The organism is Halomonas sp. NYA30, from assembly GCF_976980765.1.
Map to the genome: position 1 here is coordinate 171,996 of NZ_OZ334477.1, position 55,197 is coordinate 227,192.

A 55,197-nucleotide genomic window follows, 5' to 3' on the forward strand; every position below is an offset into this window, starting at 1 on the left:
ACTGTAGCAGTTGTGTATAGATGTCGTACAATTTGGTCGTCGATTGATTCATTTCGCCAAGCTGACAACGAACGGTGGCACCAACAGGAGTAATTCCATGCGCGTATTAGTGACCGGAGGCAGTGGGTTTGTCGGCCAGCGGCTATGCCAAAAACTGATAGAGCAGGGCCACGAGGTGCAGGTGGTTTCCCGTCACCCTCATCAAGTACGCGATCGCTTGCCCAGTTGCGACATTCGTGACAGCGCCCAGGCGTTTATTGAGTCGCCACCGGATGCGCTAATTAACCTGGCTGGAGAGTCTATTGCCGGTAAGCGCTGGAGCGATGAGCAGAAAGCCAAGCTGATAAATTCTCGTGTAGCGTCAACTGAGCAATTGGTCGCGTTGTGTGAACAGTTAAAAGCTAACGGCCAGCCATTGCCGAAGGTAATGGTATCGGGGTCAGCGATGGGCTATTACGGCGATCAGGGCAAACGCGTAGTGACCGAAGAGACAATCCCTAACGATGAGTTTGCCCATCGTCTGTGCAAACAGTGGGAGGCAGTCACCCAGCCGATTGAGGCGATGGGGGTGCGCTTAGCGATTTTGCGTACGGGATTGGTGCTAGATGCAGGCGGCGGCAGCCTGCAGAAAATGCTGCCGCCGTTTAAGCTAGGGTTAGGTGGCCGCTTTGGCAGCGGTGAGCAATTTATGCCGTGGATTCACCGCGATGATTTAGTCGCGGCGATTTTGTTTCTCATCAATCACGATACCTTGAGCGGCCCTTTTAACGGCAGTGCGCCGCACCCGGTCACCAACGCCACCTTTACCAAAACCCTGGCCAAGCATCTCAATCGACCGGCCATTTTCCCCGTACCCGCGTTTGTCTTGAAGGCGGGGCTGGGTGAAATGTCTCGGCTATTGCTGACCGGGGCGGATATGCGCCCCGTGCGCCTTGAAGCGGCAGGGTTTACTTTCCAATATCCCACATTAGACAAGGCGCTTGAGGCGATCCTTTAGGAAGCATTCGCTTGGCGATTAACGATCGGCGTCAACGGTGATAATTACCCGCACGGAATCCAGACGTAGGCGGGTGTTTTCAATCGCTTCGCTGAGCGCCTTACGCTCATCTTTCAGCGCGTCGATTTCAGCGCCGCGCACCGCCGGGTTGTGCTCGGCCAGCGCGGTCAAACGGGCAATTTCTGCGTCCAATTGCGCACGCATGCGCGCTTCAGCATTTTCGACAATGCTGGGCAGCTGGCGCTCGGCTTCGCCCTCGCCTTGAGTGAGCAATTCACGCAGTTGGTCATGGCGGCTCTTGATCAGATCACGCGCCAGGGATTTATTCACCTTCTGCAGGTTCTTGCCCAAACCGGTGAAGGAGATCTTGCTGGTCAGGTTGGCGCCGGATTCATCCAGCAGCAGGCGCACCGCCGTGGGTGGCAAGAAGCGGTTAAGATGCAGCTTCTTGGGCGCTGGGCAGTGGGTGCGGAACACCAGTTCGGCCATCAATCGACCACTGGGAATGGCGTCGTGGCGCAGTAGCGCCAGCGCCGAGTTGCCCATGGTGCCATCCAACACGCGGCCCATCATTTCCCGCAGCAGCGGGTGTTCCCAAGAGAGCCGCTGCACATCGTCGCGGACCAGTGCTTGGGCGCGGCTGTACGTGGCGGTAAAGCCCTCTTCGCCTTTAACCAGACCCGGCAGGCCATCCAGCATATGTTGGCTGGGCTGCAGGTGCATCAAGCCCTTGCCGATTTCCTGGCTCTCCACGCCGAAAATATCCAGCGCCCGTTCAAGGTAGCGCGGCAATGCGGCGTCTTCGTCAAGTTCGCGCACTGCATCGATGACCTGCTGAGCGCGAGCAGGGCGGCAGGCGTTGAGTTCCAGCAGCCGGTTGCGGCCCGCATCGTGCTCCGCCAGTTTGGCGCTAAACATCGTGCGGGTTTCGGCGATAATTTCTTCAAGCGCTTCATCATCCAGCAGGGCGTCAGCCAGGGCGTCACCAAAGGCATCAAACAGCTCGTTGCCGACTCCATGCGGGGCGCTGAACGCATCCATACCTTCGTTATACCAGCGCAGCAGACGCTCGCCGGGGCTGCCCTCAAAGGTAGGAATATGCAGCTCAATAGCGTGGAGTTGGCCGATGCGATCCAAGCGGCCAATACGCTGTTCGAGCTGATCCGGGTGCTGGGGCATATCGAACATGACCAGGTGACGGCAGAACTGGAAGTTGCGCCCCTCAGAGCCAATTTCCGAGCACACCAGTACCTGAACGCCTCCATCTTCATCGGCAAACGCCGCTGCCGCGCGGTCACGCTCTATCAAGGAGAGGTCTTCGTGGAACACCGGCGCATGGTAGCCGCCCAGCACCCGCAGCCCTTCAGCAAGGCCTTCGGCGGTTTCCCGGTGGTGGGCAATGACCAGGACTTTTTCGTTGGCGAAGCCGCTCTCGCTGTCGTCGCTGAGCTTTTCCAGCAGCCAGTTAACCCGGGGGTCAATGTGCCACCAGTCTTCGCCGTTGAGTGGATCATTGCTGAGCTCGCGGTAGGCCGCATCGGGGTAGATCAGCACATCGGGGTGATCCATGCCGGTTTCGATCAGCAGCTCATCAAGATAATCCTCGTCGCGTTCTAGACGGCGCACGACGCGACGGTAGGCCGAAGGCAGCGCTAACGGTGCCAAGTTTAAGCGCCGCTCCGGGAAGCCGCCTACGTGGCGGCGGCTGTTGCGGAACATCACGCGGCCCGTGCCGTGGCGATCCAGCAGCGCTTCACTGAGCTGGGCACGTGCGGCGTCCTGCTGCGCTTCGCTTGCCTCCTCGTTGCATAGCGTGGACAACAGCGCCTGGCTGTCGCGGTCATCGGCTACCGCAGAGACGTGGGCACTCGCATCAGGGTTGCCGGGCAGCGCCTCCAAGGCATCGATGGCGCGGGCCACCTCGGTGTAGTGGCTCTCTTCGGCCTTGAAGCGCTCCAGGTCGTGGTAGCGCTCGTTATCCAGCAACCGCAGGCGGGCGAAATGGCTCTTGATGCCCATCTGTTCCGGAGTAGCGGTGAGCAGGAGCAGGCCGGGAATCACCGCCGAAAGCTGTTCGACACATTTGTAGCCGGGGCCGCTGCCCTCTTCACTCCAGTCGAGGTGGTGTGCTTCGTCAACAATCAGTAGGTCGAACTGGCTAGCCAGCGCCTGCTCCTGGCGTTGCGGGTTGGCAAACAGCCAGCCCTGGCTGGCGAGCACCAACTGCGCGCTCTCAAAAGGGTTGTAGTTGCCGTGGGCTTGGCTTTGGGTTTCATCTAATAGCGTGACGTTGAGCGAGAAGCGGCGCAGTAGCTCGACCAGCCACTGATGCGTGAGGCTGTCGGGCACCAGAATCAGCGCCCGCTCAACGCGGCCATTGAGCAGCAGGCGGTGCAGAATCAGGCCGGCTTCGATGGTTTTACCCAAGCCCACTTCGTCCGCGAGCAGTACGCGGGGCGCATGGCGGTTGGCGACTTCATTGGCAATGTAGAGCTGGTGAGGAATCAGATCGATACGCGGCCCGGAAAAGCCCAGCGCGCTGTGCTGCTCGATACGCTGATAGTGGTGCAGGGTACGAAAGCGCAAATCAAACCAGTCGTTGCGATCGACCTGGCCGGTCAGCAGACGGTCGCGGGCCTGGTCGAACTGCATGGTATCGGCGAGTTTAGCCTCGGGCAGCTCGCGCAGATTGCCTTCCTTGTCTTCACCGATATAGGTGATCAGGCCGTCGGACTCTTTGCTGTCATCGACAACGATCTGCCAGCCGTCAGCGGAGAGCACGCGGTCGCCGCTGCCGAACATAACGCGGGTCAGCGGGGCCTGGCGGGTATTGTAGGTACGGGTTTCCTGACTGGCACTGAACAAAATGGTAACGCTACGGGCGTCGCAGTTAAGCACGGTGCCGAGCCCAAGCTCAGCTTCACCGTCGCTAATCCAGCGTTGGCCGGGAGAAAAATCGCTCATGATGCCTCGGAGGAGTCTGCAAAACGGGTCGTCTGCCGCCGGAGGGGAGCACCGGCGGCAACAGGGCGGGGGATTCTAACGCAAAGCAGCGGGGGGATTAAGGTGTATCGGCATCAATCTTTTAACCAGCGGTCTAGATGGGCGCGGGTAAGCTCGCCCACATGCACATCTAAGGTATTTCCCAGGTCATCGAATAGCACGGTAGTGGGTAGCCCCGGTGCTTCAAAAAGGGCCATTAATTGTTGGTTGGGGTCGCGCAGCGCATAGCGAAATTCAAGCTGCTGCTCATCCAGGTAGCGCACCATGGGCAGTAGATCTTCGCCTTGGTTAGCCACCACCACGCTGACGCCATCGCGCTGAGCGGCCTCCTCAAGCAGCGGCATTTCACGCAGGCAGGGTGGGCACCAGGTAGCCCATAAGTTGACAATAATCAGGTCACCGCCTTCGGTGAGTGACGGTAGATCCACCTGATTGCCCTCTATATCTTCCAGAGTGACCTCCGGTAGGGAGTCAACCGCAAACTCATTGCTCAGGGGCGCCAGGGTGACCAGCACCAGCCATAGGCTGGAAGCGGCGATCAGCATTGCCATTGCACCGCCCATAGCCAAGAACCGCGCCCTCAGCGTCCAGGCTGTCCATACCAAGCCTGCCGCCATGCCCCATAGGCCGTGGTAGCCGGGTTGCCAGACTTTGAGCGCTTCAAGCGGGGTGTCGCTATAGCTATCCAGGTTGAGCAGGATATGGCCCACCCGGGCGCCGACTAACCAAACAATGATAAGCCCGGTAAACCAGCGCTGCTGGTCACGCCGGGGAAGGCCTAGCAGTAACCGTGCACAGAGTAGCAACAGCAGCGCGCAGCCGATGGCATAAAGACGCGGTAATGAAATAAGCAGTGGGCCGAGAGCGATGGCATTCATGATTTTCTCGTGAAGCAGGTACACTGGCAGACCATACCATGCGAGCTACAAATTACGGAGACGTTATGCCCCCACCCGCTTTTGATAGGCTGCGCGCGCTAGCGATCGGCTCCCAGGCGATTGGCTTAATGCTGATAATTACGTTGGAAACGGTGATGGGTAACGCCGCTCGTCCCTGGCAGGGTTGGGTGTTGGCTGCGATGCTGGTTACCGCGTTAACGATTGCGCTGGTGCGGCTTTATCGCCACAAACGCCTTCAAAAGCAGCTTGCTGAACGCAGGCGATTTCTAGAGGAAGACGACGAGCGTTAGAAAGCGTTGCTTGTGTTTTTGGCGTTCCAGTTCCAGATTAATAGCAGCCTTAGTGATTGATCGCTGAGGCATACTAAAAAAATGCATCATCTCTTACGACACTGGGAGCGACAAATAATATGATCAATAAGCGCGCATTAGCCACAGCTGTGGCGGCCTCCACCCTGGCAATGACGGGATTCGCACAGGCAGAGGTCAAAGTTGGCTTCTTGGGCGGCTTTACCGGGGGAATTGAAAGTTTAACGCCATCGATTTTTGCAGGGGCGCAGCTAGCCGTTGAACAGGTCAATGAGCAGGGCGGTATTCTAGATGGCCAAACGTTGGAGATGCCGTCCGGCGATACCACCTGTTCGGATGCATCAGCCGCCTCAAACGCCGCTGACCGGATGGTGAACTCTGAAAATGTGACGGCGATTGTGGGTGCCTTGTGTACCGGTGCAACTATTGCAGCAGCCAACAACGCGGCCATTCCTGGTGGCGTATTGATGGTATCGCCTGCCTCTACGGCGCCTGCCGTATCAGAGCTGGACGATAATGATCTGGTGTTCCGCACCGTACCGTCAGACGCTTTCCAGGGGGAAATGCTCGCTAAGTTGCTGCTTGAAAAAGGCATTGATGAAGTCGCCGTTACCTTCGTTAACAACGACTACGGACAAGGGCTTTCTGACGCCTTTAGCGCTGCATTTGAGTCGGGTGGTGGTGAGATTACTGAGAACCTTGCCCACGAAGATAACCGCGCGGATTATCGTTCTGAGTTAGGCTCGCTTTCAGTGAGCGGCGTTGAAACACTGGTAGTGTTGGCTTATGCCGATACGTCGGGTCAAACGGTACTGCGTCAAGCCTATGAAAGCGGCATGTTTACCCAGTACGTAGGCGCTGACGGCATGGTCGGCGATAGCCTGATTGAAGCCATCGGTGCGGACGTGCTGGACGGTATGATCGCCACGCGCCCCGGCAGTCCTGACCTGCCCGGCACCGATATTTTTATCGAAGCCGCCGAAGCTGCTGAGCTGGATCCCAGTGCCGTGTTCGCCGCCCAGGCTTACGATGCTGCTTTCCTGATCGCGTTGGCGATTGAGCAGAACGGCAGTGCCGACCGTGAAGGTCTTTCTGAAGCACTACGCAGCGTCGCCACAGCCCCCGGTGAGGTCATTCTGCCCGGCGAATGGGAAAAGGCGGTTGAGTTGATTGCAGCAGGTACCGATATTAACTACGAAGGCGCATCTGGCTCGCATGAGTTTGACGATAACGGTGATGTACCGGGCGTGGTGGTAGAAATGGCTGTAGAAGACGGCACCTTTACCAGTAAAGGACAGGTTGATCTTTAAGCGGGAAATGTCATTAGTTTGGCCAGCTTGAGCTGAGGGCGGAATCAACCCGTAGCGGGGGTCTTTCGCCAGGGATGGCGAAAGTAGCGCCCAGGGATGGGTTCACAGCGCCCCCGCATAGGGTTGTTCCGACCGACTAGTGGCTCTAAAAACAACAATGCCCGACTGTTACCAGCCGGGCATTTTTTATGTTTCAGCAGTTGAGAGGATCAGCTATGGCTTTTGACTTTCTCAGGCAGCAGCCCTTTAGGCGCAAAGCGCAACACCATGGTGATCAGCAAACCAATCACCAGCACCCGTGCCTGCAAGGCGCGGCTATCCATATTGCTTGGAGCATCCCAACCAAACGTACCCTCCCCAAACGCCACGGCTAGCTGCATTAAGAACAGCGCCAGCGGTTCAGACATAATCCAGATGATGTACACAGCCACCGCGCCGAAAATAGTGCCCAGGTTGTTACCCGGCCCGCCAAGAATCACCATCACCAGCACCAAGAAGGTATGGTTGAGCGGCAAATAGCCCTGAGGGTCAAAGAGGCTATTAAAAGTGCCCAGTATGCCACCGCCCAAGCCCATCAGAATGCAGCCCAGCACGAAAATCTCCAGGCGACGCTTGTTGATATCTTTACCCATGGCGGCAGCGGACACTTCGTTATCGCGAATCGCCCGAATCATACGGCCCCATGGGGCGTTGTAAGCGCGATTAAGCAGAAAGAAGATCACCGCTATGATCACTGCTGTAAACGAAAGATAGATGGCTCGGGAGAGCGTAAACCCCAGTTCGGCAGGCCCCGGTGTGGGCCAGGGTAGTGGGGAAACCGTGGCGGTACCGCGAGTTAACCAATCAGAGTTTTTCAAAAACGCTTTAATGATCTCGGCTATGCCCAGGGTGGCAATGGCCAGATAATCACTGCGTAAGCCCAGGCAGATATGGCCAATAAAGTAGCCGACGCCACCGGCCAGCGCGCCCCCCACAATCCAGCCGGTCCAAGGCGGCAAGCCTAGCCCGCCGACAAAGCCTGCCTGGCTCTCAATCGCATCAGTAACTTCACGTAGCTGGCTAATCACCGCGAGATAAAGCACAAGGCCTAATGCTACTACGATAAGCGTACGCAGGGGCTTGGGCATGCCCAGGCGATCCAGTTTGCTAACAGCGACGATCAGCAGAATGGCGGCCACACCATACAACAGTACACGGCCTAGTTCGCCGGGTAGCGCGGTGCCCCAGAAAGCCTCGTTAACCGGAACGCTGAAGAGCATCGCACAGAAGCCGCCTAGGGCGACAAACCCCATCACACCGGCATTGAACTGCCCGGCATAGCCCCACTGAATGGTTAATCCCAACGCGAGGATGGCATAACAAGCGGCTTCAACGAGCATTCGCGTGCTGTACGCTGCGCCCATGAGGGTATAAACCGCCAGAATGGCCGCCAGTAACACGCCAAACAGGATTAACTCACGCAGCGGAAACCGGCGAGCTGTCGTCGCGTCTTGGGGCGTGTAGGCAGGGTTGCGTGTTTTAGCTGAATGGCTCATTAGATCACCTTGCCCTTGAACAGTCCGGTGGGGCGCCACACCAGAATGGCTATCAGAATGAAAAACGGCACTACAATCTTATACTCCGTGCCCACAAAGGCGAGATTTGACGGCAGTTCCAACCACGCGGGGAAGCTTTCCTGGAAGGGACGAAGTAGAACGTTCCAGTTGAACACCGCCAGTGTCTCGGCAAAACCGACCACAAAGCCACCCGCAATGGCGCCGTAAGGGTGGCCAACTCCACCGACAATGGCGGCGGCAAAAATAGGCAGCAGCAGGAAGAAGCTCAAGTCGGGCTTGAAGGTGACGTCCAGGGAAAGCAGCGTACCAGCAATGGCGGCTAGCGCTCCTGCAATCATCCAGGTCACCGCCACAATGGTATTGGTGTTAATGCCCGATGCCTGGGCCAGTTCAGGATTATCCGACATGGCGCGCATCGCCTTACCCAACCGCGAACGGTTAAGGAAAAGGTGGAGTGCGACGACAGCAACGAGGGTAATCACAAACAGATAAATCTGCGGTTCGGTGATTACAATCGGCGCGCGGGCGCCCTCGAAGGGCAGCGCAAGGCGAAAGATCTCTTTACGGTCGTCCACATAGAGGCTCTGCCCACCGGTACCGGAAAACAGGCGGATCAGTCCCTGCAAAATCAACGTCACACCTAGCGAGCCAATCACCAGCACAATGGGCTTGACCCCATGAGCACGCAATGGCTTATAAAAGGTTTTGTCGATCCCCACGGCCAAGGCGGCGGTGAGCAGCATTGCCAGCGGCAGCATTAACACCGCGGTAGGCACGCCAAGGCTGGCGCCTGCCGCTGGGAACAGCGTGGTGAGCAGTAGCACCATAAAGGCACCAAAGGTCATCATGTCGGCATGGGCAAAGTGGGCAAAGCGCATGATGCTAAAAATTAGCGTTACCCCAATCGCGCCAATGGCGTAAATGGAGCCGCTCACGCTGCCCGAAATCACCACATTATTAATGAAAAAAGCCAGTTCGTTCACACGTTTCTCCCTGGGGCTAACCGCCCAAAAAGCTTTTGGCGACGTCTGGGTCGGCGAGTAACGCAGCCCCAGTATCGGTAAAGCGGTTTTGGCCAGCGGCCAGCACAAAGCCCTTATCGGCGATCGCTAGCGCCTGCTTGGCGTTCTGTTCCACCATCAAAATACCCACGCCAGCGGCGTTGATCTGTTTGACGCGGTCAAAGATTTCATTCATGTAGAGTGGCGATAGCCCCGCGGTGGGCTCATCGAGCAACAGCAGGCTTGGCTCGGCCATTAAGGCGCGCCCCATAGCAACCATCTGACGCTGACCTCCGGAGAGCTCACCGGCGGGCTGACGGCGTTTTTCATACAGCGGTGGGAAAAACTCATACACCTGAGCCAGCATGCGCTTAACGTTCTGCGGCTTTAAAAAGGCGCCCATCTCCAGGTTTTCCTGCACCGAAAGGCTTGGGAAAACGTTCTTCTCCTGGGGGACAAAACCCATGCCACGTTGCACCAACTGGTTAGGGGGTAAGTTCTGGATCGGCTGACCATTAAGCAGTATCTCGCCCTGACTGACATGCAGTAGACCAAAGATCGCTTTTAGCATGGTGGACTTGCCAGCGCCGTTGGGGCCAACGATGACACCGACCTCGTCGGCCTCCAGCGTCATGTTAACCCCGTTAAGAATGTTCATACCGCCATAGCCGCCGTGCACATCGCGCACGTCGATTAATGGCCTGGTTGTTGATGACATAAGCAAAGTTTCTCAGCAAGGTCGCTGACGTAAAGCGACATCATTGTAGTCATTGGTGGGTAGCGAAAAGGTCACCCTTAAGCGGCATCGGTGCCAAAGTAGGCCTCAATCACCTCGGGGTTGTTCTGGATCTCGTTGATATGCCCTTCCACCATTACGCTGCCCTGGGCGAGCACGATCACTGGGTCGCAGAGCCGGGCGATCATCTCCATATCGTGTTCGATCACTAAAAAGGTGTAACCCATCTCGCGGTTGAGCCGCTCAATATTACCTATCAAGTCGCCCAGCAGGGTGCGGTTCACCCCGGCGGCGATCTCGTCAAGCAGCACTACCTTGGCATCCGTCATCATGGTGCGGCCAAGCTCTAAAAGCTTTTTCTGCCCGCCGGATAAATTGCCCGCCAACTCATTACGCACGTGATGTAGCCCGACGAAATCAATTACCTCTAGCGCTCGGCGACGTACCTCGGCTTCTTCCCGGCGTACCTTGCCAGGCTTTAGCCAAGCGCTGAAAAGGTCTTCACCGGCTTGCTTGGGCGGTACCATCATCAGGTTTTCCAGCGCGCTCATCTGGCTGAATTCGTGGGCGATCTGGAAGGTACGCAGTAAGCCTCTATGAAACCGTTGGTCGGCGCTGAGCGCGGTAATGTCTTCTCCATCAAGCAGAACGTGACCGCTGTCGGGCGCCAGGGAGCCGGCAATAAGATTGAACAGGGTTGATTTGCCTGCGCCATTGGGGCCGATCATGCCGGTAATTGAGCCCTTTTCCACCTGAATGGAGCAGTCGTTAATCACCTGTAAGCCGCCGAACGCTTTGTTGACTCGCTGTACATCAATAAGAGGGTTCATGGTGTCTCCACGCGATGCAGGCGGCTAAGAAGCCGCCTGCGCATTGTTATCAAGTTGTTTGTCGTGGCTTTTTAAGCCACCGCTGGCTGGCGGCAAACGCGCCGACAATTAGCAGCGCGCCTAGGGTGGGTACCAGATATCCCTCTACTTGAGGAATGGTGCGTAAAAACACAAAGGCGACAGCGGCGGGGGCCACAAAGCGCACTAGCAACCGCCAGACTTTAAACCACGTGATCGTAGAGCCCAGCTCTTTCATGACTTCGCTTTGGGTCAGCGCCCAGCCTGCAAACAGGGCAATCAGCAGGCCGCCCACCGGCATGAAGATATTGGTGAGTAGCTCGATAAATTCAAAGGCGCTACGCCCAAACAGGCTATGGAATATCGTCCCCTCGGCCCACACGTTAAAGCTGACGACAGTCAATAGACCCATTGCCCAGGCGGCAATCACCATAATCGTAACGGCCTGGGGGCGAGTCATATCAAAGCGCTCTACCAAAAATGCCGCGACAGGCTCGATCAACGAAATGGAGGAGCTGATGGCGGCGCCCAGTACCAGGATAAAGAACACGCCGCCGACCAGCGCGCCAAATGGCATCTCCGCGAAGGCCAGTGGCAGGGTGACAAACATCAGCCCAGGGCCTTGGCCTGTTTCCAACCCGGCACCAAACACCAGAGCAAAAATGGCCAGGCCAGCGACCATCGCCACAGCGGTATCAACAATGGCAACGGCAAAGGCGGTGCGGGTCAGCGATACGTCACTGGGCATGTAAGCGCCGTAGGCCATGATCGCTCCCATGCCTAAGCTCAGGGTAAAGAACGACTGACCCATGGCCTGCAGCCAGCCTTCAAGGCTCAGGTCGGCGATATTGAAAGTAAACAGAAAACTGGCGGCGGCGACCACATCGCCATTAACCACACCGTAGGCCAGCACCACCAGCAGAATCACGAACAGCGCGGGCATCATAATGCGCAGGCCCGACTCGATGCCTTTATGGATTCCCATACCGACAATCAGCGCAGAAAAGGCGATAAACAAGGTGTGGTAGAACGTCATCAGGCCGGGGGCTGCCAACAGGGCGTCGAAGCCATCGCTGATGGTTTGCGCGTCTGCACCGACCAGTGAACCGGTTAGCATCAGCCAAGTATAGTGAATCGCCCAGCCGGCGATGACCGAGTAAAAGCTTAAGATCAGGAACGCCGAGGCGGCACCCAGCCAGCCGATGGTTTCCCAGGCGCGTGAGGTGCCGTGAGTTTTGGTCAGGTGGCGCATACCCATGATCGGGCTTCGGCGGCTGGTGCGTCCGAGCATGATCTCGGCAATTAGAATGGGGATGCCAACCGCGAAGATCGTCAGCGCGTAGACCAAAATAAAGGCACCACCGCCATTTTCGCCGGTGAGGTAAGGGAATCGCCACAGATTGCCCAAGCCAACGGCGGAGCCAACCGCTGCGAGTAGAAAAGTACCTTTATGCGTCCAGACGTTTTGACCGCTCATGGGTAAGAGTGTCCGTGTTTGGGTGTCAGGATGGGGATAGATATCCAAACACTTGTATGAATATAGTGATGCCAGCGTGCCTTGGGCGTGCTGAATTTAGCGTTACTGTGCGATAGAACGCGTCGCCTTTCCAGCGCCGTAACGTTTAGGCTGCGTTTAGTGGGCTGCTTGGCAAGCTGCTGACAGTGTTAAACGAGTGTTCGGTGGTTGGCTAATCGACATAAAAAAACCCGCTTGCGCGGGTTTTTTTGGATACTCACTGCTTGAAGCGGGTTACTTCTTGCTGTAACGCTTACGCTCGGTCTCTTTCAGCAGCTTTTTACGCAGGCGGATATGCACTGGCGTGACTTCGACTAGCTCGTCGGAGTCGAGGAACTCGATTGCCTGCTCCAGAGAGAACTTAACCGGCGGAGTTAACACGATGTTCTCATCGTTACCGGTGGAGCGCATGTTATCGAGCTTCTTGCCTTTAGTGGGGTTAACCACCATGTCGTTTGCGCGGTTGTTGATACCGATCAGCATGCCTTCGTAAACTTCCGTGGCGTGATCGATAATCAGCTTGCCGCGCTCTTGCAGTGCATACAGGGCGTAGGCGAGGGCTTTACCGTCAACCATTGAGACCAATACGCCATTACGACGCTCAATAGAGGCTTCAGGCTTCAGCGGGCCGTAGTGATCAAAACGGCTAGTTAGGATGCCGGTACCGGAGGTCAGGGTTAAAAACTGACCACGGAAACCGATCAAACCACGTGCAGGGATAATGAAGTCCAGGCGAACCCGTCCTTTACCATCCGGTAGCATGTTGGTCATCTCACCTTTACGGTAGCCAAGCTCTTCCATGATCGAGCCTTGATGCTGCTCTTCACAGTCGATGATGACTTCTTCGTAAGGCTCCTGCTTCTCACCGTCAATCTCTTTGATGATAACTTCTGGGCGGCCTACCGCCAGCTCAAAGCCTTCACGACGCATGGTTTCGATCAACACCGAAAGGTGCAGTTCGCCACGGCCAGATACTTTGAACTTCTCAGGGGTTTCGCCCTCTTCAACGCGCAGCGCCACGTTGTGAATCAGCTCTTGTTCAAGGCGATCCTTGATATTACGGCTGGTCACAAACTTGCCGTCTTTACCGGCGAACGGTGAATCGTTGACCTGGAAGGTCATCGAGACGGTCGGCTCATCAACGGAGAGCGGTGGCAGTGCCTGAACGTTAGCGGGATCGCACAAGGTGTCAGAAATTGACAGATCATCGATGCCGGTCACACAGACGATATCGCCCGCGGTGGCTTCGTTGGTCTGTACACGATCAAGACCCATATGGGTCATGACCTGGCCGATTTTGCCCTTACGTACATTACCGTCAACGCCGATGATCGAAACCTGTTGGTTCGGTTTCACCGCGCCGCGCTTGATGCGGCCAAGGCCGATAACGCCCACGTAGCTGTTGTAATCCAGTGCGGAAATCTGCATCTGGAAGGGGCCGTCAAGCTCCACCTTGGGCGGCTCAACGATGTCGACGATCGCCTGGAACATGGGGTCCATGTTGTCGGCCAGAGCTTCAGGATCCATCCCGGCAATGCCGTTCAAGGCAGAGCAGTAAATGATCGGGAAATCGAGCTGTTCGTCAGTCGCGCCTAGATTGTCGAACAGATCAAAAATCTGGTCGATCACCCAGTCAGGGCGCGCGCCGGGACGGTCAATTTTGTTGACCACCACAATCGGCTTGAGGCCTTGGGCGAATGCTTTCTGGGTCACAAAGCGAGTTTGCGGCATCGGGCCATCAACGGCGTCTACAAGAAGTAGGACCGAATCAACCATCGACATGACGCGCTCAACTTCACCACCGAAATCGGCGTGCCCAGGCGTATCCACAATGTTGATGTGGTAGCCGTTACCGTGGCTGTCTTGCCATTGAATGGCCGTATTCTTGGCCAAAATGGTAATGCCACGTTCTTTTTCCTGATCGTTCGAGTCCATAACGCGCTCTTGACCTTCTGCTTTACGGTCAAGGGTGCCGGACTGGCTCAGGAGTTTGTCGACCAGAGTGGTTTTACCATGGTCAACGTGGGCTATGATCGCGACGTTGCGCAGGTTATTAACCGCGCTGGAATTTTGCTGGTTTTGCATGCTGAGAGAGAACTCTTGTGAACACCCGTTTGTCCACGGGTCGGAAAATGCGGGTCGCAAGGGCTGGCAATTTGCCGACCATCTTGGCTCAGGGCTTGCGTCCAGTGGCTATTCTAGCATGTCGAAGGCTTCGCTGATATTACTGGAGCGCTTATCGACCTTAGTCGCCCTCAGGAAAGTTTTCGCAGCGAACCTCCATCCGCTAGAATAGCGCTTTTCCCATTGGGGCAGGAGCATGACCATCGGCAACCTGATGCGTTTGTTAAGCGATGGCGAGGTTCACTCTGGCGAGCAGCTGGGTGAAACGCTGGGTATTTCTCGTGCTGCGGTGTGGAAGCAGTTAAAAAAGCTAGAAGCGCTGGGCGTCGAATTGGTGGCCGTCAAAGGACGTGGCTATCGATTGGCGCAGCGGCTGGAGCCTTTGGAAGGCGCCAAAATCGTCGAGCGTTTGCCTGCTCAGGCGCGACATTACCTTGCACGCCTGTTTGTTGAAGATCAGTTACCTTCCAGCAATGAGTATTTGCGTCAGCGCTTTGAGCAGGGCGCAGGGCATGGCGAAGTGTGCTTGGTTGAGCTGCAAACGGCAGGGCGTGGGCGGCGCGGTCGTGTCTGGACGACGCCGTGGGGGCAGAGTTTAATGCTCTCGCTAGGCTGGCGCTTTGAATCTGGCATCGCGGTGCTTGAAGGCCTGAGTTTGGCCGTCGGGGTTGTAGTGGCTCAGGTGCTAGAGCAGCATGGCGTGGCGCCCAAGTTAAAATGGCCCAACGATATCTTGCTCTCCGAACAGGGCGATGATGCCTGCGACGAGCTTGGCAAGCTGGCCGGTATTCTGATTGAAATCACCGGGGACGCGGCAGGTCCCTGCGAGGTAGTGATCGGCATGGGCATGAATCTGTGGCTGCCTGCTGCTCAGCGAGCCGCGATCGAACAGCCGGTTGCGGCGCTTTTCGAGCGGTTGCCGGATATCTCGCGTAATCAGTTGGCCTCCGATGTCGTAGCTGGTCTATTGGCGATGCTGGCTGACTTTGAGCGTGTTGGCTTTAGCGCCTGGCAGGATGAGTGGAATCAACGTCATGCTTATGCAGGACTGCCTATTCGGGTGATCCAAGGGCAGCAGACCAGCGATGCCATCGCCGGGGAAGTAGATAAGAGTGGTAACCTTTGGGTTACCGAAAATGGTCACTCGCGACGCCTAGCCGGCGGTGAGATCAGCGTACGCAGGCGTTTATGATTCTGGATCTTGATATCGGCAACACGCTGTCAAAATGGCGGCTCAAGGATGCCGAGAGTAGCGAGATACGATCGCGCGGGGCGGTATGGACCCGTGAAGAGTGGCGACCAGGGGCTGACATCCCGGATCTTGACGTAGTGGAGGCGGTGCGTATTTCAAGCGTGGCCAGGGCGGCCGTGCTGGAAGAGACGGTTGCTTTACTGCGTCGCCGGGTGCGTCATGTGCATGTGGCACACTCAACCCATGAAGCGCTGGGGGTCGTCAACGGCTATGAGGAGCCAGGGCGTTTAGGCGTTGATCGGTGGATGGGGGCGCTGGCGGGCTATCAGTTAGCGGGCGGTTGCTGTGCGGTGGATTGTGGCAGTGCCATTACTATCGACTTTGTGTTGCCGGGCGGTAGCCATCTTGGTGGCTTTATTATCCCAGGGCTGCGCCTGATGAAGGAGAGCTTGAAGCTAGGCACCCGCAATGTGGCCATCGACCCAGAAAGCGAGGCGGATGAATTGCTAGAGCCAGGGCGGCGTACAGTTGATGCCGTCAATCATGGTATCTATATGGCGGCCGTCAGCGCGATTAATCGCATCTATAGTGAAGTCTGTGATCAGCAAGGCGTGGCGCTACCGATGCTATTAACCGGTGGCGATGCCCGGGTTGTCTCGCGGGGGGTGCAAGTGCCTCATGCGGTGTGGCCGGACATGGTTTATGGCGGTTTAGAGGCCTGTTTTCCAATGACCTTTGCTGAGCGTGCAGGCAAAATGTCAGGCGCGCCGCGAGTGCCGGAGCCTGTATCGCTAGAAAAGATTCGTGCGGGACTTGCATTCTCAATGCTGCTTTGACAGAATGCAGCGCGTTCGAAGGCGAGGCATAAGCGTCTCGCGATGTTGAAAGTGCTGATATTCAGAGTGTTGATAAGCTAAGCTTTTCATAGCTATAACGATTATCAGGCTTGACACGTTTTTGAAGGCTGGCATAATATGCCGCCACGTTGGAGAGATTCCCGAGTGGCCAAAGGGAGCAGACTGTAAATCTGCCGCGAAAGCTTCGAAGGTTCGAATCCTTCTCTCTCCACCAAGTTTATCAGGCGCTGAACTGTTCAGTGTTTGGGAATGAAAAGCCGGTAAGCGGGCGTTAGCTACTGTTTCTCGTGCAGCGGATTGTCATTCTATAGGCAAGTTCGGCGGGCGTAGTTCAATGGTAGAACCTCAGCCTTCCAAGCTGATGGTGCGGGTTCGATTCCCGCCGCCCGCTCCAGTTGATGTGTTTAGCTCATGTAGCTCAGGGGTAGAGCACACCCTTGGTAAGGGTGAGGTCGACGGTTCAATTCCGTCCATGAGCTCCATATTGCAGATAAAGCGAGCGAAGCTCGCTTTTTTTGTCTCTGCGGTCAGGTGGCTTTGATGGCGTCTGAGCGTAAAGAAGGGGTTGTCATAAGTGGCTTTCTTCGCTACCATGGCGCCCGCTGTTGTATAGGCGATTGAAAAAGACGCTTATCGATAGATGTAGATAGTTGTTGTAAAAAATAGTTGTTGTAAAAAATCAGTACGACGATACAGGCCAGTAGCTCAATTGGCAGAGCAGCGGTCTCCAAAACCGCAGGTTGGGGGTTCGATTCCCTCCTGGCCTGCCAACCTTCCCCAGGTTGGTATGTCTTTTTCCAAAATTCTTTTATCGTTCGCCGCACCCTTGAGGAGTCTCGTTTTTATGAAGCCTGGTTCTGTAAAACATGGCGCCGAGGTGCAACAGACGCGCCATGACGGGCTCAAATGGGCGGCGGTCGTAGCGCTGCTTGTCGTTGCTGTCGTTGGTAATACCTATTTCGCCGATATTGGCCTGCTCTACCGTGTGCTAGGTGTAGTGGTGTTATGTGTGATTGCGGGTTTGATCGCGCTGACCACTACCAAAGGTCGTGATTTAGTAGAGCTTGCCAGAAGCGCCAAGAAAGAGATTCAGCGCGTTGTATGGCCGACCCGAGCCGAAACCATCCAAACCACTGCCATTGTGTTAGTGGCTGTTCTGGTGGTGGGGCTAATGCTGTGGTTGATCGACACTCTTCTTGGCTGGGCGATGTCCGGCGTCATTGGTTAGGAGTTTTCATGTCCAAACGTTGGTACGTCGTTCACGCTTATTCTGGGTTTGAAAAGCATGTCATGCGCTCACTTATTGAGCGTGTGAAAATGTATGGTATGGAAGATCGCTTTGGCGAGATTCTGGTGCCGACAGAAGAAGTTGTCGAGATGCGAGACGGCAAGCGTCGTAAGAGCGAGCGCAAATTTTACCCTGGCTATGTGCTGGTTGAGATGGAGATGGCCGACGAAACATGGCATCTCGTCAACGAGACGCCGCGGGTAATGGGCTTTATCGGCGGCACAAAAGAGAAGCCAGCACCGATTACATCACGCGAAGCAGACGCTATTTTGCTGCGTGTTAAAGATGGCACCGACAAGCCGCGGCCCAAAACGATGTTTGAGCCGGGTCAGTCAGTGCGTGTTGTTGACGGGCCGTTTGCTGATTTTAACGGTGTTGTCGAAGAAGTTAATTATGAAAAGAGTCGCCTTCATGTCAGCGTGCTGATCTTTGGGCGCTCTACACCTGTTGAGTTAGAATTTTCTCAGGTTGAAAAAGAATAAGCTCTCAGGTTGAGAAAGAGTAAGCGTATTTGATTCGTGCGGAATAACTAAGTGGTTGTTTCGCTGGTACCGGGGAGCCTTCGGGCGTTACTACCCAATTGGAGCATAAACGATGGCCAAGAAAGTACAGGCTTATATCAAACTGCAGGTTGCTGCAGGTAAAGCCAATCCAAGCCCGCCGGTAGGCCCAGCACTGGGTCAGCACGGCGTGAACATCATGGAATTCTGTAAGGCGTTCAACGCCGCGACTCAAGAAATTGAGCCGGGCTTACCAACGCCAGTCGTGATCACTGTCTACTCAGACCGTAGCTTCACGTTCGTCACCAAGACACCGCCTGCTGCCGTGCTGCTGAAGAAAGCTGCTGGTATCAAGTCCGGTTCTGGTGAGCCGAACAAGAAGAAAGTCGGCACCGTGACGCGTGAGCAGCTCGAAGAGATCGCCAAAACGAAAGAGCCAGATTTAACGGCTGCGAATCTTGATGCCGCTGTGCGCACCATTGCTGGCAGTGCTCGCAGCATGGGCCTAAATGTGGAGGGTCTCTGATCATGGCTAAACTATCTAAGCGTGCGAAAATTATTCGCGAAAAAGTAGACGCCACCAAATCCTACTCTATTGAAGAGGCGGTAGCGCTGCTCTCCGAGCTGTCTACGGTTAAATTCAAAGAGTCGCTTGATGTCGCCATTAACCTGGGCGTTGACCCGCGTAAATCTGACCAAGTTGTGCGTGGCGCTACCGTCATGCCTAACGGTACTGGTAAAGATGTACGCGTTGCGGTCTTTACCCAGGGTGCCAATGCCGATGCCGCTAAAGAAGCCGGTGCCGACATCGTGGGTATGGATGACTTGGCTGAGCAAGTGAAAAAAGGCGTGATGGATTTTGACGTCGTTATCGCTTCGCCAGATGCTATGCGCGTTGTTGGTCAGTTGGGCCAGATCCTGGGTCCGCGTGGCCTGATGCCTAACCCGAAAGTTGGCACCGTAACGCCTGATGTGGCGACAGCGGTTAAAAATGCCAAAGCGGGCCAAGTGCGTTTCCGTACTGATAAAAACGGCATCATCCACACTACCCTGGGTAAAGTGGATTTTGACGTGGCAGCTATTAACGGCAACCTGGAAGCCCTGGTTGCTGACCTGAAGCGCCTCAAGCCGAGCGCGTCTAAAGGCATTTACTTCAAGAAAATGACTCTGTCCACTACCATGGGCCCGGGTTTAACAATCGATCACTCTGCTTTCGCGTAAAGCGAGTTTTCGTTGGTTTTCTTGTAGGAACCGAGCAAGAACTTTGCGGTCCCCCGTTTGGTTATTAACACTGGCCGGGGCATCGTCAAAGACCGCAGGTGCCGTGCTTAGTATGTACACTTAGTATTTTGTATATACAAGGGCGGCTTAATTGCCTCATAAGCGCCTGCGCAGATGGTGTGGCCGCCAGTTGGTTAAGCTTAAAAGCTTTCTGGTGAGCACCATCCCCAAGGCTTTCCGCATTGCAGTTTATTTGCAATTAAGAGCGGAAAGAGATGGTAACCACCGGAACCTTCTTGGGTTCCGGCACGAAGGAGTGATCACTGTGCCACTAGCACTTGAAGGCAAGAAAGCGATTGTTGCCGAGGTCAGTGAAGCGGCCAAGGGCGCACTCTCCGTCGTAGTTGCTGATTCTCGCGGCGTTACGGTTGGTAAAATGACCGATCTGCGCAAGCAAGCGCGTGAGAATGGTGTAGAGCTGCGTGTTGTTCGTAATACGCTGGCTCGCCGCGCTCTCGAGGGCACTCAGTGGGAGTGCCTGAACGATAGCTTCGTTGGTCCTACGTTGTTGGCCTTCTCTACTGATCATCCGGGCGCTGCTGCTCGTCTGTTCAAAGAGTTTGCTAAAACGGACAAGAACTTCGAAGTAAAAGCGTTGGCCTACGAAGGTGAGCTGATTCCGGCTGCTGACATCGACCGTCTGGCAACCCTACCGACACACGACGAAGCAATTGCCAAGTTGATGTCGGTGATGAAAGAAGCCTCCGCTGGCAAGCTGGTTCGTACTCTGGCCGCGTTGCGCGACCAGAAGCAAGAAGCAGAAGCTGCCTAAGCAGCGTTTCTTGCAGGTGGCGTGAACGATTTAGTCGCGACGCTGCCTGAACCGAGCAATGAATCCTGAGTCCTCGGCTGACCGAGACTCCCGCAAAGTTAGGAATGAAACAATGGCACTGTCTAAAGACGATATCATCAATGCTGTAGCCGACATGTCCGTAATGGAAGTTGTCGAGCTGATCGAAGCAATGGAAGAGAAATTCGGCGTTTCTGCAGCGGCTGCCGTAATGGCTGGTCCGGCTGCTGGCGGCGAAGTAGCTGAAGAACAGACTGAATTTGACGTCGTTCTGACCGCTGCTGGCGACAAGAAAGTTAACGTGATCAAAGCGGTTCGTGAGATCACTGGCCTTGGCTTGAAAGAAGCTAAAGGCGCTGTTGACGGCGCTCCGGCGACCATCAAAGAAGGTCTGTCTAAAGACGACGCTGAAGCAGCTAAAGCGAAGCTGGAAGAAGCGGGCGCAACCGTCGAGCTCAAGTAATTCTTGTGCGGACGGCTTTACGCGCTGCGTAAGCTTCCACGGCTGGCGGCGGGATATCCCGCTGCCGGCCTTTTTCTGTTGTAACTGATGTTTGTTAACAGTAATGCTGCTGGCAAATGATAGAAGCGACAGAAAGTAAAAGCGTTATTGAAATAGTGTTATCGACTACAGTGTTATCGAACTAGATTTTCGACGGCGAGCTACCGATTTAGGAGCTTGCTGTCTGCGTCTGACGAAGCCCGCCGGGCAGCGATGACCACGCATCGGTCACCCATGGTGAACAAGCTGGGGAATACAGATGGCTTACTCATATACTGAGAAAAAACGCATCCGCAAGGATTTCGGCAAACTGCCCCAAGTGATGGATGTGCCTTACTTGCTGGCGATCCAGCTTGATTCCTATTACGACTTCCTCCAGCAAGATCGTTCGCCCGACGAGCGTCACGAGGTCGGTCTGCACGCGGCATTCAAGTCCGTGTTTCCGATTGAGAGCTTCTCCGGCAATGCAGCGCTTGAGTATGTCAGCTACCGCTTCGGTACGCCGGCGTTCGATGTTAAGGAGTGCCAGCTGCGCGGCGTGACTTACTCCGCCCCGCTGCGCGTCAAGGTTCGCTTGATCATCTATGATCGCGACTCTTCGAACAAAGCAATTAAAGATATCAAAGAGCAAGAAGTCTACATGGGGGAAATCCCCCTGATGACTGAGAACGGTACCTTTGTAATTAACGGTACTGAGCGGGTTATCGTTTCCCAGCTCCACCGCTCGCCCGGTGTGTTCTTCGATCACGACAAAGGTAAGAGTCACTCTTCCGGCAAGCTGCTCTACTCAGCCCGTGTGATTCCTTACCGTGGTTCCTGGTTGGACTTCGAGTTTGACCCCAAAGACAACGTCTTTGTACGTATTGACCGTCGCCGCAAACTGCCGGCCTCGGTACTGATGCGTGCGTTGGGTATGAACACCGAAGAGATCCTTGCCGAGTTCTTTGAAACCAGCGTCTTCCACATTGAGAAATCCGGTTTCTCTGTGGAGCTAGTGCCGTCGCGCCTGCGCGGCGAAACGGCTACCTTCGACATCAAGGATGGCGAAGGTAATGTGATCGTTGAAGAGGGTCGTCGGATTACCCAGAAGCACATTCGCCAGCTTGAAAAAGCCGGCCTTGAGCGTCTGGACGTGCCGATGGAGTACCTGTTCGGCAAAACCCTGGCCAAAGATCAAATCGATTCCAAAACGGGCGAGCTGATCTGTCCGTGTAATACCGAGATCACCCCTGAAGTGCTTGAGCGTATGGCCCAGGGCGGCATTACCCTGGTAGAGACGCTTTACACCAACGATCTCGACTGCGGCTCTTTCATCTCCGACACTCTGAAGCTGGATGCTACAAATTCAGCACTAGAGGCGTTGGTCGAAATTTACCGCATGATGCGTCCCGGCGAGCCGCCCACCAAAGAGTCTGCCGAAACGCTGTTTAACAACCTGTTCTTCAGTGAAGACCGCTACGACCTGTCGGGCGTTGGCCGCATGAAGTTCAACCGCCGCCTGCGTCGTGATATCGACACCGGCTCCGGCGTGCTGGATCGCAAAGACATCCTGGATGTGCTGCGCGAATTGATCAGTATCCGTAACGGCTTCGGTGACGTCGACGATATCGATCACCTGGGTAACCGCCGTATTCGCTGCGTTGGCGAAATGGCCGAGAACCAGTTCCGCGTTGGCTTGGTACGTGTGGAGCGTGCGGTGAAAGAGCGTCTTTCCATGGCGGAAAGCGAAGGCCTGATGCCCCAAGATCTGATCAACGCCAAGCCGGTTGCGGCGGCGGTGAAAGAGTTCTTTGGCTCCAGCCAGCTTTCCCAGTTTATGGATCAGAACAACCCGCTTTCCGAGGTTACCCACAAGCGTCGTGTGTCCGCACTCGGCCCCGGTGGTTTGACCCGCGAGCGCGCTGGCTTCGAAGTACGTGACGTTCACGCCACGCACTACGGGCGTCTATGCCCAATCGAAACGCCAGAAGGCCCGAACATCGGTCTGATTAACTCGCTGGCCACCTACAGCCACACTAACAGCTACGGTTTCCTTGAAACGCCGTACCGTAAAGTGGTTGATCGTCAGTTGACCGACGATATCGTTCACCTCTCGGCGATCGAAGAGGGCGATTTCGTTATCGCCCAGGCGTCAGCAGCGGTAGATGAGTCCAACAAGCTAAGTGATGACCTGGTTCAAGTTCGTCACCGCGGTGAAACCACCTTTATGCGTCCTGAACAAGTGACGCTAATGGACGTATCACCACGTCAGGTTGTCTCCGTTGCAGCGGCATTGATTCCGTTCCTGGAGCACGATGACGCCAACCGCGCCTTGATGGGTTCTAACATGCAGCGTCAGGCGGTCCCGACCCTGCGTGCTGATAAGCCGTTGGTAGGTACGGGCATGGAGCGCTTTGTTGCCCGTGACTCCGGCGTCTGTGCGGTGGCCAATCGCGGCGGCGTGATTGATTCCGTGGATGCGCGTCGTGTGGTGGTACGGGTTAATGAAGATGAAATTATCGGCGGTGAAGCCGGTGTTGATATCTACAACCTGACCAAGTACACCCGCTCGAACCAGAACACCTGTATGAACCAGCGCCCCATCGTGCGGCCTGGTGACAACGTGGCGCGTGGCGATATTCTCGCCGACGGCCCGTCTGTCGACATGGGTGACCTGGCCCTTGGCCAGAACATGCGCATCGCATTTATGCCCTGGAACGGTTACAACTTCGAGGACTCGATCCTGCTTTCCGAGCGGGTCGTGCAAGAAGACCGTTTCACGACGATCCACATTCAGGAACTGACCTGTGTGTCTCGCGACACCAAGTTGGGCTCGGAAGAGATTACCTCCGATATCCCGAACGTGGGTGAGTCTGCGCTTTCCAAACTGGATGAGGCGGGCGTTGTTTACATCGGTGCTGAAGTTGGCCCCGGCGACATTCTGGTCGGTAAGGTGACACCGAAGGGTGAAACCCAGTTAACGCCAGAAGAGAAGCTGTTGCGTGCCATCTTTGGTGAGAAAGCGTCTGACGTTAAAGATACTTCCCTGCGTGCCCCGACCGGCATGAAAGGTACGGTCATCGACGTTCAGGTGTTTACTCGTGACGGCGTTGATAAAGACTCTCGCGCACTATCCATTGAGCGTACGCAGCTTGATGAAGTGCGTAAGGATCTGCAAGAGACGTACCGGATTGCTGAAGACGCCACGTTTGAGCGCCTACAGCGCACCCTTGATGGCCAAGCTGTCAATGGCGGCCCGAACCTCAAAAAAGGCGACGTGCTAGACGAGGCGTACCTGGATGAGCTGCCGCGTCAGCAGTGGTTCAAACTGCGCATGCAGGATGAGTCCTACAATGAGTTGTTGGCTCAGGCCGACGAGCAGCTTGAAAACCGTCGTAAAGAGATGGATGAGCGCTTTGAAGATAAGAAGCGCAAGCTGACCCAGGGCGATGACCTTGCTCCGGGCGTGCTGAAAATCGTCAAAGTCTATATGGCGGTTAAGCGTCGCATCCAGCCAGGCGACAAGATGGCGGGTCGTCACGGTAATAAAGGTGTTATCTCGGCAATTATGCCGATCGAAGACATGCCGTTTGATGAGAAGGGTGAGCCGGTCGACGTGGTGCTGAACCCGCTGGGTGTACCGTCGCGTATGAACGTCGGTCAGATTCTTGAAACCCACTTGGGTATGGCGGCACGTGGCTTGGGCGTCAAGATCGAAGCCATGCTGCGCGACGCACGCGGTCAGCAAGTCGCGGAGATTCGTGACTTCCTGGGGCAGATCTACAATACGCAAGGTACGCGTGTTGAAGATCTCGATTCCCTGACCGACGATGAGATTATCGCTCTGGCGAAGAACCTCAAAGGTGGTGTGCCGATGGCCACGCCGGTGTTTGACGGTGCCAAAGAGCACGAAATCAAACACCTGCTGAAGCTGGCGGACATCCCTGAATCGGGTCAGATGGCCCTGTTCGATGGCCGTACCGGTGACGCCTTTGATCGTCCGGTTACCGTCGGCTACATGTACATGTTGAAGCTTAACCACTTGGTAGACGACAAGATGCACGCGCGTTCTACCGGTTCTTACTCGCTGGTTACCCAGCAGCCCTTGGGTGGTAAGGCGCAATTCGGTGGTCAGCGCTTCGGTGAGATGGAAGTGTGGGCGTTGGAAGCATACGGCGCCGCATACACGCTACAAGAGATGCTCACCGTCAAGTCGGACGACGTCGAAGGCCGCACCAAGATGTATAAAAACATCGTGGATGGCGACCACACCATGCAGGCAGGCATGCCGGAATCCTTCAACGTACTGGTGAAGGAAATCCGCTCGCTGGGCATCGATATCGAGTTAGAGAGCTAGGAGCCGTCCCATGAAAGATTTGGTGAAAGTACTCAAATCGCAGTCTCAGTCCGAAGAGTTTGACGCGATCAAGATTACCCTGGCGTCGCCGGACATGATTCGCTCCTGGTCGTTTGGCGAGGTGAAGAAGCCTGAGACCATCAACTACCGTACCTTTAAGCCGGAGCGGGACGGTCTGTTCTGCGCCAAGATTTTTGGTCCGGTAAAAGACTATGAGTGCTTGTGCGGCAAATATAAGCGCATGAAGCACCGTGGTATTATCTGCGAAAAATGCGGCGTTGAAGTGACCAAGGCCGCCGTGCGTCGTGAGCGCATGGGGCACATTGAGCTGGCTTCTCCGGTTGCTCACATTTGGTTTTTGAAGTCACTGCCGTCGCGTATTGGCATGTTCCTCGATATGACCCTGCGTGATATCGAGCGCGTGCTGTACTTCGAAAGCTTTGTCGTGATCGATCCCGGCATGACCACGCTGGAGCGTGGTCAGCTGCTCAACGATGAGCAGTACTTCGAAGCATTAGAAGAGTTCGGCGATGACTTCGATGCCCGTATGGGTGCCGAAGCCGTTCAAGAGCTACTCAAAGATATCGATCTGGAAGAAGAGATTAACCACCTGCGTGAAGAAATTCCGCAGACCAACTCTGAAACTAAGATCAAGAAGCTTTCTAAGCGCCTGAAGCTGCTGGAAGCCTTCTACCACTCTGGCAATGCGCCGGCGTGGATGGTTATGGAAGTGCTGCCCGTGCTGCCGCCGGACCTTCGTCCGTTGGTACCACTGGACGGTGGCCGGTTCGCGACCTCTGATTTGAACGACCTTTACCGTCGCGTGATCAACCGTAACAACCGCTTGAAGCGTCTGCTTGACCTCAATGCGCCGGATATTATCGTGCGCAACGAGAAGCGGATGCTGCAGGAGGCGGTCGATGCACTGCTTGATAACGGCCGTCGCGGTCGTGCGATCACGGGCTCTAACAAGCGTCCGTTGAAATCGCTCGCCGATATGATCAAAGGTAAGCAGGGCCGTTTCCGTCAGAACTTGCTGGGTAAGCGTGTTGACTACTCGGGCCGTTCGGTCATTACCGTAGGACCGACCCTGCGTCTGCACCAGTGTGGTTTGCCGAAGAAAATGGCGCTTGAGCTGTTCAAGCCGTTTATCTACTCCAAGCTACAGTCGCTGGGCTACGCTTCAACGATCAAAGCCGCCAAGAAGATGGTCGAGCGTGAGCTGCCGGAAGTGTGGGACATCCTCGCCGATGTTATCCGCGAACACCCGGTACTGCTTAACCGCGCACCCACGCTGCACCGTCTGGGTATCCAGGCGTTTGAGCCGCTGTTGATCGAAGGTAAAGCGATCCAGCTACACCCGCTGGTATGTGCCGCCTACAACGCCGACTTTGACGGTGACCAGATGGCGGTACACGTACCGCTGACCCTGGAAGCCCAGCTTGAAGCGCGTGCGCTGATGATGGCCACCAACAACGTGCTGTCGCCCGCTAACGGCGAGCCGATCATCGTGCCGTCGCAAGACGTTGTTCTGGGTCTCTATTACATGACCCGCGAAAAGATCAACGCGAAAGGCGAAGGCATGGTGTTCTCTGACCTTAATGAGGTCGAGCGCGCCTTTGGCACCCAGTCAGTATCGCTACACGCACGGGTTAAAGTGCGTCTAGATGAGATCGACATTGAAGAAGAGACCGGCGAGCGTAGCTTCCACCGCCGTATTTACGACACCACGGTCGGTCGTGCACTGCTGTTCCGCATTCTTCCGGAAGGTGTCCCCTTCGCGCTGATCGATCAGCCGATGAAGAAGAAGGCGATCTCCAGCCTGATCAACGAAGTCTATCGTCGTGCCGGCCTTAAGCCGACCGTCATCTTCGCTGACCAGCTGATGTACACCGGCTTTCGCTTGGCGACTTGGTCTGGTGCCTCTATCGGTGTTAACGACTTCGTTATCCCCGAAGCGAAAACCGAAATCGTTGACGCGGCGGAAGCCGAAGTTAAAGAGATCGAAGACCAGTTCTCTTCTGGCCTAGTAACAGCGGGTGAGAAGTACAACAAGGTTATCGATATCTGGTCGAAGGCGAACGATAAAGTGGCTAAGGCGATGATGGTCGGCATCTCGAAAGAGACCGTTATCGATCGTGATGGCAACGAGGTTGAGCAAGATTCGTTCAACAGCGTCTTTATCATGGCCGACTCCGGTGCTCGTGGTTCGGCTGCCCAGATTCGTCAGCTTGCTGGTATGCGTGGCCTGATGGCCAAGCCGGATGGCTCGATCATTGAAACGCCGATCGTCGCCAACTTCCGTGAAGGTCTGAACGTACTGCAGTACTTCATCTCGACTCACGGTGCACGTAAAGGTCTGGCGGATACGGCCCTGAAAACGGCCAACTCCGGTTACCTGACGCGTCGTTTGGTCGATGTGGCGCAAGATTTGGTTATCACTGAGGTTGATTGTGGTACCGAAAATGGCTTGACACTGCACCCGATCATCGAAGGCGGCGACATCATTGTACCGCTCTCCCAGCGTGTACTAGGTCGCGTGGTTGCGCAGGATGTCGTGCATCCGGGCAGCGGCGAAGTATTGATCGCTAAAGGGACATTGCTCGACGAGAAGTGGTGTGCAGAGCTCGACACCATGGGCGTCGACGAAATTATCGTACGCTCCACGATTACTTGTGAGACCGCACATGGCGTGTGTGCCTCCTGTTACGGCCGTGACTTGGCCCGTGGCCACCAGGTCAACATCGGTGAAGCTGTCGGCGTTATCGCTGCCCAGTCAATTGGTGAGCCGGGTACCCAGCTGACCATGCGTACCTTCCACATCGGCGGCGCAGCATCGCGTTCATCAGCCGTGGATAGCGTACAAGTGAAGCACGGCGGCAAGGTTCGCCTGCACAACATCAAGCATGTTGAGCGTGGTGACGGCAAGCTAGTGGTGGTCTCTCGTTCGAGCGCCTTGGCTGTTGCGGATGACCATGGTCGTGAACGCGAGTACTACAAGCTGCCTTACGGCGCCGAACTCTCGGTACGCGACGGTGACGTCGTGGATGCCGGTGCCATAGTCGCCAAGTGGGACCCGCACACGCACCCGATCGTTGCCGAAGTAGAGGGTAAGGCGCAGTTCATCGATCTTGACGAAGGTGTCACCATGCACCGTAGCGTCGATGAGATGACTGGCTTGTCCTCTATTGAGGTGATCGAGTCTGCAGCGCGCCCCATGGCTGGTCGCGATAAGCGCCCGATGGTCATGCTGCAAGACAGCGCTGGTGAGTACGTATCTGTCTCCGGTTCGAACACGCCGGTGCAGTACTTGCTGCCTGGCAACTCGATTATTTCGGTCGACGATGGTGTCACTATCGGTGTGGGTGAAGTCGTTGCCCGTATCCCGGTAGAAGCCTCGGCGAACAAAGATATCACCGGTGGTCTGCCACGCGTTGCTGACTTGTTTGAGGCGCGTAAGCCGAAAGAGTCGTCTATCCTGGCGGAAATCAGCGGTGTCGTTAGCTTTGGTAAAGAGACTAAAGGCAAGCGTCGCCTGATGATTACCCCGGAATCCGGCGATCCGTTTGAAGCCTTGATTCCGAAGTGGCGTCAAATTGCCGTCTTTGAAGGCGAAACGGTTGAGAAGGGGGAAGTCATTTCTGATGGCCCGAGCAACCCCCATGACATCCTGCGTTTATTGGGTGTTGAGGAGCTCGCCAAGTACATTACGGCAGAAGTACAAGACGTTTACCGTCTCCAGGGCGTTGGTATCAACGATAAGCACATTGAAGTGATTGTGCGTCAGATGCTGCGTAAGGTAGAGATTGCTGATTCAGGCGACTCTGATTTCATCACGGGCGATCAAGCCGAGCTTGTGCGTGTGCTGGAACAGAATGAACGTCTTGAAAAAGAGAAGAAATTCCCAGCCAAGTACCAACGCATGTTGCTGGGTATTACTAAGGCCAGCTTGGCCACCGAGTCGTTCATTTCCGCGGCCTCCTTCCAGGAGACCACCCGCGTATTGACCGAAGCAGCGGTGACCGGTAAGCGTGATTACCTGCGCGGCCTGAAAGAAAACGTGGTGGTTGGTCGTCTAATACCAGCAGGTACGGGCTTGACTCACCACGCAGAACGCCGTCGCAAGCGCGAAGGCGTTGAGCAACTGTTGAACCCCTCGGCGACCGAGGTAGAGCAGGAGCTAGGTGCCCAGTTAACCGCTCTCGACTCTGACGACGAGCTGTAAATTTGGTGCTTAAAACAAGCAGTAAAATTAGTAAGTAGCATAAGTTGCTGACCTAAAAACGTCACCTTGCTGGTAAAACCGCCAGCAAGGCTTGACGGCACCTAGGGTCAGCCTTTAGAATGCGCAGCCTTTAACAGTGGGGTGGGTGCGCCCGCATCCGCTGCACGTATTTGTTAAAAAGGCTACTTGTTGAAAGACAAGGCAACCATTGGAGTCAGCTAAACACCATGGCAACGATTAATCAGCTAGTGCGCAAGCCGCGCAAGCGCCCCGTCACTAAAAGTGACGTGCCCGCGCTGCAGGCCTGTCCGCAAAAGCGCGGCGTATGTACGCGCGTTTACACTACTACCCCGAAGAAGCCGAACTCGGCCCTGCGTAAGGTTTGCCGTGTGCGCCTTACCAACGGTTTCGAAGTGTCTTCTTACATCGGTGGTGAAGGTCACAACCTTCAAGAACACTCTGTCGTTTTGATTCGTGGCGGTCGTGTAAAGGATTTGCCAGGTGTGCGTTATCACACCGTTCGTGGCGCCCTTGACACCTCTGGCGTTCAAAATCGTCGTCAGGGTCGTTCTAAATACGGTACTAAGCGTCCTAAGTCCTAATAAGGCTGGGGTAGCTGTATAGCATGGCCGATTTTATTGGGTGTGCTGAGTAGCGATTATCACGAATTTGACGGTCTGATAAGAGTAAGGTCGGGCGACGCTTTGTCTTAGTACAAGCTCATGAGTTCCGGGTTTACCTGAAAGATCCTTAATTGAGGGCTTATCATGCCTAGAAGAAGAGTAGTAGCTAAACGCGAAATCCTGCCGGATCCTAAGTTCGGAAGTGAGCGTCTGGCGAAGTTCATGAACCACCTGATGGTCAGCGGCAAAAAGTCCATAGCTGAGCGTATCGTCTACGGTGCGTTGGACAAGGTTGCCGATCGTAGTAAAGAAGATCCGCTGGAGATCTTCGACAAAGCGCTGGAAGCCATCCAGCCCATGGTCGAAGTGAAGTCGCGCCGCGTTGGTGGTGCGACCTATCAGGTGCCGGTTGAAGTACGTCCGTCTCGTCGCCAAGCGCTAGCAATGCGCTGGCTGGTAGACGCGGCGCGTCGTCGCGGTGAGAAAACCATGGTGCAGCGTCTAGCAGGCGAAATGCTGGATGCCGCGGAAGGTAAAGGTTCTGCCGTTAAGAAGCGCGAAGACGTGCATCGCATGGCAGAAGCCAACAAGGCCTTCTCGCACTACCGTTTCTAAAATCGGTGTTTCTAGAAACTGCGTTTCTAAGCACGGCGTTTTTAAGTACGGCTTTATGGTTTTTATATGCACGTTGTTCAGCATGGCGAAGTGTTTGCTGAGTCGCGTTGTTGCAACGCATTAGTTGCAATACCCAGCCGCTACCATGCAGTGGTAGCGGCGGACGCATAAGCCTCGCTTGCATACGTCGCTAAATTAACGAGCATCGCCAACAAACGGGAGTTTCACCGTGGCACGCAAGACTCCACTAAATCGCTATCGTAATATCGGTATCGTCGCTCACGTTGACGCGGGTAAGACTACGACGACTGAGCGGGTACTGTTCTACACCGGCCTTTCCCACAAAGTGGGCGAAGTGCACGACGGTGCTGCGACCATGGACTGGATGGAGCAGGAGCAGGAGCGTGGTATCACTATCACCTCAGCTGCAACTACCTGTTTCTGGCAGGGCATGAACAAGCAGTTCCCTGAGCACCGTATTAACATTATCGACACCCCAGGGCACGTTGACTTCACGATCGAAGTTGAACGTTCTTTGCGCGTACTTGATGGCGCGGTTGTTGTACTGTGCGGTTCTTCCGGCGTTCAGCCGCAGACCGAAACTGTATGGCGCCAGGCCAATAAGTACGAAGTGCCGCGCATGGTCTTTGTCAACAAAATGGACCGTACCGGTGCTGATTTCTTCATGGTTGTCGACCAGTTGAAAGAGCGTCTGGGTGCTAATGCTGTGCCGATCCAGATTAACTGGGGCACGGAAGAAGACTTTAAAGGTGTTATCGACCTTATTCAGATGAAAGCCATCCTGTGGGATGAAGAAAGTCTGGGTATGACCTATGACCTCGTGGATATTCCTGCTGAGCTACAAGAAACAGCAGAAAAGTATCGCGAAGAGATGGTCGAGGCTGCTGCCGAAGGCTCTGATGAGCTGATGGAGAAATACCTTGAAGGCGGCGAGCTAACGATTGAAGAGATCAAAGCTGGTCTGCGTGCGCGCACTCTGGCTAACGATATCGTTCTGGTTACCTGTGGTTCTGCCTTTAAGAACAAGGGTGTTCAGGCCGTGCTGGATGGCGTTATCGAATTCATGCCTTCGCCGACAGAAGTTAAGGCGATCGAAGGTGAGTTGGATGATAAAAACGGCACCGTTGATACCCGTGAAGCGGACGACAGTGCACCGTTTGCGGCGTTGGCATTTAAAATCGCCACCGACCCCTTCGTTGGTACGCTGACCTTTATCCGCGTCTACTCGGGCGTTCTGAAATCTGGCGACGGTGTTTATAACTCCGTTAAGCAGAAGAAGGAGCGCGTTGGCCGTATCGTTCAGATGCACGCCAACTCCCGTGAAGAGATCAAAGAAGTACTGGCGGGCGATATCGCCGCTTGTATCGGTCTCAAGGACGTCACCACCGGTGATACCCTGTGCGACATCGATAACAAAATTGTTCTCGAGCGTATGGAGTTCCCGGATCCGGTTATCTCGGTTGCTGTAGAGCCTAAATCTAAGGCAGACCAAGAGAAGATGGGTGTCGCTCTGGGCAAGCTTGCTCAGGAAGATCCCTCCTTCCAGGTTAAAACCGACGAAGAAACCGGCCAGACGATTATTTCTGGTATGGGTGAGCTTCACCTGGACATCCTCGTTGACCGTATGCGTCGCGAGTTTAAGGTTGAAGCCAATATCGGTAAGCCGCAGGTTGCCTATCGCGAAACGATTCGCGGCAGCATTGAGCAAGAAGGCAAGTTCGTGCGTCAGTCCGGTGGTCGTGGTCAGTACGGTCACGTTTGGCTACGTATTGAACCGCTGACTAAAGAAGAGAAGGGTGAAGGCGAAGATGAAATCTTCTTCAAATTCACTTCTGAAATCGTGGGTGGTGCGGTTCCGAAGGAATACGTTCCCGCGGTTGAGAAGGGTGCTTACGAGCAGCTCAAAAACGGTGTCATCGCGGGTTACCCGATGATCGACGTTAAAGTGTCGCTGTTCGACGGCTCCTTCCACGACGTGGACTCCAACGAGACTGCGTTTAAGATTGCTTCTTCTATGGCAGTGAAAGAAGGTGCCAGGAAGGCCAAGGCCGTGCTGCTGGAGCCGGTGATGAAGGTCGAAATCGTGACCCCCGAAGAATTTATGGGTGACGTCATGGGCGACCTGAGCCGTCGTCGCGGCTTGGTGCAGGGCATGGATGACTCTTCTTCTGGTAAAGTCATTCGTGCAACGGTGCCACTGGGCGAGATGTTCGGTTATGCAACCGATCTGCGCTCACAAACCCAGGGCCGTGCGAGCTACTCTATGGAGTTCTCGAAGTACGACGAGGCGCCCTCCAGCGTCGTTGAAGCCGTCATCAATCAAAACGGTTAACCGTTAGCTAACGTAAAGAGGTTATAGCAGTGGCTAAGGAAAAATTTGAACGTTCCAAACCGCACGTCAACGTCGGCACCATTGGTCACGTCGACCACGGTAAAACGACTCTGACAGCGGCCCTAACCCGCGTGTCTGCTGAGGTTTTCGGCGGCGACTGGCGTGAATTTGATACCATCGATAACGCTCCTGAAGAGCGCGAGCGCGGTATCACGATCGCTACTTCCCACGTGGAATATCAGTCTGAAGAGCGTCACTACGCTCACGTTGACTGCCCAGGACACGCTGACTACGTCAAGAACATGATCACCGGTGCTGCGCAGATGGACGGCGCGATCCTGGTATGTTCTGCCGCAGACGGCCCGATGCCGCAAACTCGCGAGCACATCCTGCTGTCTCGTCAGGTTGGCGTACCGTTCATCGTTGTGTTCCTGAACAAAGCGGACATGGTCGATGACGAAGAGCTGCTCGAGCTGGTAGAAATGGAAGTTCGCGAACTTCTAGACCAGTACGACTTCCCGGGCGACGACACGCCGATCATCACTGGTTCTGCCTTGATGGCGCTGAACGGTGAAGATGAGAACGGCATGGGTACTACTGCGGTAGCTAACCTGATCAAAGCTCTGGACGAGTACATTCCTGAGCCGGAGCGTGCTATCGACCAGCCGTTCCTGATGCCGATTGAAGACGTGTTCTCTATCTCTGGTCGCGGTACTGTTGTTACCGGTCGTGTAGAGCGCGGCATCGTTAAAGCGGGCGAAGAAGTGGAAATCGTGGGCATCCGCGACACCACCAAAACGATCGTTACCGGTGTTGAAATGTTCCGTAAACTGCTCGACGAAGGTCGTGCTGGTGAGAACGTTGGCGCCCTGCTGCGTGGTACTAAGCGTGATGACGTCGAGCGTGGCCAAGTATTGGCCAAGCCGGGCACCATCAACCCGCACACTACCTTCGAAGCAGAAGTTTACGTACTGTCCAAAGAAGAGGGTGGTCGTCACACGCCTTTCTTCAAGGGCTACCGTCCCCAGTTCTACTTCCGTACCACCGATGTAACCGGTACTTGTGAACTGCCGGAAGGCGTTGAAATGGTCATGCCGGGTGACAACGTTCAGATGGTTGTTACCTTGATCGCTCCGATCGCAATGGACGAAGGTTTGCGCTTCGCTATTCGTGAAGGCGGCCGTACTGTCGGTGCTGGCGTTGTGGCCAAGATCGTCAAGTAAGCTACATGCTTGAATGATGAAGGGGGCTCTGATGAGCCCCCTTTTCTGCGCACCAACAGCAAATGTTTGACATGGGCTTTTGGCGTGCCTATAATGCGCATCCTTTGAATGCGTGGGTAGACGGCTCGCGCCGTCGACATCCATTGGAGTTTAAGGCAAATGCAGAACCAAAAGATTCGCATTCGGTTGAAAGCATTCGACCATCGCCTGATCGATCAGTCCACAGCGGAAATTGTTGAAACTGCTAAGCGTACTGGTGCTCAGGTTCGTGGCCCGATCCCGCTGCCGACCAATCGCGAGCGTTACACCATCCTGATCTCGCCGCACGTCAACAAAGATGCGCGTGACCAGTATGAGATTCGTACGCACAAGCGTGTGCTCGACATTGTTGAGCCGACCGAGAAAACTGTTGACGCTTTGATGAAGCTTGATCTCGCCGCAGGCGTAGACGTGCAAATCAAACTCAACTAATTACACTAGTCACTTTGCGGCCCAGCGCTCATCGCTCTTTATAAAGAGTTGGCATGAGCAGCAGCCGCCGCGCCGTGAGGCGCCATACAATGTGCTAGTGGAATGCTCTGGAAAGGGCAGCCATAGCGGGTGATAGCCCCGTACACTATAGGAGACTGAGTATGACTATCGGTTTAGTCGGTAAAAAGGCCGGGATGACCCGTGTCTTTACCGAAGACGGCGCGTCTGTGCCCGTAACCGTTATTGAAGTTGATCCTAATCGTGTTACACGCGTTAAATCTGTCGAATCTGACGGTTACGCAGCGATTCAGGTCACATCTGGCTCTCGCAAAGCGAAGCACCTCACCAAAGCGCAAGCGGGTCAGTTTGCCAAGGCGGGTGTTGAAGCTGGTCGTGCACTGATGGAATTTCGTCTTGCAGAAGGCGAAACAATTCCTGAAGTGGGCGGCGAAATCACCGTATCCCTCTTCGAAGCTGGTCAAATGGTTGACGTGACTGGCACCTCTAAGGGTAAAGGCTTCCAGGGTGCTGTTAAGCGCTGGAATTTCCGTACCCAAGACATGACTCACGGTAACTCTCTGTCGCATCGCGCGCCGGGTTCTATCGGCATGTGTCAGACTCCGGGTCGCGTTTTCAAAGGCAAAAAGATGGCCGGTCAAATGGGTAACGCCCGTTGCACCGTGCAGAGCCTTGAGATCGTCCGTGTCGACGCCGAGCGTAACCTGCTGCTGATTAAAGGCGCCGTACCGGGTGCTCCCGGTAGTGACGTTATCGTTCGCAGCGCCGTGAAAGCAGGCTGAAGGGGATAATTACCAATGAATCTGAATCTTGCTGCAGGCGCGGGTACCGTTGAAGTAGCCGACGCCACTTTTGGCAAAGAATTCAACGAAGCGCTTGTTCACCAGGTTGTCACTGCCTATTTGGCGGCTGGTCGTCAGGGAACCCGCGCACAAAAGAGTCGTTCCGACGTTCGTGGCGGTGGTAAGAAGCCGTGGCGTCAGAAAGGCACCGGTCGTGCACGTGCCGGTACCATCCGCTCTCCGCTATGGCGTAGTGGTGGCGTAACCTTCGCGGCGCGTCCGCAAGACTACACCCAGAAGGTTAACCGCAAGATGTACCGTGCAGCGATGCGCTCCATCTTGTCTGAGCTGGTACGTCAAGAGCGTTTAGTCGCGATTGAAGAGTTCGTCGTCGATGCGCCTAAGACCAAGCAGGTAGCTGCCAAGCTGAAAGAGCTCAACCTTGAAAAAGTGTTGATCGTCACTGAAGAAATCGACGAGAAGCTCTATTTGGCCGCACGCAACCTTCCCCACGTTGACGTGGTGGATGTCGCGGCAGCTGACCCGGTAAGCCTGGTAGCCTTTGATAAGGTCCTGATTACCGTCTCCGCCCTGCGTAAATTCGAGGAGAAGCTGGCATGAACCAGGAACGCGTATTTAAGGTTCTGCTTGGGCCGCACGTGACCGAAAAGGCCGCAATGGCAGCCGAGCGCAACCAGTACGTTTTCAAGGTAGCATCTGATGCTACCAAGCCCGAGATCAAAAAGGCCGTTGAAGCACTCTTCGGCAAAAAGGTCGGTAGTGTTCAGGTTCTGAACATGAAGGGTAAAACAAAGCGTACTGCGAACGGCGTTGGCCTGCGTAAGGGTTACCGCAAAGCGTATGTGACCCTGGCTGCGGGTGAAACGCTCGAAGACTTCTCTGGCGCCGAATAAGGGCAGGAGTACGGATAATGGCAATCGTCAAGACCAAACCCACTTCCGCCGGTCGTCGCCACGTCGTCAAGATCGTTGGCGAGGAACTGTTTAAAGGCCGTGCCTATGCACCGCTTTTGGAAAAACAGTCCAAGTCCGGCGGCCGGAATAACTACGGTCGTATCACCACCCGCCACGTGGGCGGTGGTCATCGTCACCACTATCGGTTGATCGATTTCAAGCGTACCAAGGATGGCATTCCTGCCACCGTTGAGCGCCTGGAGCACGATCCCAACCGCAGTGCGCACATTGCACTGCTGAAGTATGCCGATGGTGAACGTCGTTACATCATTGCACCGAAAGGTGTCAGCGCGGGTGACGTGCTGGAATCTGGTGTTAACGCGTCAATCAAGAAAGGCAATGCCTTGCCGCTGCGTAACGTTCCGCTGGGTTCTACGGTGCACTGCATCGAACTCAAGCCGGGCAAAGGTGCGCAGATTGCTCGCAGTGCCGGTACAAGCGCCCAGTTGGTTGCTCGTGAAGGTAACTATGCCACCTTGCGTCTTCGCTCTGGCGAAATGCGTAAAGTGTTGGCCGAGTGCCGCGCGACGTTGGGTGAAGTGAGCAACTCTGAGCACAGCCTGCGTCAACTTGGCAAGGCCGGTGCGAAGCGCTGGAGAGGCGTGCGTCCGACTGTTCGCGGTGTCGCGATGAACCCAGTCGATCACCCACACGGTGGTGGCGAAGGCCGCACCAGTGGTGGTCGTCACCCGGTATCCCCATGGGGTGTGCCGACTAAGGGTCACAAGACGCGTAAGAACAAGCGCACCGACAAGCTGATCATTCGTCGTCGTAATAAGACGCGTTGATCTAAATTGCCAAGACATTAAGAGGTAACGGCTGTGCCACGTTCACTAAAGAAAGGTCCCTTCATTGACCTTCATCTTTTGAAGAAGGTAGAGGCTGCAGTGGAGAAGAGCGATCGCAAACCAATTAAGACTTGGTCGCGTCGTTCTATGATCCTGCCCAATATGGTAGGCCTCACTATCGCGGTCCATAATGGTCGCCAACACGTCCCGGTGCACGTCTCCGAGGAAATGGTTGGCCACAAATTGGGCGAATTCGCTGCTACTCGCACTTATCGCGGGCATGCGGCGGATAAAAAAGCCAAACGGTAAGCCAGAGAGGATTGAGAGATGGAAGTCACAGCTAAGCTGCTTGGCGCTCGTTTATCCGCCCAGAAGGCCCGTTTGGTGGCTGACCAGGTGCGCGGTAAACCTGTCGCCGAGGCACTCGACCTGCTGACCTTCTCACCGAAGAAGGCTGCCAAGCTGGTTAAGAAGGTGCTGCAATCCGCGATTGCAAATGCGGAAGAAAATAACGGCATGGATATTGACGAGCTGCGTGTCTCGACCATCTGCGTCGATGAGGGCATGACGCTCAAGCGTATCAAGCCGCGTGCCAAGGGGCGTGCGGATCGTATCTTGAAGCGCACGTGCCACATCACCGTCAAGGTAGCCGAGAAGTAGGAGTCGACCGATGGGTCAGAAAGTCAATCCAACAGGCATTCGACTGGGCATCGTCAAAGACCATGCTTCTGTCTGGTATGCTGAGCGCGGCGCTTACGCCGATAAGCTCAATAACGATCTCGAAGTGCGTAGCTTCCTGGAAGAGCGTCTTAAAAGCGCCTCTGTTAGCCGCATCCACATCGAGCGTCCGGCGAACAATGCCCGCATCACCATTCACACTGCCCGTCCGGGTATCGTGATTGGTAAGAAAGGTGAAGATGTCGACCGTTTGCGTCGCGATCTCACCCAGATGATGGGTGTTCCCGTGCATGTGAACATCGAAGAAGTTCGCAAGCCGGAGCTGGATGCCAAGCTAGTCGCTGCTAACGTAGCGGGTCAGCTTGAGCGTCGCGTTATGTTCCGTCGTGCTATGAAGCGCGCGGTACAGAACGCAATGCGTCTTGGCGCTGGTGGCATCAAGATTCAGCTGTCAGGTCGTCTTGGTGGCGCTGAAATCGCACGTACCGAATGGTACCGCGAAGGTCGCGTTCCGCTGCACACGTTGCGTGCGGATATCGACTACGCCACTTACGAAGCTCACACCACCTATGGCGTTATCGGCGTCAAAGTGTGGATCTTCAAGGGTGAAATCCTCGGCGGTATCGAGGAAGTACGTGCCAAGGCCAAACAGCCTGCCGGCAACGCGCCCAAGAAGAAAGGTTCCAGGTAAGGGGAGAGCGAGTCGATGTTACAGCCCAAGCGTATGAAATTCCGCAAGATGATGAAAGGCCGCAACCGTGGCCTGGCGCATCGCGGAAGCAAGATCAGCTTCGGGGAATACGGCCTTAAAGCTACTGGTCGCGGCCGCATCACTGCGCGTCAGATCGAAGCAGGCCGTCGTGCGATCACACGTCACGTAAAGCGTGGCGGTAAGATTTGGATCCGCGTATTCCCTGATAAGCCGATCTCCAAGAAGCCGCTCGAAGTTCGTATGGGTAAAGGTAAAGGTTCTGTTGAGTACTGGGTTGCCCAGATCCAACCGGGTCGGGTCCTGTATGAAATTGAAGGCGTGTCGGAAGAGCTCGCTCGTGAAGCGTTTGAGCTTGCCGCACAGAAAATGCCCTTATCCACCACCTTTGCGAAACGGACGGTGATGTGATGAAAGCCCAGGAAATTCGTGAAAAGTCCGCAGGAGAGCTCCAGGAGCAACTCCTCGAACTCCTCCGCGAGCAGTTTAACCTGCGCATGCAGAAGGCCACTGGCCAACTGAGCCAGACTCATCTGCTCAAGCAGGTCCGCCGGGATATCGCCCGCGTTAAGACTTTGCTCAACGAGAAGGCAGGTGATTGAGATGGCCGAAGAAAACACAAAGCGTACGCTCACCGGTAAAGTGGTGAGCGATAAGATGGACAAGTCCATCGTCGTCATGATCGAGCGGCGCGAGCGTCACCCGATCTACGGAAAATACGTTAAGCGCTCCACCAAGCTGCACGCCCATGATGAGGCGAACCAGGCTAAGGCAGGCGATACGGTCTCTATTCAAGAGTGCCGTCCGCTTTCCAAGAAAAAAGCTTGGACGCTGGTCGAGGTGGTTGAACACGCCAAGGGGTAATCCCAAGGCTTGTCAATCAGTGCAGTCAGATTAGGTTTGGAGAAAACCGATGATTCAGACTCAGACAATGCTGGATGTCGCCGACAACAGCGGAGCGCGCCGGGTGCAGTGCATCAAGGTGTTAGGCGGATCACACCGTCGTTACGCTCGCGTTGGTGATATCATCAAGGTCACGGTTAAGGAAGCGATTCCGCGTGGCAAGGTCAAAAAAGGCCAGGTGCTAAAAGCGGTCGTGGTCCGGACCCGTAGTGGCGTCCGTCGTCCCGACGGTTCGCTCATCCGTTTCGATGGAAATGCGGCAGTTTTGTTGAATAACACCAACGAACAGCCCATCGGTACCCGTATTTTTGGGCCGGTGACTCGTGAACTTCGTAATGAAAAGTTCATGAAGATCATTTCCTTAGCGCCTGAAGTGCTGTAAGGAGCGAGGCGGATATGCAAAAGATCAAACGTGACGATGAAGTCATCGTCATCGCCGGGAAGGATAAAGGCAAACGTGGCACCGTTAAGCGGGTATTAGAAAACCGCTTCTTGGTGTCCGGTGTGAACATGATTAAACGTCACACCAAGCCAAATCCCATGGCGGGAAATCAGGGCGGTATCGTCGAGCGTGAGGCTCCGATTCACGCGTCCAACGTAGCCATCTTCAATTCGGAGACCGGTAAGGCGGATCGCGTCGGCTTCCAAGTGAAGGAAGACGGTACCAAGGTACGTATCTACAAGTCGACGCAGACGCAGATCGACGCCTAACGCGAGTCGGGTAGCAAAATGGCGAACTTGAAAGAACGTTATCAAAACGAGGTAGCAGCTCAACTCAAAGAAGAGTTCAGCTATGCCAACGTTATGCAGGTACCCCGGATCACGAAAGTGACTCTGAACATGGGTATCGGCGAAGCAGTCAACGATAAAAAGTTGATTGACAATGCCATCGGCGATCTAGAGAAGCTCTCTGGTCAAAAACCGTTGGTGACCAAGGCACGTAAGTCCATCGCGGGCTTTAAGGTACGTGAAGGTTGGCCAATCGGTATTAAGGTGACCCTGCGCGCTGAGCGCATGTGGGACTTCTTGGACCGTTTGGTTTACATCGCGATTCCCCGCGTGCGTGACTTCCGTGGTCTTAACCCGAAGTCTTTTGACGGTCGCGGCAATTACTCCATGGGTGTGCGTGAGCAGATCATCTTCCCGGAGATCGAGTATGATAAGATCGATCGTATCCGAGGGTTGGACGTCACTATCACTACTACCGCCAAAACCGACGAGGAAGGTCGTGCGCTACTAACCGCACTGAACTTCCCCTTCAAGAAATAAGGGTTGGATCATGGCTAAGAAAAGTATGATAGAGCGTGAGCTTAAGCGTACGCAGCTGGTGGCAAAGTATGCCACCAAGCGCGCAGAGCTTAAGAAAATCATCTCGGATGTGAACACGTCTGAGGAAGACCGCTTCGAGGCGACGCTGAAGCTGCAGCAATTGCCGCGTGACTCAAGCCCGGTACGTCAGCGTAACCGCTGCCGTATCACCGGTCGTCCGCACGGTTTTTACAACAAGTTCGGCCTCGGCCGTAACAAGCTGCGTGAAGCCGCCATGCGTGGCGACGTTCCTGGTCTTAAAAAGTCCAGTTGGTAACGCCACGTAGTATCATCAGGAGCGCACATTAAATGAGCATGCAAGACACTCTGGCGGATATGTTTACCCGTATCCGCAATGCGCAGATGGCCACCAAGGAGACGGCTACCATGCCGTCCTCCAAGCTGAAAGTACAAGTGGCCCGAGTGCTAAAGGAAGAAGGCTACATTGCCGACTTTACGGTTGCCGAAGGTGTTAAGCCTGAGCTAACCATCACTCTCAAGTACTTTGAGGGTAAGCCGGTCATTGAGCATATTCAGCGGGTTTCCAAGCCGTCCCTGCGCCGTTACATGGGTAAGGACAACTTGCCTAAGGTCGCCGATGGTCTCGGTATCGCGATTGTCACCACGTCAACGGGTGTCATGACCGATCGTGCCGCGCGCCAAGCGGGTGTCGGTGGCGAAGTCATCTGCACCGTATTCTAGGAGGCTGGAATGTCCCGCATAGCGAAATATCCGGTTAAAGTGCCTGCCGGCGTTGACATTAAAATCAATGCCGACCAGCTGACCGCCAAAGGCGGCCAGGGCACGCTATCTATGACGATCCACTCTGATGTAGTGGTTAATCAAGAAGATGGCCAGCTGACCTTCGCCCCGAGTGAGTCTGCCAAGAGCTGGGCAATGGCCGGTACTACCCGCGCCTTAGTTCAGAACCTGGTAACGGGCGTATCCGAGGGTTTTACACGAACTCTCGAAATTGTTGGCGTCGGTTATCGTGCCCAAGCTAAGGGCCAGACGCTCAATCTTTCACTGGGCTTCTCGCACCCGGTCGACTACGAACTGCCTGAAGGTGTCTCAGCGGAAACGCCGAAGAACACCGTGATCGTGCTGAAAAGCGCGGACAAGCAGCAGCTCGGTCAGTGCGCCGCGGAAATCCGCGCTTTCCGTCCGCCCGAGCCGTATAAAGGCAAGGGTGTACGGTACGCCGACGAGCAGGTGCGTCGCAAAGAAGCCAAGAAGAAGTAAGGCAGGGTTATGAACGCGAAGAAAGAATCTCGTCTCCGTCGTGCCCGCCGCGCTCGCGCGAAGATCCGCGAGCTGGGCGTGTATCGCCTGTGCGTCAACCGTACCCCGCGTCACATCTATGCGCAGATTATCTCGCCGGATGGTGGCAAAGTGCTAGCCAGTGCTTCTACGCTGGACAAAGCACTGCGCGAGGGTGCGACCGGCAACTCAGATGCGGCCTCTAAAGTAGGTGCTCTGATTGCTGAACGCGCTAAAGAAGCAGGCATCACCCAGGTGGCCTTCGACCGTGCTGGCTTTAAGTATCACGGCCGCGTCAAGGCGCTGGCCGACGCCGCACGTGAAGGCGGCCTGGAATTCTAAAGGGTTTTACGATGGCGAAGAACGAACAGCAAAGCGGTGATCTGCAAGAGAAGTTAGTGCAGGTCAACCGCGTCGCCAAGGTGGTCAAGGGTGGTCGTATTTTCGGCTTCACCGCACTGACCGTCGTTGGTGATGGTAAAGGTCGTGTCGGTTTCGGTCGTGGCAAAGCACGTGAAGTGCCTGTCGCGATCCAGAAAGCGATGGATCAAGCTCGTCGCAACATGGTCAAGGTGAACCTTGCTGGCCATACGCTGCAGTACCCGGTCAAAGCCCGTCACGGTGCTTCCAAGGTGTACATGCAGCCGGCTTCCGAAGGTACCGGTATCATCGCCGGTGGCGCCATGCGCTCTGTACTAGAGCTTGCCGGTGTCCACGACGTACTGGCCAAGTGCTACGGTTCCACCAACCCGGTTAACGTGGTGCGAGCGACTGTTAAAGGTCTCTCCTCCATGCAAGCACCGGAAGACGTGGCCGCCAAGCGCGGTCTGTCTGTCGAAGCGATCACGGGGTAAGGCACCATGGCAGCAACGATCAAGGTTACCCAGATCCGCAGCACCATCGGCATTATGCCCAAGCACAAGGCTACTATGAAAGGCTTGGGCCTGCGTCGCATCGGTCATACGGTTGAACTGGAAGACACCCCTGCCGTACGCGGCATGATCCACAAGGTAACTTACCTTGTGCGCGTTGAGGGAGAGTAATCCATGAAACTCAATAACCTAAGCCCGGCTCCGGGCTCCAAACACGCTGCAAAGCGTGTGGGTCGTGGCATCGGTTCCGGTCTTGGTAAGACCGGTGGCCGTGGCCACAAAGGTCAGAAATCACGTAGTGGCGGCAGTGTTAAGCCCGGTTTCGAAGGCGGTCAGATGCCTTTGCAGCGTCGTTTGCCGAAATTCGGCTTTACGTCTGCGAAGTCGCTGGTCTCTGAAGAAGTACGCCTGGCTGAGCTTGCTAAAGTTGCCGGTGGCGAAGTCACCATGGCATCTTTGAAAGAAGCCAACGTGCTGAAGGATGCTACGCTACACGCGAAGATTATCCTTTCTGGCGAATTGAAAACGGCGGTTACCGTTCGCGGAATCAAGGTCACCAAAGGTGCCCGTGAAGCGATCGAAGCCGCTGGCGGCAAGGTAGAGGACTAAATGGCCAAGTCAGGAAAAATGCCGGCGATGGGCAGCGGTCTGAGTGAACTGTGGGCGCGTTTGCGCTTCGTGCTCCTCGCCATCGTGGTGTACCGTATTGGTGCCCACATTCCCGTTCCCGGTATCAATCCTGACCAGCTTGCTGCCTTGTTTAGGGAGCAACAGGGAACCATCCTAGGCATGTTTAACATGTTCTCGGGTGGCGCCCTGGAGCGCATGAGTGTCCTCGCCCTGGGTATCATGCCCTATATTTCGGCGTCGATTATCATGCAGCTCATGACTGCGGTCTCCCCTCATCTTGAGCAGCTCAAGAAAGAGGGTGAGGCTGGCCGCCGCAAGATTAGCCAGTACACCCGCTACGGCACGGTGATACTGGCATTTGTCCAGGCAACCGGTATGTCCGTCGGCCTGGCTAGCCAAGGCATCGCGTACAGCGCTGACTTTAGCTTCTACTTCACCGCCGTGATTACGTTCGTATCAGGCGCGGTGTTTATGATGTGGCTAGGTGAGCAGATTACCGAGAAGGGCATTGGCAACGGTATTTCGCTGCTAATCTTTGCCGGTATTGTCGCTGGACTACCCAGTGCCGTGGGCCAAGCCTTCGAGCTTGCCCGTAATGAAGGGGCCTGGAATGTTCTGCCGCTGTTAGCGTTGTCTGCGTTAGGTATTGCGACTGTCGCCTTCGTGGTTTTCATCGAGCGTGGCCAACGCCGCCTCAAGGTGAACTACCCCCGGCGTCAAGTGGGCAATAAGATGTATGCAGGGCAAAGTAGCTACCTGCCTTTGAAGGTCAACATGGCTGGCGTTATTCCGGCGATTTTTGCCTCCAGTATTCTGCTCTTCCCGGCCTCTATCGGTCAGTGGGTAGGTGCCGGTGAAGGTATGGAGTGGTTGCAGCGTGCATCTCAGGCATTAGGCCCAGGTCAACCGCTTTACATCTTGCTTTTCGCGGCGGCAGTGGTATTCTTCTGCTTCTTTTACACAGCGCTGGTCTTCAACCCCAAGGATGTGGCTGACAATCTTAAAAAGTCAGGCGCTTTCCTGCCGGGCATTCGCCCCGGCGAGCAGACCGCTCGCTATATCGACAAGGTCATGACACGTCTGACCCTGTTCGGTGCCTTGTATATCACTGCGGTTTCCTTGATGCCCCAGTTCTTGATTGTGGCGTGGAACGTGCCGTTTTTCTTCGGCGGTACCTCGTTGTTAATCGTAGTCGTGGTCATCATGGACTTCATGGCCCAGGTGCAATCGCATCTCATGTCGCATCAGTATGACTCAGTGATGAAGAAGTCCAACCTGAAAGGCTACGGTAGCGGCGGTATCATGCGCTGAGGCGCCGCCCACCCCTATTAAGTTAGTGAGGGGGCGTGCCGCGAGCCGGTTTTTGGAGAAAGATCGATGAAAGTTCGAGCTTCCGTAAAGAAAATGTGCCGTAACTGCAAGATCATTCGTCGCAATGGCGCTGTCCGCGTCATCTGCAGCGAACCACGGCACAAACAACGCCAGGGTTAATCCCCCTGGGTTGTATTAAGCGGTGCCAGCATACCCCTTGCCTTAGGGCGCTAAAAGGGGTATGCTGTTGCGCCTTTTGTAGATGAATAAACGAGCAAGCCGCTCAAATTTCGGAGTAAGCTGATGGCCCGTATTGCAGGCGTCAATATCCCGGACAACAAGCATGCGGCGATCTCGCTGACCTATATCTTCGGGATTGGCCGTACCCGTGCTGAGCACATCTGTGCAGCAGCCGGTATTGCCATGAATGCCAAGATCCAGGACCTGTCTTCTGAAGAAGTCGACACCCTGCGTTCTGAAGTTGGCAAGTACACCGTAGAAGGCGACCTTCGTCGTGATGTCACGCTTAACATTAAGCGTCTCATGGACTTAGGCTGCTACCGTGGTCTGCGTCATCGTCGTAGTCTTCCGCTGCGTGGTCAGCGGACTAAGACTAACGCGCGCACCCGTAAGGGCCCGCGTAAGCCGATCCGCAAATAACACGCACGTTCTGGCGTAAAGACAGGAATAGACATCAACATGGCTAACCCGCGTAGTAACCGTAAAAAGGTTAAAAAGCAGGTAGTGGACGCGATTGCGCATATCCATGCCTCTTTTAACAACACGATCGTGACGATCACAGACCGCCAGGGCAACGCTCTTTCTTGGGCGACTGCCGGTGGTTCGGGTTTTCGTGGTTCTCGCAAGAGCACCCCGTTCGCTGCTCAAGTGGCAAGCGAACGTGCAGCAACTGCTGCAGCCGAGTATGGTGTGAAAAACGTAGACGTACTGGTTAAAGGTCCAGGACCCGGTCGTGAATCCGCCGTGCGTGCACTGAATGCCGCCGGCTTCCGCGTGCAAAGCATCGTAGACGCGACGCCCATTCCCCATAATGGCTGCCGTCCGCCGAAGAAACGCCGCGTTTAAGGAGACAGATTCATGGCTCGTTATATTGGACCGAAGTGCAAACTGTCTCGTCGTGAAGGCACCGACCTCTTTTTGAAGAGTGGTGTGACTCCCTTCGAGAAAAAGTGTAAATCCGAGCAAATCCCGGGTGTACACGGCCAGCGTCGTCAACGTCTTTCAGACTACGGCTTGCAGCTTCGCGAGAAGCAAAAAGTACGTCGCATGTATGGCGTACTCGAAAAACAGTTCCGTAACTACTACAAAGAAGCCGCTCGCCTGAAAGGCGCGACTGGTGAAGTATTGTTGCAGTTGCTCGAATCCCGACTGGATAATGTCGTCTACCGCATGGGCTTCGGCTCGACTCGCTCTGAAGCGCGTCAGCTGGTCAGCCACAAGGCGATTTCCGTGAACGGCCGCACCGTTAACGTAGCTTCCTATCAAGTGAAGCCGGGTGACGTTGTTTCCATTCGCGAAAAGGCGAAAAACCAAGCACGTATTCAAAGCGCGTTGTCCATTGCGGCCAACCGTGGCGATATCGCTTGGATCGAAATCGACGCCAAGAAGATGGAAGGCACTTTCAAGGCTCTGCCTGAACGCGGTGACCTGTCTGCCGACATCAACGAAAACCTGATCGTCGAGCTGTACTCCAAGTAAGCAGTTTTCTGTTTCTTGTCAACCTGGTGCGGGTGTAACGCCCGCGCCAGGTCGTACCGAGTACCAAGTATCCGTTTGGCAGCCTGAAAGGTGTTCATATGCAGCGTTCAGTGACAGAGTTTCTACGTCCTCGCGACATCAAGGTCGAAGAAATCAGCGCACATCACGCCAAAATCGTGCTCGAACCGTTCGAGCGTGGCTTTGGTCACACCCTGGGGAATGCACTGCGTCGCATTCTGCTTTCGTCTATGCCCGGCTGTGCCGTGGTAGAGGCTGAAATTGCTGGCGTCGAGCATGAATACAGTGCGCTCGAAGGGGTGCAGGAAGATGTCATTGAAATCCTCCTGAACTTGAAAGATGTTGCGATCAAGATGCACAGCCGCGATGAGGCGGTGCTCACGCTGAACAAGCAGGGCCCAGCCGTCGTCACCGCTGGCGACATTGCGCTTGATCATAGCGTCGAAATCGTCAACCCGGACCACATCATTGCTCATGTCAATGAAGGTGCCGAGCTGAAAATTCAGCTTAAGGTAGCGCTGGGTCGTGGCTACGAACCGGCTGACGCGCGTGGCTCTGATGAAGAGACCCGTGCCATTGGCCGCCTGCAGCTGGATGCCACCTTCAGCCCTGTCCGCCGTGTTTCCTACTCGGTTGAAGCCGCTCGTGTTGAGCAGCGCACCGATCTCGATAAGCTAATTATCGATCTGGAAACCGACGGTACCCTGGATCCGGAAGAGGCTATCCGTCGCAGTGCGACCATCCTGCAAGAGCAGCTGGCCGCCTTCGTCGACCTGGAAGCTGATAAAGAACAGGAAGTCGAAGAGGAAGAGGATCATGTTGATCCAATTCTATTGCGCCCCGTAGACGATCTTGAGTTGACCGTTCGCAGCGCGAACTGCCTAAAAGCCGAGAATATTTATTACATCGGTGATCTTATCCAGCGCACAGAAGTTGAGCTGTTGAAGACACCGAATCTCGGTAAGAAATCTTTGAATGAAATCAAAGACGTATTGGCGGCTCGCGGCTTGTCCCTTGGCATGCGGTTGGAAAATTGGCCTCCGGCAAGCCTGAAGGACGACAAAGCCTCCGCGTGAGCGTCGACTTGAGTCCCAGTTTGGTAAGGAATTACAACCATGCGTCATCGTAAGAGTGGTCGTCATCTGAATCGCACCAGCTCGCATCGTCAGGCCATGTTCAAGAACATGTCTGTCTCGCTGGTCGAGCATGAAGTCATTAAGACAACCCTGCCTAAAGCCAAGGAGCTGCGTCGCGTTATCGAGCCGCTGATCACCTTGTCTAAGCAGGATAGCGTTGCAAACCGTCGTTTGGCATTTGCCCGCACGCGCTCTAAAGAAGCCGTCGGCAAACTGTTCAACGAACTAGGTCCGCGTTATGCCGAGCGTCCGGGCGGTTACGTCCGTATTCTTAAGTGCGGTTTCCGCACCGGCGACAACGCACCTATGGCGTTCGTTGAGCTAGTTGACCGTCCGGTTGTTGAAGAAGCCGCTGCAGAAGAGTAATTTTCTGCGCTAGGTTTTTTTAGTAGCGATCGAAAACCGACCCCTCAGTGGGTCGGTTTTTTTATGGCATATATTCATCTTCTTTTGATACGTATGTAACTTCTCTTTTTCTAAGCCTAACTCCGTATATACTCAGCTTATTATTAAAAGTACCTAGCATGGCCGTGCAGAGCAGGGAAAGCCTTGCGTTGCACCTTGAATATGGCATGGTAGTGAGGCCATGGATCAGTCACAGTACGTTGATAACAAGCAAGGGGCAGGTATGTATGCGAGGGTAAAACAGATCGCCGTTGGCGGTGCATCAGCGGTATGGTCATTGAGTGTGGTTTTGCTGCTCATGCTGGCAATGGTCTCCAATGCTCACGCCGACAATCCACGCTATGCAGGCATTGTGGTGGATTTGGATAATGGCGAAGTCCTTTACGCTGAAAATATTGACGATCAGCGTTATCCTGCTTCGCTGACCAAAATGATGACCCTGTATTTGACCTTTGAAGCGCTGGAAGCGGGCACGTTGCGTTTAGATCAGCCCTTGCCGGTTTCCCGTTTTGCAGCAGCAAAGCCAGCCGTCAAGCTCTGGCTTGCTGCAGGTAGTTCTATCCCCGTCGACACGGCCATACGTGCGCTAGCGGTTCGCTCGGCTAATGATGTTGCCGCGGTGGTTGCCGAAGCACTAGGCGGTAGCGAAGCGCGTTTTGCACAGATGATGACCACCAAGGCGCGCGAGCTCGGCATGCACGCGACCACCTTCCGCAATGCTTCTGGCTTGCCTGATGACGGCCAAGTCACCACCGCACGGGATATGTTGACGCTCTCAGTACGCGTAATGCAGGATTTCCCTCAGTACTACCACTACTTCGGTCTCCAGGAATTTACCTACCGCGGCACACGGCATACCAGCCACAACCGTCTGGTGCGTGATTATCCTGGCGCTGATGGGCTGAAAACTGGATTTATTAGAGCGTCTGGTTTTAATGTGGCGACCACTGCAGTGCGCGGTAATCGGCGATTAGTGGCAGTGGTGATGGGCGGTTTTTCATCTCAGTCGCGTGATACCCATATGGCCAATTTGCTGGACCGCAGCTTCTTGCGAGCTTCACTACGTGATCAACGTAGCTGGGTGGCCGACACCACCTTTTCACAAGAGTTTATGGCCTTTGCCCCTCCCGCTCAGCCGGTTTCCCCACCAACACCTGAACCACGTCAGCCGCTATTGGCCGTCGTAGAAACGACTACGCTTTCGCCCTCCGCGAACACTGCCGCTTCAACGCCCGCCGTGGACCTTGAAGAACAGTTGGCCGATATAACCAGCGTTCAGCGCCCCACGCCTGAAAGCGAGATGCCGCAGCCCGACCCTTTGCAGGCCTTTATTGAGCGCGAACGTCAGCTTGCGTCTGTCAATGAAACAGGCGGCGGCTGGGGAGTTCAGGTAGGCGCCTTTAGCCAGGAGGCCCAGGCTCGTCAATTGGCGCAACAGGCGGCTCAGCGTATTGCGCAAAGTTTAGGTGGTCGTGTGGCTATCGACACCGTAGAGGGCCAGAACCCGGTTTACCGCGCTCGCTTAATGGCGTTGGATGAACAGCGCGCCCGTCAAGCGTGTCGCGAACTGCACTCCCAGGGGATGGACTGTATGGTCGTTAACGCCAGCTTGTAAGCTGGTTAAGCTGGCGTTGGTTCAAGCGCTGACCCAAGTGCGTATCACCCCGCCACTCGTTATTGGGCGGGGTTTTTGCTTTTAAGCAATTGGCTGGCGATTACCGGCTAACAACAACTAAGGAGAGAGCGGTGACCACCTCACTGAAGGGCATACTCTGCATGTGTATGGGGGTTCTTTTTCTCGCCCTGGGAGACGCCGTTTCCAAGTGGTTAGGCGAGACACATTCGCCGCTGCAGATTATTTTTTTCCGTGCTTTAGTCTCGCTACCAATGATTGCGCTGCTTGCCCATTTTGCGGGTGGTTTACGCAAACTACGGACGAAACGCCCAGGCGTTCATTTGCTGCGTGGTTTGATCTATACCGCCACCATGGTCTGTTTCGTCTGGGGATTAACGCTGTTGCCCCTGGCGGAAGCGACGGCAATCGCCTTTGTGGCACCGTTATTTGTCACCCTCCTGTCGGTGCCCTTGCTAGGAGAGCGTATCGACCCACCGGTACTGATCGCCTCGTTAGTCGGGTTTGTGGGTGTGCTGATTGTGGTTCGCCCTAACGGTGATGCCTTCCAGCTAGGCGCGCTGGTGCTGGTCGCCGCGGCGCTCTTTTATGCGTTGATGATGATTACCGCACGTCGCTACGGCGCCCGTGAACACTTATGGGCAATGCTGTTTTATATGACTTTTGTGCCACTCGTGGTAACCGGCTTAACGCTGCCATGGGTATGGCAACCCCCCCAGCCCTGGCACTGGGTCGGTTTTTTCACTTCTGGAATCTTCGGCGTTGCGGCGACCGCCTTTATTACCCTGGCGTTTCGGTACGCCCCAGCCGCCATTGCCGCCCCGTTTGATTACACGGCGATGCTTTGGGCAGTGCTTCTCGGCTGGTGGTTTTGGGGGGAAATGCCCGACCTCTGGGTCTGGGTGGGCAGCGCCCTGATTATGGGCAGCGGATTAGCGGTCGCGTATCACGACCGCCGCACCACCCTTAAACGCCGCCCTACTGCCTAGCAGTACGCTTAAGCGAACTGGTAAACGTCCATCGCCAGTACGCCGTGTTCCACGCTGTTGTGTAGCTGGGTGGCGTTACCGCCAGCGCCCATCGCGACCAGCAAGGGTTGAAAGTGCTCTGGCGTGGGGTGATTCTTCCGCGCGCTAGGGGCGTTCTCCCAATTTAGCAACGCCTCACGGTCATTGGCGATCAGGTGATCGTGTACCCAGCGCGCAAATTCATCTACCCAACCGGGCATTGGGCTATCTTGCGCCATCAGTTCATATAGATTATGGGTCAGGCTGCCCGAGCCGATAACCAAAATGCCCTCATCCCGAAGTACCGATAACTGTTCACCGAGTGCCGCAAGCTGCGCACTGCTCCAGCGCACCGGCAGCGATAATGAAACGACAGGTACATTAGCGTCTGGAAACATTAGCGAGAGCGGCACCCAAACGCCATGGTCGAAGCCGCGCTCTACCGGTTTGGCGCCCAACAACACGGCCAGCCGTTCAGCCAGTTCAGGGTCGCCAGGGGCGGCATATTGCAAATCAAAAAGCGCCTGCGGAAAGCCACCAAAATCGTGAATCGTCTTCGGTTTGGCGCTGCTACTGACCTGTAGCTCGCTGCTCTCCCAGTGCGCCGAAACCACTACCACCGCTTTAGGCGAGAGCTGACTGCCAAGTTCACGCAGAAACGTATGGGCAGATGTTTTATTCAGCGCCAGCATGGGTGAACCATGGGAAATAAATAGACTAGGTAACATGGGTAGATCTCCACGGTAGTACCGGCGCTTGCGGTGGAGCAAGCGCCGGTGATGAGGTTAGGCGAAGCGACGGTTTAACACCCAGTGACCACTTCCTAAACCCGCTTGAGTAATGAGGGCCAGCGTCCAAAACACCGGGAATTCCCAACCGCCACCAGCATTCGAGAACATCCAACCGTTACCCAAGTGTACCCAAGCGGCACCCAGCAGTACCGGTACCAGTGCTAGGCTTACCCAGCGAGTGTATACGCCGAGCAGAAGGGCTATCCCACCGCCCACTTCAGCAGCAATGGTTAAGTAGGCTAAGACCCCCGGCAAACCCAGTGACTCAAAATAGCCGACCGTACCCGGTACGGTAAATACCAACACTTTGAGCAAACCGTGAGCGAGGGCCATAACGCCGAGGCTGATGCGCAGAAGCGTAATAGCATAAGGCTGTAGAGAGGGAGTGGCCGTAAGTGATGATTGAGTCGTCATTTGAGGAGCTTCCATCTGTGTGGTTGATGGAGCTACTTTACAGCTAGGCCAGGGTGAGATAATCAGCGCGTTATGCACATCACTGTTGCGTAATAGGCGACAATCCAATCGCCTGTTCCCAAATAGGTGGATCTCCCCACGCCTCGGTAAGCAGATCGATAAAGCGCTCCACCTTGGCGGGCAGATACCGCCGGGCAGGGTAGAGCGCGTGAACGTCGAGCCGCACCGCGGGCTCGTCGGTTAAAATCGGCACTAACCGCCCGCTGACAATACTCTCCGTGACCAGAAAACTGGGCTGTTGTGCGATGCCTAAGCCCGCTTCAGCAGCCTGGGTCAGTACATCACCATTATTGCTCTCCAGTGGGCCATTAACCGTCAAAGACTGCGTAGCAATTTGCCAGTCAGCGCTCTGCTGGCCACTACGATATCGCAGGCAGCGGTGCTCATTAAGGTCGTTAACGCTAACGGGTTCGCCGTGGGTGGCAAGATACTCAGGGGAGGCACAAAACAGCAAACGGCAGCGGGTCAGGCGGCGTGCCACCAGGCTGGAGTCGGGCAGGCTGCCGATACGGATCGCCACGTCATAACCCTCTTCAAGTAGATCAACGCGACGGTCATTAAGGTCCAGGCGCACGTCAAGCGCCGGGTGGGTAAGCATAAACTGGGTGACGAGTGGCGTTAAGTAGCGGGTACCAAAACTCATGGGCCCATTTACGCGTAAACGGCCGCGCACATCGCTGGTACCTTGGCCAACTTCAGCAGCGGCTTCATCGAGCGCTTGCAGCACACCCTGGGCGCGCATTAAATAGCGCTCTCCTGCTTCCGTGAGATGCAGGCGACGCGTAGTGCGCTGTATCAGTCGCGCCCCGAGTGCCTTCTCCAGTGCCATGACCTGACGGGAGACGCGAGTGCGGGAAATATCCAGCGCTTCTGCGGCGCGGGTATAGCTACCCAGCTCGGCTACCCGCACGAAAGCGACGATATGCTCTAACTGATTCATGACGACGAGGCGGCTTGGAAAACCTGAAAAGCGCGCGCTGCCTGGTAAGGGTCGGGCTGACCACAAATAGCCGATATCACCGCTAAACCGTTCGCTCCCGCTCGCTGTACGCTAATCGCATGATCCGCTTTCAGCCCGCCAATGGCCACGCTGGGCAGTGGGCACGCCTTGACCAGCGCCGCTAAACCACCAAAGCCGATGGGCTGGGCGTGATCCTGTTTGCTCTCGGTGGCAAACACCGGGCCAATCCCCACATAATCAAGTAGCTCAAACGGCGTGGCTTGCAGCTGGGCGATAGTATTGATCGACAGGCCGATAATCGCCTGCTCACCTAGCAAACGCCGCGCTTCCTGAACGGCGGCGTCGCTCTGGCCGACATGCAGGCCATCGGCCTGGCTTTCTAGCGCCACCTGCAAGCGGTCGTTAATGATCAGCGGCACGCCTGTGCCCGAGAGAAGCGCTTTTAACCGTTTGGCTTGGGCAGTCATTTGCTCATCGCTGGCATGCTTATCACGCAACTGTACGATGGTGACACCGCCTCTTACCGCTGCCTCAACCGTTTGTTCCAAGCCATGGTCTCGGCAGAGCGCGGCATCGGTGACCAAATAGAGCGATAGATCAAGCGGCATGAATTGCCTCCAGCTGGGCATGAGTAGTGAGGTCGTCAGGGGTGAGTTGATACAGCGCATCCAGCAGTGCCACTTGAAAGCTACCAGGCCCCTGGGCGTTGCCGCCCGCACGTTCACCCGCGACGGCAAAGCAGCCCAGCGCGGCGGCCGTTGCGCCCAGTGGGGCGTCGCGGTTGGCAGCCACAAAGCCTGCCACTAGCGCGCTCAGCCCACAGCCAAGGGTTGTTACGCGGGGCATCAAAGGGTGGCCACCGTGAATACGGTAGTGCTGTGCGCCATCCGTTACCCAGTCGCTTTCGCCGGTCATCGCGACAATACAGCGGTGTTTTTGCGCTAACGCTATCGCTGCGTCCACGGCTTGGTCGGTGGCGGCGGTGGAGTCCACGCCGCGGCCTTGGTTGGCTAAGCCGTTAAGGGTCAGAATTTCAGACGCATTGCCCCGAATCACGCTGGGTTTCGCGGCCATCAGTTTTGCGCACAGCGTTTGGCGATAGCGCGTGGCGCCGACGGCGACGGGATCTAATACCCAGGGAATGGCATGCTGACCGGCAGTCGCTGTGGCGGTCAGCATAGCGTCAGCCCAGTGGGCAGAGATCGTGCCGATATTAATCGAAAGTCCCGCGGAAATAGCCGTGAACTCAGCCACCTCTTCAGGGGCATGCAGCATGGCGGGGGATGCGCCGGTGGCCAGTAACAGGTTGGCCGTGCTGTTCATGGCCACGTAGTTGGTCATGCAGTGAACCAGCGGTGTCACTGTGCGCAGCGTCTCAAGGTAATCGCCAAGCGGGCGTAGGGTCATAGCATCCTCCCGGCAGGGAGGTGGTAAGCGTTACCACGACTCCCTACGCCGGTGTTATCCGGTTCAGGTTCAAAGGGTGCTTCTCAGCCCTGCCGTCATGGAGGGCGCCCCTGTCGATGGAATACTATCCTTGCCTGAAGTAGCCCTGTAAAGCCCCGGATGCGGACGATGGCAATCTAACGAAACGAAATACGTGTGCCGTAGGTAAGCATTTCATCAGGCGTTATCGCTTTACCTTCTACCCCAATCATCTCATCACCGCACTGGTCGGCGAAGGTTAGCACGCCGTGGGTCAAGCCAAGTTGGCCTAAGGTATCGCGGATTTCACCCGTGCCGAGAAAAGTACTGACGTGCCCTTTGTTATCACTGAGGTCAGACACGCCGTTAGCGTGATGAAAGCGCACTCTGTAAATCCCATCCATCGACTCCACTTCAACAATGGGCGAAAAGCCGTTGTGAAGCGCATTGGAAAGTTGCTTGAGGGTTAAGTGATCACCCAGCGTCATATCAATCGCAGTCATAAAAACCTCCTGAAGGACGCCCTCAATCAGGGGCATCGATCATGTGGCGGGAACTTCTTTTGTAAATCTTATGGATAATAAGTGTAGGGTTTTTGTTTAGGATTGCTAGTGCGCTTACCGGTGCCCCGATACGACACTGCCTACGTGCTTGTAAGGGCTAGCATTCTGGCAATAAAGCCCCCATGGTAAGCGGTATGTGAGGCTCAATAGAGTCAATGAACAGTATTAGCGACAGGAGAGCGTGATGAGTTTTCAAGGTGAGCAGCATCCTGGTGTCGTCGATACACCGCCTCAAACCCAAGGATTCCGTTTAAACCACACCATGCTGCGGGTCAAAG

62 protein-coding genes, 4 tRNA genes and 1 riboswitch (1 of these 67 cut by a window edge) are annotated in these 55,197 nt (G+C 55.3%); of the genes, 52 read left to right on the forward strand and 14 right to left on the reverse strand.

What is annotated here, in order from left to right:
* Window positions 1–97: 97 nt before the first annotated feature.
* A complete protein-coding gene (locus tag ACWI0H_RS00790; RefSeq protein ID WP_485874569.1) occupies window positions 98–997 on the forward strand; it encodes a TIGR01777 family oxidoreductase in 900 nt (299 codons plus the stop codon).
* A gap of 18 nt (window positions 998–1,015) precedes the next feature.
* On the opposite strand, the gene rapA is transcribed toward ACWI0H_RS00790, so the two are convergent.
* Together rapA and ACWI0H_RS00800 are read right to left on the reverse strand one after the other, a co-directional pair.
* A complete protein-coding gene (rapA, locus tag ACWI0H_RS00795; protein ID WP_485874570.1) occupies window positions 1,016–3,961 on the reverse strand; it encodes an RNA polymerase-associated protein RapA in 2,946 nt (981 codons plus the stop codon).
* 113 nt (window positions 3,962–4,074) lie between these two features.
* On the reverse strand, window positions 4,075–4,878 hold the full coding sequence (locus tag ACWI0H_RS00800) for a TlpA family protein disulfide reductase (RefSeq protein ID WP_485874571.1): 804 nt from the start codon (window positions 4,876–4,878) through the stop codon (window positions 4,075–4,077).
* Window positions 4,879–4,943: 65 nt separating this feature from the next.
* Here ACWI0H_RS00800 and ACWI0H_RS00805 point away from each other — a divergent pair, with 65 nt between their 5' ends.
* Window positions 4,944–5,189 carry a hypothetical protein gene (locus ACWI0H_RS00805; RefSeq protein WP_101147131.1) on the forward strand — a complete coding sequence of 82 codons (246 nt, stop codon included), beginning with the start codon at window positions 4,944–4,946 and terminating at the stop codon, window positions 5,187–5,189.
* Between the two features lie 119 nt (window positions 5,190–5,308).
* Window positions 5,309–6,517: an ABC transporter substrate-binding protein gene (locus ACWI0H_RS00810; RefSeq protein ID WP_485874572.1), complete on the forward strand. Its 1,209-nt coding sequence runs from the start codon at window positions 5,309–5,311 to the stop codon at window positions 6,515–6,517.
* A 209-nt stretch (window positions 6,518–6,726) separates the two neighbouring features.
* Here the strand turns inward: ACWI0H_RS00810 and ACWI0H_RS00815 are convergent, their stop codons facing one another.
* The 6 genes from ACWI0H_RS00815 to typA all read right to left on the reverse strand — a co-directional run bounded on the left by ACWI0H_RS00815 (window position 6,727) and on the right by typA (window position 14,259).
* Window positions 6,727–8,052 (reverse strand): branched-chain amino acid ABC transporter permease, encoded by a 1,326-nt coding sequence (locus ACWI0H_RS00815; protein WP_485874573.1) that lies wholly within the window; start codon window positions 8,050–8,052, stop codon window positions 6,727–6,729.
* Window positions 8,052–9,056, reverse strand: coding sequence for a branched-chain amino acid ABC transporter permease (locus ACWI0H_RS00820; RefSeq protein ID WP_485874574.1), 1,005 nt, complete (start codon window positions 9,054–9,056; stop codon window positions 8,052–8,054). Before ACWI0H_RS00820 ends, ACWI0H_RS00815 begins: the two co-directional genes overlap by 1 nt.
* 16 nt (window positions 9,057–9,072) lie before the next feature.
* Window positions 9,073–9,792 (reverse strand): ABC transporter ATP-binding protein, encoded by a 720-nt coding sequence (locus ACWI0H_RS00825; protein ID WP_485874575.1) that lies wholly within the window; start codon window positions 9,790–9,792, stop codon window positions 9,073–9,075.
* 77 nt (window positions 9,793–9,869) lie between these two features.
* The gene (locus ACWI0H_RS00830) at window positions 9,870–10,640 is read right to left on the reverse strand and encodes an ABC transporter ATP-binding protein (protein ID WP_008959185.1); all 771 of its coding nucleotides are present in this window, start codon (window positions 10,638–10,640) and stop codon (window positions 9,870–9,872) included.
* 49 nt (window positions 10,641–10,689) lie between these two features.
* Window positions 10,690–12,135, reverse strand: a complete 1,446-nt coding sequence (locus ACWI0H_RS00835) for a sodium-dependent transporter (RefSeq protein ID WP_485874576.1) — start codon at window positions 12,133–12,135, stop codon at window positions 10,690–10,692.
* Between the two features lie 273 nt (window positions 12,136–12,408).
* Entirely contained in the window at window positions 12,409–14,259 is a 1,851-nt protein-coding gene (gene typA, locus ACWI0H_RS00840; RefSeq protein WP_008959183.1) for a translational GTPase TypA, read from the reverse strand.
* Between the two features lie 235 nt (window positions 14,260–14,494).
* Between typA and ACWI0H_RS00845 the strand changes: the two genes are divergently transcribed.
* The 48 genes from ACWI0H_RS00845 (at window position 14,495) to ACWI0H_RS01080 (ending at window position 50,687) form a co-directional block, all read left to right on the forward strand.
* Window positions 14,495–15,490: a biotin--[acetyl-CoA-carboxylase] ligase gene (locus tag ACWI0H_RS00845; protein WP_008959181.1), complete on the forward strand. Its 996-nt coding sequence runs from the start codon at window positions 14,495–14,497 to the stop codon at window positions 15,488–15,490.
* Entirely contained in the window at window positions 15,487–16,326 is an 840-nt protein-coding gene (locus tag ACWI0H_RS00850) for a type III pantothenate kinase (RefSeq protein ID WP_008959180.1), read from the forward strand. The genes ACWI0H_RS00845 and ACWI0H_RS00850 overlap by 4 nt, the downstream gene beginning before the upstream one ends.
* 151 nt (window positions 16,327–16,477) lie before the next feature.
* Window positions 16,478–16,561 (forward strand) — tRNA-Tyr (locus tag ACWI0H_RS00855).
* A gap of 106 nt (window positions 16,562–16,667) precedes the next feature.
* Window positions 16,668–16,741 (forward strand) — tRNA-Gly (locus ACWI0H_RS00860).
* A gap of 13 nt (window positions 16,742–16,754) precedes the next feature.
* A tRNA-Thr gene (locus ACWI0H_RS00865) sits at window positions 16,755–16,829 on the forward strand.
* 212 nt (window positions 16,830–17,041) lie between these two features.
* Window positions 17,042–17,117, forward strand: a tRNA-Trp gene (locus ACWI0H_RS00870).
* A gap of 74 nt (window positions 17,118–17,191) precedes the next feature.
* The gene (secE, locus tag ACWI0H_RS00875) at window positions 17,192–17,575 is read left to right on the forward strand and encodes a preprotein translocase subunit SecE (RefSeq protein WP_008959179.1); all 384 of its coding nucleotides are present in this window, start codon (window positions 17,192–17,194) and stop codon (window positions 17,573–17,575) included.
* Between the two features lie 8 nt (window positions 17,576–17,583).
* Entirely contained in the window at window positions 17,584–18,117 is a 534-nt protein-coding gene (nusG, locus tag ACWI0H_RS00880; protein ID WP_008959178.1) for a transcription termination/antitermination protein NusG, read from the forward strand.
* A gap of 112 nt (window positions 18,118–18,229) precedes the next feature.
* Window positions 18,230–18,661 carry a 50S ribosomal protein L11 gene (gene rplK / locus ACWI0H_RS00885; protein ID WP_007112017.1) on the forward strand — a complete coding sequence of 144 codons (432 nt, stop codon included), beginning with the start codon at window positions 18,230–18,232 and terminating at the stop codon, window positions 18,659–18,661.
* Between the two features lie 2 nt (window positions 18,662–18,663).
* Window positions 18,664–19,356 (forward strand): 50S ribosomal protein L1, encoded by a 693-nt coding sequence (rplA, locus tag ACWI0H_RS00890; RefSeq protein WP_485874577.1) that lies wholly within the window; start codon window positions 18,664–18,666, stop codon window positions 19,354–19,356.
* Window positions 19,357–19,681: 325 nt separating this feature from the next.
* A complete protein-coding gene (gene rplJ, locus ACWI0H_RS00895; protein WP_133731702.1) occupies window positions 19,682–20,188 on the forward strand; it encodes a 50S ribosomal protein L10 in 507 nt (168 codons plus the stop codon).
* Window positions 20,189–20,300: 112 nt separating this feature from the next.
* Window positions 20,301–20,669 (forward strand): 50S ribosomal protein L7/L12, encoded by a 369-nt coding sequence (gene rplL / locus ACWI0H_RS00900; protein ID WP_008959176.1) that lies wholly within the window; start codon window positions 20,301–20,303, stop codon window positions 20,667–20,669.
* Between the two features lie 298 nt (window positions 20,670–20,967).
* Complete coding sequence (gene rpoB / locus ACWI0H_RS00905) at window positions 20,968–25,044, forward strand: DNA-directed RNA polymerase subunit beta (protein WP_485874578.1); 4,077 nt, start codon at window positions 20,968–20,970, stop codon at window positions 25,042–25,044.
* 10 nt (window positions 25,045–25,054) lie between these two features.
* Window positions 25,055–29,269, forward strand: coding sequence for a DNA-directed RNA polymerase subunit beta' (rpoC, locus tag ACWI0H_RS00910; RefSeq protein ID WP_485874579.1), 4,215 nt, complete (start codon window positions 25,055–25,057; stop codon window positions 29,267–29,269).
* Window positions 29,270–29,496: 227 nt separating this feature from the next.
* A complete protein-coding gene (gene rpsL, locus ACWI0H_RS00915; RefSeq protein ID WP_008959173.1) occupies window positions 29,497–29,871 on the forward strand; it encodes a 30S ribosomal protein S12 in 375 nt (124 codons plus the stop codon).
* Window positions 29,872–30,036: 165 nt separating this feature from the next.
* A complete protein-coding gene (gene rpsG / locus ACWI0H_RS00920; protein WP_101147115.1) occupies window positions 30,037–30,507 on the forward strand; it encodes a 30S ribosomal protein S7 in 471 nt (156 codons plus the stop codon).
* Window positions 30,508–30,736: 229 nt separating this feature from the next.
* Window positions 30,737–32,860: an elongation factor G gene (fusA, locus tag ACWI0H_RS00925; RefSeq protein WP_008959171.1), complete on the forward strand. Its 2,124-nt coding sequence runs from the start codon at window positions 30,737–30,739 to the stop codon at window positions 32,858–32,860.
* A 29-nt stretch (window positions 32,861–32,889) separates the two neighbouring features.
* Window positions 32,890–34,083 (forward strand): elongation factor Tu, encoded by a 1,194-nt coding sequence (gene tuf / locus ACWI0H_RS00930; protein ID WP_101147113.1) that lies wholly within the window; start codon window positions 32,890–32,892, stop codon window positions 34,081–34,083.
* Window positions 34,084–34,242: 159 nt separating this feature from the next.
* A complete protein-coding gene (gene rpsJ / locus ACWI0H_RS00935; RefSeq protein ID WP_007112007.1) occupies window positions 34,243–34,554 on the forward strand; it encodes a 30S ribosomal protein S10 in 312 nt (103 codons plus the stop codon).
* Between the two features lie 161 nt (window positions 34,555–34,715).
* Window positions 34,716–35,354 (forward strand): 50S ribosomal protein L3, encoded by a 639-nt coding sequence (gene rplC / locus ACWI0H_RS00940; protein WP_008959169.1) that lies wholly within the window; start codon window positions 34,716–34,718, stop codon window positions 35,352–35,354.
* Window positions 35,355–35,369: 15 nt separating this feature from the next.
* Window positions 35,370–35,975, forward strand: coding sequence for a 50S ribosomal protein L4 (rplD, locus tag ACWI0H_RS00945; RefSeq protein ID WP_008959168.1), 606 nt, complete (start codon window positions 35,370–35,372; stop codon window positions 35,973–35,975).
* Window positions 35,972–36,268 carry a 50S ribosomal protein L23 gene (gene rplW / locus ACWI0H_RS00950; protein WP_008959167.1) on the forward strand — a complete coding sequence of 99 codons (297 nt, stop codon included), beginning with the start codon at window positions 35,972–35,974 and terminating at the stop codon, window positions 36,266–36,268. Before rplD ends, rplW begins: the two co-directional genes overlap by 4 nt.
* Window positions 36,269–36,285: 17 nt before the next feature.
* On the forward strand, window positions 36,286–37,116 hold the full coding sequence (gene rplB, locus ACWI0H_RS00955) for a 50S ribosomal protein L2 (protein WP_008959166.1): 831 nt from the start codon (window positions 36,286–36,288) through the stop codon (window positions 37,114–37,116).
* Between the two features lie 33 nt (window positions 37,117–37,149).
* Entirely contained in the window at window positions 37,150–37,425 is a 276-nt protein-coding gene (gene rpsS, locus ACWI0H_RS00960; RefSeq protein WP_008959165.1) for a 30S ribosomal protein S19, read from the forward strand.
* Between the two features lie 18 nt (window positions 37,426–37,443).
* Entirely contained in the window at window positions 37,444–37,776 is a 333-nt protein-coding gene (rplV, locus tag ACWI0H_RS00965; RefSeq protein ID WP_007112002.1) for a 50S ribosomal protein L22, read from the forward strand.
* A 10-nt stretch (window positions 37,777–37,786) separates the two neighbouring features.
* The gene (rpsC, locus tag ACWI0H_RS00970; protein ID WP_008959164.1) at window positions 37,787–38,485 is read left to right on the forward strand and encodes a 30S ribosomal protein S3; all 699 of its coding nucleotides are present in this window, start codon (window positions 37,787–37,789) and stop codon (window positions 38,483–38,485) included.
* A gap of 15 nt (window positions 38,486–38,500) precedes the next feature.
* Complete coding sequence (rplP, locus tag ACWI0H_RS00975) at window positions 38,501–38,914, forward strand: 50S ribosomal protein L16 (protein WP_007112000.1); 414 nt, start codon at window positions 38,501–38,503, stop codon at window positions 38,912–38,914.
* The gene (rpmC, locus tag ACWI0H_RS00980) at window positions 38,914–39,105 is read left to right on the forward strand and encodes a 50S ribosomal protein L29 (RefSeq protein ID WP_007111999.1); all 192 of its coding nucleotides are present in this window, start codon (window positions 38,914–38,916) and stop codon (window positions 39,103–39,105) included. Before rplP ends, rpmC begins: the two co-directional genes overlap by 1 nt.
* A gap of 1 nt (window position 39,106) precedes the next feature.
* Complete coding sequence (gene rpsQ / locus ACWI0H_RS00985) at window positions 39,107–39,367, forward strand: 30S ribosomal protein S17 (RefSeq protein ID WP_007111998.1); 261 nt, start codon at window positions 39,107–39,109, stop codon at window positions 39,365–39,367.
* 49 nt (window positions 39,368–39,416) lie between these two features.
* Window positions 39,417–39,788: a 50S ribosomal protein L14 gene (gene rplN, locus ACWI0H_RS00990; RefSeq protein ID WP_008959163.1), complete on the forward strand. Its 372-nt coding sequence runs from the start codon at window positions 39,417–39,419 to the stop codon at window positions 39,786–39,788.
* 14 nt (window positions 39,789–39,802) lie between these two features.
* Window positions 39,803–40,117 (forward strand): 50S ribosomal protein L24, encoded by a 315-nt coding sequence (gene rplX, locus ACWI0H_RS00995; RefSeq protein ID WP_007111996.1) that lies wholly within the window; start codon window positions 39,803–39,805, stop codon window positions 40,115–40,117.
* An 18-nt stretch (window positions 40,118–40,135) separates the two neighbouring features.
* Window positions 40,136–40,675 (forward strand): 50S ribosomal protein L5, encoded by a 540-nt coding sequence (rplE, locus tag ACWI0H_RS01000; protein WP_007111995.1) that lies wholly within the window; start codon window positions 40,136–40,138, stop codon window positions 40,673–40,675.
* 10 nt (window positions 40,676–40,685) lie between these two features.
* Window positions 40,686–40,991 carry a 30S ribosomal protein S14 gene (gene rpsN, locus ACWI0H_RS01005; RefSeq protein WP_008959162.1) on the forward strand — a complete coding sequence of 102 codons (306 nt, stop codon included), beginning with the start codon at window positions 40,686–40,688 and terminating at the stop codon, window positions 40,989–40,991.
* A gap of 32 nt (window positions 40,992–41,023) precedes the next feature.
* The gene (gene rpsH / locus ACWI0H_RS01010) at window positions 41,024–41,416 is read left to right on the forward strand and encodes a 30S ribosomal protein S8 (protein ID WP_008959161.1); all 393 of its coding nucleotides are present in this window, start codon (window positions 41,024–41,026) and stop codon (window positions 41,414–41,416) included.
* A gap of 9 nt (window positions 41,417–41,425) precedes the next feature.
* The gene (gene rplF / locus ACWI0H_RS01015) at window positions 41,426–41,956 is read left to right on the forward strand and encodes a 50S ribosomal protein L6 (protein ID WP_101147112.1); all 531 of its coding nucleotides are present in this window, start codon (window positions 41,426–41,428) and stop codon (window positions 41,954–41,956) included.
* A gap of 9 nt (window positions 41,957–41,965) precedes the next feature.
* Window positions 41,966–42,316, forward strand: a complete 351-nt coding sequence (gene rplR, locus ACWI0H_RS01020) for a 50S ribosomal protein L18 (RefSeq protein ID WP_008959159.1) — start codon at window positions 41,966–41,968, stop codon at window positions 42,314–42,316.
* Between the two features lie 11 nt (window positions 42,317–42,327).
* Window positions 42,328–42,828: a 30S ribosomal protein S5 gene (gene rpsE / locus ACWI0H_RS01025; protein ID WP_007111990.1), complete on the forward strand. Its 501-nt coding sequence runs from the start codon at window positions 42,328–42,330 to the stop codon at window positions 42,826–42,828.
* Between the two features lie 6 nt (window positions 42,829–42,834).
* Entirely contained in the window at window positions 42,835–43,017 is a 183-nt protein-coding gene (rpmD, locus tag ACWI0H_RS01030) for a 50S ribosomal protein L30 (RefSeq protein WP_008959157.1), read from the forward strand.
* Window positions 43,018–43,020: 3 nt separating this feature from the next.
* Complete coding sequence (gene rplO / locus ACWI0H_RS01035; protein WP_101147111.1) at window positions 43,021–43,455, forward strand: 50S ribosomal protein L15; 435 nt, start codon at window positions 43,021–43,023, stop codon at window positions 43,453–43,455.
* Window positions 43,456–44,787 (forward strand): preprotein translocase subunit SecY, encoded by a 1,332-nt coding sequence (gene secY / locus ACWI0H_RS01040; protein ID WP_101147110.1) that lies wholly within the window; start codon window positions 43,456–43,458, stop codon window positions 44,785–44,787.
* 66 nt (window positions 44,788–44,853) lie between these two features.
* A complete protein-coding gene (gene rpmJ, locus ACWI0H_RS01045; protein WP_008959154.1) occupies window positions 44,854–44,967 on the forward strand; it encodes a 50S ribosomal protein L36 in 114 nt (37 codons plus the stop codon).
* Window positions 44,968–45,090: 123 nt separating this feature from the next.
* Window positions 45,091–45,447: a 30S ribosomal protein S13 gene (gene rpsM / locus ACWI0H_RS01050; protein WP_007111986.1), complete on the forward strand. Its 357-nt coding sequence runs from the start codon at window positions 45,091–45,093 to the stop codon at window positions 45,445–45,447.
* A gap of 39 nt (window positions 45,448–45,486) precedes the next feature.
* The gene (rpsK, locus tag ACWI0H_RS01055) at window positions 45,487–45,873 is read left to right on the forward strand and encodes a 30S ribosomal protein S11 (protein WP_007111985.1); all 387 of its coding nucleotides are present in this window, start codon (window positions 45,487–45,489) and stop codon (window positions 45,871–45,873) included.
* 12 nt (window positions 45,874–45,885) lie between these two features.
* The gene (gene rpsD / locus ACWI0H_RS01060) at window positions 45,886–46,506 is read left to right on the forward strand and encodes a 30S ribosomal protein S4 (RefSeq protein ID WP_008959152.1); all 621 of its coding nucleotides are present in this window, start codon (window positions 45,886–45,888) and stop codon (window positions 46,504–46,506) included.
* A 98-nt stretch (window positions 46,507–46,604) separates the two neighbouring features.
* Entirely contained in the window at window positions 46,605–47,600 is a 996-nt protein-coding gene (locus tag ACWI0H_RS01065) for a DNA-directed RNA polymerase subunit alpha (RefSeq protein ID WP_008959151.1), read from the forward strand.
* A 39-nt stretch (window positions 47,601–47,639) separates the two neighbouring features.
* Entirely contained in the window at window positions 47,640–48,026 is a 387-nt protein-coding gene (gene rplQ / locus ACWI0H_RS01070; protein ID WP_008959150.1) for a 50S ribosomal protein L17, read from the forward strand.
* Window positions 48,027–48,288: 262 nt separating this feature from the next.
* A complete protein-coding gene (locus tag ACWI0H_RS01075) occupies window positions 48,289–49,680 on the forward strand; it encodes a D-alanyl-D-alanine carboxypeptidase (protein WP_101147146.1) in 1,392 nt (463 codons plus the stop codon).
* Window positions 49,681–49,811: 131 nt separating this feature from the next.
* On the forward strand, window positions 49,812–50,687 hold the full coding sequence (locus ACWI0H_RS01080; protein WP_232774935.1) for a DMT family transporter: 876 nt from the start codon (window positions 49,812–49,814) through the stop codon (window positions 50,685–50,687).
* Between the two features lie 8 nt (window positions 50,688–50,695).
* Here the strand turns inward: ACWI0H_RS01080 and ACWI0H_RS01085 are convergent, their stop codons facing one another.
* The 6 genes from ACWI0H_RS01085 to ACWI0H_RS01110 all read right to left on the reverse strand — a co-directional run bounded on the left by ACWI0H_RS01085 (window position 50,696) and on the right by ACWI0H_RS01110 (window position 54,859).
* Complete coding sequence (locus ACWI0H_RS01085; RefSeq protein WP_101147109.1) at window positions 50,696–51,433, reverse strand: DODA-type extradiol aromatic ring-opening family dioxygenase; 738 nt, start codon at window positions 51,431–51,433, stop codon at window positions 50,696–50,698.
* 57 nt (window positions 51,434–51,490) lie between these two features.
* Window positions 51,491–51,925: a DoxX family protein gene (locus ACWI0H_RS01090; RefSeq protein ID WP_101147144.1), complete on the reverse strand. Its 435-nt coding sequence runs from the start codon at window positions 51,923–51,925 to the stop codon at window positions 51,491–51,493.
* A 64-nt stretch (window positions 51,926–51,989) separates the two neighbouring features.
* Window positions 51,990–52,910, reverse strand: coding sequence for a LysR family transcriptional regulator (locus ACWI0H_RS01095; protein ID WP_485874580.1), 921 nt, complete (start codon window positions 52,908–52,910; stop codon window positions 51,990–51,992).
* Window positions 52,907–53,539, reverse strand: a complete 633-nt coding sequence (gene thiE / locus ACWI0H_RS01100; RefSeq protein WP_485874581.1) for a thiamine phosphate synthase — start codon at window positions 53,537–53,539, stop codon at window positions 52,907–52,909. Before thiE ends, ACWI0H_RS01095 begins: the two co-directional genes overlap by 4 nt.
* Complete coding sequence (gene thiM / locus ACWI0H_RS01105) at window positions 53,529–54,338, reverse strand: hydroxyethylthiazole kinase (protein WP_485874582.1); 810 nt, start codon at window positions 54,336–54,338, stop codon at window positions 53,529–53,531. Before thiM ends, thiE begins: the two co-directional genes overlap by 11 nt.
* A gap of 23 nt (window positions 54,339–54,361) precedes the next feature.
* Window positions 54,362–54,460: riboswitch (TPP riboswitch) on the reverse strand.
* A gap of 54 nt (window positions 54,461–54,514) precedes the next feature.
* Complete coding sequence (locus ACWI0H_RS01110) at window positions 54,515–54,859, reverse strand: hypothetical protein (RefSeq protein WP_485874583.1); 345 nt, start codon at window positions 54,857–54,859, stop codon at window positions 54,515–54,517.
* 244 nt (window positions 54,860–55,103) lie between these two features.
* On the opposite strand from ACWI0H_RS01110, the gene gloA reads away from it, so the two are divergent.
* Window positions 55,104–55,197, forward strand: the beginning of a protein-coding gene (gene gloA, locus ACWI0H_RS01115) for a lactoylglutathione lyase (protein WP_101147104.1). It continues 443 nt past the right edge of the window; only the first 94 of its 537 coding nucleotides appear in the window; its start codon is at window positions 55,104–55,106; its stop codon lies off the right edge, out of view.

Bases quoted from the DNA above. Each gene is read 5' to 3' on its own strand.
- rplB (WP_008959166.1), top strand. From the start codon at position 36,286: ATGGCAATCGTCAAGACCAAACCCACTTCCGCCGGTCGTCGCCACGTC.
- rplP (WP_007112000.1), top strand. From the start codon at position 38,501: ATGTTACAGCCCAAGCGTATGAAATTCCGCAAGATGATGAAAGGCCGC.
- rplC (WP_008959169.1), top strand. From the start codon at position 34,716: ATGACTATCGGTTTAGTCGGTAAAAAGGCCGGGATGACCCGTGTCTTT.
- ACWI0H_RS00800 (WP_485874571.1), bottom strand. From the start codon at position 4,878: ATGAATGCCATCGCTCTCGGCCCACTGCTTATTTCATTACCGCGTCTT.
- rpsQ (WP_007111998.1), top strand. From the start codon at position 39,107: ATGGCCGAAGAAAACACAAAGCGTACGCTCACCGGTAAAGTGGTGAGC.
- ACWI0H_RS01095 (WP_485874580.1), bottom strand. From the start codon at position 52,910: ATGAATCAGTTAGAGCATATCGTCGCTTTCGTGCGGGTAGCCGAGCTG.
- rpsN (WP_008959162.1), top strand. From the start codon at position 40,686: ATGGCTAAGAAAAGTATGATAGAGCGTGAGCTTAAGCGTACGCAGCTG.
- rplV (WP_007112002.1), top strand. From the start codon at position 37,444: ATGGAAGTCACAGCTAAGCTGCTTGGCGCTCGTTTATCCGCCCAGAAG.
- rpsK (WP_007111985.1), top strand. From the start codon at position 45,487: ATGGCTAACCCGCGTAGTAACCGTAAAAAGGTTAAAAAGCAGGTAGTG.
- rplW (WP_008959167.1), top strand. From the start codon at position 35,972: ATGAACCAGGAACGCGTATTTAAGGTTCTGCTTGGGCCGCACGTGACC.
- ACWI0H_RS00825 (WP_485874575.1), bottom strand. From the start codon at position 9,792: ATGTCATCAACAACCAGGCCATTAATCGACGTGCGCGATGTGCACGGC.
- ACWI0H_RS01085 (WP_101147109.1), bottom strand. From the start codon at position 51,433: ATGTTACCTAGTCTATTTATTTCCCATGGTTCACCCATGCTGGCGCTG.
- ACWI0H_RS00815 (WP_485874573.1), bottom strand. From the start codon at position 8,052: ATGAGCCATTCAGCTAAAACACGCAACCCTGCCTACACGCCCCAAGAC.
- ACWI0H_RS01075 (WP_101147146.1), top strand. From the start codon at position 48,289: ATGTATGCGAGGGTAAAACAGATCGCCGTTGGCGGTGCATCAGCGGTA.
- rpmD (WP_008959157.1), top strand. From the start codon at position 42,835: ATGGCAGCAACGATCAAGGTTACCCAGATCCGCAGCACCATCGGCATT.
- rplF (WP_101147112.1), top strand. From the start codon at position 41,426: ATGTCCCGCATAGCGAAATATCCGGTTAAAGTGCCTGCCGGCGTTGAC.
- rpsH (WP_008959161.1), top strand. From the start codon at position 41,024: ATGAGCATGCAAGACACTCTGGCGGATATGTTTACCCGTATCCGCAAT.
- ACWI0H_RS01110 (WP_485874583.1), bottom strand. From the start codon at position 54,859: ATGACTGCGATTGATATGACGCTGGGTGATCACTTAACCCTCAAGCAA.
- rpsJ (WP_007112007.1), top strand. From the start codon at position 34,243: ATGCAGAACCAAAAGATTCGCATTCGGTTGAAAGCATTCGACCATCGC.
- rpsC (WP_008959164.1), top strand. From the start codon at position 37,787: ATGGGTCAGAAAGTCAATCCAACAGGCATTCGACTGGGCATCGTCAAA.
- rpoC (WP_485874579.1), top strand. From the start codon at position 25,055: ATGAAAGATTTGGTGAAAGTACTCAAATCGCAGTCTCAGTCCGAAGAG.
- secE (WP_008959179.1), top strand. From the start codon at position 17,192: ATGAAGCCTGGTTCTGTAAAACATGGCGCCGAGGTGCAACAGACGCGC.
- rpoB (WP_485874578.1), top strand. From the start codon at position 20,968: ATGGCTTACTCATATACTGAGAAAAAACGCATCCGCAAGGATTTCGGC.
- thiE (WP_485874581.1), bottom strand. From the start codon at position 53,539: ATGCCGCTTGATCTATCGCTCTATTTGGTCACCGATGCCGCGCTCTGC.
- ACWI0H_RS00830 (WP_008959185.1), bottom strand. From the start codon at position 10,640: ATGAACCCTCTTATTGATGTACAGCGAGTCAACAAAGCGTTCGGCGGC.
- ACWI0H_RS00805 (WP_101147131.1), top strand. From the start codon at position 4,944: ATGCCCCCACCCGCTTTTGATAGGCTGCGCGCGCTAGCGATCGGCTCC.
- ACWI0H_RS00845 (WP_008959181.1), top strand. From the start codon at position 14,495: ATGACCATCGGCAACCTGATGCGTTTGTTAAGCGATGGCGAGGTTCAC.
- thiM (WP_485874582.1), bottom strand. From the start codon at position 54,338: ATGACCCTACGCCCGCTTGGCGATTACCTTGAGACGCTGCGCACAGTG.
- rpmC (WP_007111999.1), top strand. From the start codon at position 38,914: ATGAAAGCCCAGGAAATTCGTGAAAAGTCCGCAGGAGAGCTCCAGGAG.
- rplQ (WP_008959150.1), top strand. From the start codon at position 47,640: ATGCGTCATCGTAAGAGTGGTCGTCATCTGAATCGCACCAGCTCGCAT.
- rapA (WP_485874570.1), bottom strand. From the start codon at position 3,961: ATGAGCGATTTTTCTCCCGGCCAACGCTGGATTAGCGACGGTGAAGCT.
- rpmJ (WP_008959154.1), top strand. From the start codon at position 44,854: ATGAAAGTTCGAGCTTCCGTAAAGAAAATGTGCCGTAACTGCAAGATC.
- rpsG (WP_101147115.1), top strand. From the start codon at position 30,037: ATGCCTAGAAGAAGAGTAGTAGCTAAACGCGAAATCCTGCCGGATCCT.
- rpsM (WP_007111986.1), top strand. From the start codon at position 45,091: ATGGCCCGTATTGCAGGCGTCAATATCCCGGACAACAAGCATGCGGCG.
- typA (WP_008959183.1), bottom strand. From the start codon at position 14,259: ATGCAAAACCAGCAAAATTCCAGCGCGGTTAATAACCTGCGCAACGTC.
- secY (WP_101147110.1), top strand. From the start codon at position 43,456: ATGGCCAAGTCAGGAAAAATGCCGGCGATGGGCAGCGGTCTGAGTGAA.
- rpsD (WP_008959152.1), top strand. From the start codon at position 45,886: ATGGCTCGTTATATTGGACCGAAGTGCAAACTGTCTCGTCGTGAAGGC.
- ACWI0H_RS01090 (WP_101147144.1), bottom strand. From the start codon at position 51,925: ATGGAAGCTCCTCAAATGACGACTCAATCATCACTTACGGCCACTCCC.
- rplO (WP_101147111.1), top strand. From the start codon at position 43,021: ATGAAACTCAATAACCTAAGCCCGGCTCCGGGCTCCAAACACGCTGCA.
- rpsE (WP_007111990.1), top strand. From the start codon at position 42,328: ATGGCGAAGAACGAACAGCAAAGCGGTGATCTGCAAGAGAAGTTAGTG.
- rplA (WP_485874577.1), top strand. From the start codon at position 18,664: ATGGCTAAACTATCTAAGCGTGCGAAAATTATTCGCGAAAAAGTAGAC.
- rplE (WP_007111995.1), top strand. From the start codon at position 40,136: ATGGCGAACTTGAAAGAACGTTATCAAAACGAGGTAGCAGCTCAACTC.
- rplR (WP_008959159.1), top strand. From the start codon at position 41,966: ATGAACGCGAAGAAAGAATCTCGTCTCCGTCGTGCCCGCCGCGCTCGC.
- rpsL (WP_008959173.1), top strand. From the start codon at position 29,497: ATGGCAACGATTAATCAGCTAGTGCGCAAGCCGCGCAAGCGCCCCGTC.
- nusG (WP_008959178.1), top strand. From the start codon at position 17,584: ATGTCCAAACGTTGGTACGTCGTTCACGCTTATTCTGGGTTTGAAAAG.
- rplD (WP_008959168.1), top strand. From the start codon at position 35,370: ATGAATCTGAATCTTGCTGCAGGCGCGGGTACCGTTGAAGTAGCCGAC.
- ACWI0H_RS00810 (WP_485874572.1), top strand. From the start codon at position 5,309: ATGATCAATAAGCGCGCATTAGCCACAGCTGTGGCGGCCTCCACCCTG.
- ACWI0H_RS01065 (WP_008959151.1), top strand. From the start codon at position 46,605: ATGCAGCGTTCAGTGACAGAGTTTCTACGTCCTCGCGACATCAAGGTC.
- ACWI0H_RS00790 (WP_485874569.1), top strand. From the start codon at position 98: ATGCGCGTATTAGTGACCGGAGGCAGTGGGTTTGTCGGCCAGCGGCTA.
- rplN (WP_008959163.1), top strand. From the start codon at position 39,417: ATGATTCAGACTCAGACAATGCTGGATGTCGCCGACAACAGCGGAGCG.
- rplL (WP_008959176.1), top strand. From the start codon at position 20,301: ATGGCACTGTCTAAAGACGATATCATCAATGCTGTAGCCGACATGTCC.
- ACWI0H_RS00850 (WP_008959180.1), top strand. From the start codon at position 15,487: ATGATTCTGGATCTTGATATCGGCAACACGCTGTCAAAATGGCGGCTC.
- rplK (WP_007112017.1), top strand. From the start codon at position 18,230: ATGGCCAAGAAAGTACAGGCTTATATCAAACTGCAGGTTGCTGCAGGT.
- ACWI0H_RS00835 (WP_485874576.1), bottom strand. From the start codon at position 12,135: ATGAGCGGTCAAAACGTCTGGACGCATAAAGGTACTTTTCTACTCGCA.
- rplX (WP_007111996.1), top strand. From the start codon at position 39,803: ATGCAAAAGATCAAACGTGACGATGAAGTCATCGTCATCGCCGGGAAG.